A 55,145-nucleotide genomic window follows, 5' to 3' on the forward strand; every position below is an offset into this window, starting at 1 on the left:
TTGTCGTCCTCGGCCACGAAGATCAGGTCGGGATATCCGTCGGCGTTGAAATCGGCACTGAGCACGTGTTCGGTGTCGTATTCGGCGGTTCCGAGCGCACCGCGCTTCCACGCCAGCCGTCCCTCCCCATCGTTGAGGTAGAGGCGGTTCTCGCCGCTCTCGACCGCCAGCACCACATCCAGGTCACCGTCGCCGTCCACATCCACGAAAATGGCGTCCAGCGCGTGCAGGTCCGGGGCAGCGGGTACATGGGTATCGGTGACATCGCGATATACCGTCGTGCCCTGCCCCACTCGAGGCTCGACAGCGGAGATTGGAAACGTTGCCCCCACGATGAGCACCGCCATGAGGACGGGCAAATGCAGCAGCTTCTGGCTTCGCGTCATGACGTGCTCCAACATTCCTTCGACACATTCCACCGATCATCCACAGCGTACTCCACGCCACCGTGGCAACCCTGTCGCCGCACTCCAGTCACCATCCGGCTACCGACGCCTGCTGCCTGTCGTCCACGATGCCGGTGGGAAGGTGTTCACGCTGTTGAACGAACCCATTGCCCAGATTGCCCGGACGTCCCGGGCATACGTCCAGAGGGGGCTGGGCATGCGCCGGTGACGCGTCAGCGGCCCGGAGCGGGTCAGGATCTGCGCGGATACGACCTGCACTACGCGCGGAGCGGCGGTCGTGGCCCCGGTCCTCCACGGCGCGGCGGCAGCCGCGCGCTCCCACGCCCTGCATTGCAGGTTGTTGACGACCCGCGCACCGGACCTCTACAATTTCGCGCTTTCCAGCCCGTGGGGCCATAGCTCAGCTGGGAGAGCGCCTGCATGGCATGCAGGAGGTCGGCGGTTCGATCCCGCCTGGCTCCACCAAAGTTTCCGTCGCCGAGGCCGCGCGGGAACGTGAACCAAAGCGACACTGCGTCCCCATCGTCTAGAGGCCTAGGACATTACCCTTTCACGGTAGCGACCGGGGTTCGAATCCCCGTGGGGACGCCACTCTTCAGCCGACGCCCGCGCAAGCGGGCGTCGTCATTTTTCCCACCAGTGTTTGCTTGCCCTCAGACGGGGCGCCGGCATCCGCCGCCGTGCGCCATACCCGACGACCCGAGCCCCGACGCAGGTCCCGTCCCCCGTTGTCCTGGCGCACGCCAGCCGCGACATCGCCCCGAACCCACGCAGCGTGGTGCGGCCGCGTGGTCGATACCCCGCACCCTTCCCTGCAAGGTCAGTCTTTTCCTACCCGCTCCGGCCGGATTCCCCGACTGCATGGACGTCCCGCCAGGGAGGATGCTCTGCGCGCGGCCCCACGGCCGCCACATGAAGATCCAGGAGCACGACCATGGAACGCACGTTGATCGCGGTGGAACCCGACGGACCGGACTGGCAGGTCCGGATCGACCACTACGCAGTGGCCCGCCACGTCGAGCGCGCGGTCGCGATCGCGCGGGCCACGGAGATGGCGCGCGACTGCCACGCCTCGATCGGCGTGCCGACGGGGGTACGCCTGCGCTTCCGCTGCGGCGACAACGTGCTGGTGGGCGCCTGCGGCTGAACGGCCGCCCCGCCGGGCGGCTCAGCCGGCGATCGGCACCGTGGACAGGGGCTCGGGGGGCGATTCACTGCGCCGGAGCGTGGCGACGCCGTGGCCGCTCTCGGCCAGGTACTGCAGCCACTTGCCGAGGAAGGTGTTCATGCGCATGCGGTGGTCCAGCAGTTCGGCCGGCGGTGGATACATGCCGATCACGTCCTGCCAGCGGCGGCCCACATAGCAGTGGGTCGCCTCGGCCTGCTTCGCATCGCGGTACAGGCGCAGGAACGCGGACGGGTCCGGCTCGCCGGTGACCGGGTCGCGCAGGGTGTAGGTGAGCCGCAGCTCGGTGGTGTAGACGTGCTGGTGCAGCACATCCAGCTGCACGTCGAGTCCGTTGCCGATCGTCGAGACGTACCGCCCGGGTGCGAGGTCGGCGGGCTCGAACAGGCGGGTCATGCGCCGGAAGTTCTCCGCGTACAGTCCCATGAGCCAGCCGAAGCGGCCGATCCGGGGAATGGTTGCGTGGCGGGCGGCGACGTCGTGCATGGATCGATCCTACACGCTGCGCTCGCACGCGTGCAGCATTGACGATCGCGGTTTTCGCCCCTACGTTAAGACTCCTGTACGACGCCTCCTGGCGCGCTGTTGCGCACCCGGCGCCAGCGCCCATGCAGCCGCGCCGCTGCGCGAACGCGCGCCTCAGTACATCACGCGCTGTATTCCCAGCGTCGACATCACCTTGCTGGAAATCTCCTCGATCGACACGTGGGTGGTGCTCAGCATCGGAATGCGTTCGGCACGGAACAGCTTCTCCGCCGCGGCCACCTCCCGCTGGCAGGTGTCCAGTCTGGCGTAGCGCGAATCCGGCCGGCGTTCTTGGCGGATCTGGTGCAGGCGCTGCGGATCGATGGTCAGCCCGAACAGCCGCGAACGGTACGGGCGCAGGCGCGGCGGCAGGCGGTCGTGCTCCAGGTCCTCTTCGGTGAGCGGATAGTTGGCCGCGCTCACGCCGTGGTGGAGCGCGAGGTAGATGCAGGTCGGGGTCTTGCCCGCGCGCGACACGGCCACCAGGATCACGTCGGCCGCGTCGTAGTTGATCGACATCCCGTCGTCGTGCGTGAGCGCGAAGTTCATCGCGTTGATGCGGCGGTGGTAGGTCTCGAAGTCGACCATGCCGTGCGCCTGACCGACCTTGGGCTGGCGCTGCTCGCCGAGCTCGGCCTCCAGCGGCGCGATGAACGGCGCGAATACGTCCAGCATCAGCGCCCCGCTCTGGGCGATGGCCGCGGAGATGTCCGGATCGACCGAGGAATTGACCACGATCGGCCGCAGCCCCTGCGCCTGCCCGCTGCTGCGGATGCGCTCGGCCACTTCCTGCGCGCGCTCGACGCTGTCGACGAACGGGATGCGGTGGGTGCTGAACTGGGTCCCGCTGAACTGGGTGAGCAGGCTGTGGCCGATGGTCTCGGCGGTGATACCGGTTCCATCGGACACGTAGAACACGGGACGGATCGTTGACAACGCTGTCTCCTCGCCACGGACGGAAGTCGTGGCCGATGTCGAGGCTAAAATAGCGTTTTCGGTCGGGCCACGCCCGGCCTTTTCGCCACTTCGGAGAGTCCCCTTGAACCAGCCTGCCCCGCAGCCGTCGCAATCGAAGGCGAACATCCTGTGGCTCCACGACCTGCGACTGACCGACCTGGCCCAGGTGGGCGGCAAGAACTCCTCGCTGGGCGAGATGATCGGCGAGCTGTCGGACCTCGGGGTGTCGGTGCCGGGCGGCTTCGCGACCACGGCCGACGCGTTCCGGGCCTTCATCGCCCACAACACCCTGCACCAGCGCATCTTCGATCGCCTCGCCACGCTCGACGTCGAGGACGTGCCCGCGCTGACGAAGGCCGGCGCCGAGATCCGCGGCTGGGTGATCGAGGCGCCGCTGCAGCCCGATCTCGATGCCGACATCCGCGCCGCCTATGCCAGGCTGGCGGCCGACAACGGCGGCGGCGACATCGCGGTGGCGGTGCGCTCGTCCGCGACCGCCGAGGACCTGCCCGACGCCTCCTTCGCCGGCCAGCAGGAGACCTTCCTCAACGTCACCGGCGCCGACGACGTGGTGCACAAGGTCAAGGAAGTCTTCGCCAGCCTGTACAACGACCGCGCCATCGCCTACCGCGTGCACCACGGCTTCAAGCACGAGGACGTGTTCCTGTCCGCGGGCGTGCAGCTGATGGTGCGCTCGGACGTGGGCGCCTCGGGCGTGCTGTTCACCCTCGATACCGAGTCGGGCTTCCGCGACGTGGTGTTCATCACCTCGAGCTACGGCCTGGGCGAGATGGTTGTGCAGGGCGCGGTGAACCCCGACGAGTTCTACGTCTACAAGCCCACGCTCGCGGCGGGCAAGCCGGCGATCCTGCGCCGCTCCATCGGCGCCAAGCAGCTGCGCATGGTGTATTCCGACCGGGACGGCGAGCGCGTGCGCACCGAGGACACGCCGGCCGAACTGCGCAACACGTTCTCGATCTCCGACGACGACGTGCAGGAGCTCGCGAAGCAGGCGCTGGTGATCGAGCGGCATTACCAGCGGCCGATGGACATCGAGTGGGCGAAGGACGGCGTCAGCGGCAAGCTGTTCATCGTCCAGGCGCGGCCGGAAACGGTGAAGTCGCGCACCCGCGCCACCCAGATCGAGCGCTACTCGCTCGAGCGTCGCGGCGACGTGGTCGCCGAAGGCCGCGCCATCGGCCAGAAGATCGGCAGCGGCGTGGCGCGCGTCGTGCGCAGGCTCGAGGACATGGAGCACGTGCAGCCCGGCGACGTGCTGGTGGCCGACATGACCGACCCGGACTGGGAGCCGGTGATGAAGCGCGCGTCGGCGATCGTCACCAACCGCGGCGGCCGCACCTGCCACGCCGCGATCATCGCGCGCGAGCTCGGCGTGCCGGCCGTGGTCGGCACCGGCAATGCGCTGGACGCGATCGAGGACGGCGTGGAGGTCACCGTGAGCTGCTCCGAGGGCGACACCGGCTACATCTACGCCGGCACCCTGCCCTTTGAGCGCATCACCACCGACCTGACCTCGATGCCCGAGGCGCCGCTCAAGATCATGATGAACGTCGCCAACCCCGAGCGCGCGTTCGACTTCGGCCAGCTGCCCAACGCCGGCATCGGTCTGGCGCGGCTGGAGATGATCATCGCCGCCCACATCGGCGTGCATCCAAACGCACTGCTCGAGTACGACCGCCAGGACGCGGAGACCCGGAAGAAGATCGACGCCAAGACCGCCGGCTACGCCTCGCCGGTGGACTTCTACGTGGGCCGGCTGGCCGAGGGCATCGCCACCCTCACCGCGTCGGTCGCGCCGCATCCGGTGATCGTGCGCCTGTCCGACTTCAAGTCCAACGAATACGCCAACCTGATCGGCGGCCCGGCCTACGAGCCGCACGAGGAGAACCCGATGATCGGCTTCCGCGGCGCCAGCCGCTATGTCGATCCCTCCTTCGCGAAGGCGTTCGCGCTGGAGTGCCAGGCGGTGCTGCGCGTGCGCAACGAGATGGGCCTGGAGAACCTGTGGGTCATGATCCCGTTCGTGCGCACGCTCGAGGAGGGCCGCAAGGTGATCGAGGTGCTGGCGGAGAACGGCCTGCGCCAGGGCGAGAACGGGCTGAAGATCATCATGATGTGCGAGGTGCCCTCCAACGCCCTGCTGGCCGAGGAGTTTCTGGAGATCTTCGACGGCTTCTCGATCGGCTCCAACGACCTCACCCAGCTCACGCTCGGGCTCGACCGCGATTCGTCGATCGTGGCCCACCTGTTCGACGAGCGGAACCCCGCGGTGAAGAAGCTGCTGTCGATGGCGATCCAGGCCGCGCGGGCCAAGGGCAAGTACGTGGGCATCTGCGGCCAGGGTCCGAGCGACCATCCCGATCTGGCGCAGTGGCTGATGGAGGAAGGCATCGAGTCGGTCTCGCTCAATCCCGACACCGTGGTCGACACCTGGCTCAGGCTGGCGCGCTCCAAGGCCAAGACGCGCTGATCACGCCGCGACCGCTAGCATCGGCCCGTCGGGCAACAGGCGCCCCGCTCCCGCGGGGCGTCGCCGTTTTCGAGGAGGCTGTGGATGGAAGCGATGCTGGGGATGGTGCGGGAGGGCGCGTGGACGACGATCGCCGCCTACTGGGGCGGCAGGATCCTGATCGCGTTGCTGGTGCTGTTCGTGGGCATCCGCCTGGCGAAGTGGCTGACGGGCCTGGCGGAGAAGGGCATGACCCGCAGCCACATCGAGCCCACGGCGGTGAGCTTCCTGCGCAAGGTGGTGTACGTCGCGCTGCTGGTGGTGCTGGCGCTGACCGTGCTGCAGGCGATCTTCGGCGTGGCGCCGACCTCGATGATCGCCGTGCTCGGCGCCGCCGGCCTGGCCATCGGCCTGGCGCTCAAGGATTCTCTGTCCAACGTCGCCTCGGGCGTGATGCTGGTCTCGCTCAAGCCGTTCCGGGTCGGCCACATCGTCACCATCAACGGCGTCACCGGCAAGGTGGAGGACGTGAGCATCTTCCAGACCCGCCTGCGCGGCGCGGACAACCAGGTGATCGTGATGCCCAACAGCCTGATCACCACCGATTCGATCATCAACCTCACGCCCGACACGATGCGCCGGGTGGAGATCGTGGTGGGAATCGGCTACGGCGACGACATCGACCACGCGCGCCGGGTCATCGAGGAGATCTTCGCCGCCGACGGCCGCCTGCTCGCCGATCCGCCGCCGGACGTGATGGTCTACGGGCTCGGCGACAACAGCGTGAATCTGGGCGTGCGCTGCCACGTGGCCAACGCCGACTGGTTCGCGGTGAAGTGCGCGCTGACCGAACAGATCAAGAAGCGTTTCGACGCCGAGGGCATCTCGATCCCGTACCCGCAGCGCGACGTGCACATGTACCACCATGCGGGCGCGGGAATGCCGGAACTGTCCGGCTCGAGCGGCGGACGTCCCGCCCTGCCCGGAATGCCCGGAACGTCGGAGCCGCAGACCGGCTGATCCGGAGAAAAACGCCCCGGAGGCCTGCGCTCCCAGCGGATGCGCGGCTCAGGCCGCCATCGCGCCCAGGTGGCGGCGATAGTGGCGCAGTTCCGCGATCGAATCGTGCACATCGCTCAGCGCGGTATGCGCGGAGTCCTTCTTCACGCCGGCCAGAACCTGCGGCGCCCACCGGCGCGCGAGTTCCTTGAGCGTGCTCACGTCGAGGTTGCGGTAGTGGAAGTGCCGCTCGAGCGCCGGCATCAGTCGGTGCAGGAAACGGCGGTCCTGGCAGATCGAGTTGCCGCACATCGGCGACTGCCGCGGCTCGACCCACTGCGCCAGGAAGTCGAGGGTCAGCGTCTCGGCCTCCACCATCGGCACGCCCTCCTCCAGCACCCGCCTCCACAGGCCGGACTTGCCGTGCTGGGCGCGGTTCCAGTCGTCCATCGCCTCCAGCGCGGACAGCGGGTGCGCGATCGCGAACGCCGGGCCCTCGGCAAGCACGTTGAGCTCGGCGTCGGTGATGACGGTGGCGATCTCCAGGATCGAGTCGCGGTCTGTATCCAGGCCGGTCATCTCCAGGTCGATCCAGGCCAGGCGGCCTTCGCCGTGCGCGGTGTCGTGCGGTGCCATGCGCTCGCGGTCGTAGTCGGGACGCGTCATGATAACCCTCACCGACCCTGCGCACCGACCGCACATGCCCCCCAACGCGACCCTCGCCCACTACGCGATCCTGACCGCGATGCTCGCGCCGGCGTTCTTCCTGACCGCCACCGCGGCCCTGCTCGGGTCGGCGAACGCGCGCCTGGCCCGGATCATCGACCGCGCCCGCAGCCTGCTCAAGGACCTGGCCGAAAGCGAGGATCCGGAGGAACGTTCCCTGCTGGAGCGCCGGATCGCGGTCCAGCGCCGCCGCAGCCTGATCATCCTGCGCGCCAGCCAGCTGCTGTACGTGGCGATCAGCTGCTTCGTGGCCACCAGCCTGCTGGTCGCCGGCGACTCGTTCTTCGACCATGTCTTCGGCCCGTGGCCGACCATCATGGCAGTCCTGGGCGTGCTGGCGATGTTCGGTTCGAGCCTGCTGCTGGCCAGCGAGGCGTCGATGGCGGTACGCGCGGTGAACGACGAGATGGACGACGCCCACCGCTTCGCCAACCGGCGCAGCCCGCTCCTGTGAGCCCCCGCGTGCCGGCAGGGCGACCGGTTCGCGGCGGGCGGACCCGGTGGCCGGGATGCGCGCGACGGCCGTGATTCCCGCCCGGTTGCCAGAGGCGGCAGGCGCTGCGGCTCAGCGCAGCCCAGACCGGCTCGCTAGGCCGATTCCGGGAATCCGTCCGGCCCGTCGAGCGGTGGCTTGCCCCGCTTGGCGCGGAAGTAGTTGCTGAGGCGGCGCCCCGCCTCCTCGCCCAGGACGCCGGCGGTCACGACGACACGATGGTTGTGGCGCGGATCGGCGATCAGGTCGAACACGCTTCCGCAGGCGCCGGTCTTGGGATCGGTCGCGCCGTACACCAGCCGCGCCACGCGCGCGTGGACGATGGCCATCGCGCACATCGCGCAGGGTTCGAGCGTCACGTACAGCGTGCTGCCGACCAGCCGGTGGTTGCCCAGCGCCTGCCCCCCCGCGCGCAGGGCCACGATCTCGGCGTGCGCGGTGGGATCGTGCGCGGCGATGTTGCGGTTGAAGCCCTCGCCGATCACGCGGCCGTCCGCGGCCACGAGGACCGCGCCCACGGGGATCTCGTCGAACTCGCGCTCCGCGCGGTCGGCCAGGGCGAATGCGTGCCGCATCCAGCGCTCGTCGTCCTCGCGCGCGGCAAGCGGCGGTGGCGGCACGGCGTCCATCGGGGGCCTCGCGCGCCCGGTCACCAGCGCTGGTGCACGTGCGGCCGGATGTCCTCGTCGTAGACCTTCGCGACCGCCGCCAGTGTCGCCTCGGGCAGCGCCGGCAGCTCGGCCGCGGCGATGTTGGCCAGCGCCTGGACGGGCGTGCGTGCGCCGGGGATCACCACGCTCACCGCGTCGTCCATCAAGATCCAGCGCAACGCCAACTGGGCCAGGGTGGCGCCGTCGGGCACCAGCGGACGCAGCTTCTCGACCGCGGCCAGGCCCACGTCGTACGGCACGCCGGCGAACGTCTCGCCCACATCGAACGCCTCGCCCTTGCGGTTGAACTGGCGATGGTCGTCGGACGCGAAGCGGGTGTCGGGGCCGAACTTGCCGCTGAGCAGGCCGCTGGCCAGCGGCACGCGCACGATCACCGCCACCTGCCGCTTCTGCGCCTCCCGGAAGAACAGCTGCGCCGGTCGCAGGCGGAACATGTTGTAGATGATCTGCACGCTGGCGACATTCGGGTACTCGATCGCCTTGAGCGCTTCTTCCACCCGCTCGACGCTCACGCCGTAGTGGCGCAGCTTGCCGCGCTCGACCAGGCGGTCCATGTGGTCGAAGATCTCGGGGTGGTAGTAGGCGTCGGTCGGCGGGCAATGCAGCTGCATTAAGTCGAGGCAGTCGGTCTCCAGGTTCTGCAGGCTGCGGTCGATCCAGCCCTCCAGGTTGGCGGCCGTATAGCCGTCCACCGTCTGCGCCGGCAGGCGCCGCCCGGCCTTGGTGGCGACGAACGGGCGCTCGCCACCGCGCTCCTTGAGCACGCGCGCGATCAGGCGCTCGGAATGGCCGTCGCCGTAGACGTCGGCGGTATCGATGAAGTCCAGCCCGGCGTCGAGGGCCGCGTGCAGCGCGGCGACGGATTCGACATCGTCCACCTTGCCCCAGGCTGCGCCGATCGCCCAGGCGCCGAAGCCGATCTCGCCCACGTTGCGGCCGGTCCGGCCGAAAGGTCTGGAATGCATCGTGTTCTCCGTGATACGGGGGCGGCGTGGCAACCCGGCGGCATCGCAAGGCGACGACCGGGCCGCCGAAGTCGCCGATTCTACCGCCAGGGGTCACGTCGCCGTGACGCGCCGGGTCGGCCCACGCCTGCACGCGCAGGCGTGCGGAGCCCGGACAGCCGCGATGCGTCCCGCGTCCGATGCCTGGACACGCGCGACGCGAGTCGCGCGGTCAGCCGCCGTAGCTCCAGACCTGGGCCGTCCCGCCATGGCTGCGCGTGCGCCAGAACGAACGCGACAGCTCCTCGCGGCCGCGGGACCGGCTGATCAGACGGTCGCCCAGCTTGGCCGTGCTGGTCGACTCCACCGTCGCCTTGCGGCGGTCGGGAGCAATCGTCACCGTGCCGATGGTGTAGCTCACGTCGATCGTGACCAGACCTCCCGTCTGCTCCGACATCTGGCGCATGAAGCCCAGCATCTTCCGGCTGACGTCACAGGATTCGGGCCCATCGAGCGTTTCGCTCGCATCCCCGCCCGGGGTGCGCTCGGTCAGTTCCAGCGCATAGTCGTCCGCGATCCCCGCGCAGATGGCCTCTTCGTCGAAGGCCCGAAGCGCTTCGAGCTGGGTGCGGTAATGGGCTCGAACGTCGGCCTCGTCGATCGAACGCCCGTGGTCATACGCGATCAGGGCGGCGATCCCCACGCCACCCAGCAACAGCAGCTTCACCAGCATCGTTTTCCCCTTTCCACGACGGATCCAGCCCCTCCCCGGAGCCTGGCCCGATATTACTCCCACTCGATCGTCGCCGGCGGCTTGCCGGAGATATCGTAGACCACGCGCGAGATGCCGCGCAGTTCGTTGATGATGCGGTTGGACACGGTGCCGAGGAACTCGTATGGCAGGTGCGCCCAGTGCGCGGTCATGAAGTCGATCGTCTCCACTGCGCGCAGCGCGATCACCCATTCGTACGCACGCGCGTCGCCGACCACGCCGACGGATTTCACCGGCAGGAACACCGCGAACGCCTGCGAGGTGCGGTCGTACAGGTCGGCCTTGCGCAGTTCCTCGATGAAGATCGCATCGGCCTTCGCCAGCAGTTCCGCGTATTCGCGCTTCACTTCGCCCAGGATGCGCACGCCCAGGCCCGGGCCGGGGAACGGGTGGCGATAGACCATGGTGCGCGGCAGTCCTAGCTCCACGCCCAGGCGCCGCACCTCGTCCTTGAACAGCTCGCGCAGCGGCTCGACCAGGCCGAGCTTCATGTGTTCGGGCAGGCCGCCGACATTGTGGTGGCTCTTGATGACGTGGGCCTTGCCGGTCTTGCTGCCGGCCGACTCGATCACGTCCGGATAGATCGTGCCCTGCGCCAGCCACCTCGCGTTCGCGAGCTTCCCCGACTCCTCTTCGAAGATCTCGACGAACAGGTTGCCGATGATCTTGCGCTTGGCTTCCGGGTCGGCCACGCCCTCGAGCGCGGCGAAATAGCGGTCGGCGGCATCGACGCGGATGACCTTGACGCCCATGTGCTCGGCGAACATCGCCATCACCTGGTCGCCTTCCTGCCAGCGCAGCAGGCCGGTGTCGACGAACACGCAGGTGAGCTGGTCGCCGATCGCCTTGTGCAGCAGTGCCGCGACCACGGACGAATCGACTCCGCCCGACAGGCCCAGAATCACCTCGTCGTCGCCGACCTGCTCGCGCACGCGCGCGACCTGGTCCTCGATGATGTGCGCCGCCGTCCACAGCGTGGCGCAGCCGCAGACCTCGACCAGGAACCGGCGCAGCAGGGTCTGCCCCTGCAGCGTGTGCGTGACCTCGGGGTGGAACTGCACGCCGTACCAGCGCTTGTCTTCGTTCGCCATCGCCGCGACCGGGATGCGGTCGGTGGTGGCGGTCACGGTGAAGCCCGGCGGCACCTGCGAGACATGGTCGCCGTGGCTCATCCACACGTTCAGCCGCGACTTGCCCGGGTGGTCGGTGAGCCCGGAGAACAGCGCATCGGCGTGCACCACGTCGACTTCGGCATGGCCGAACTCGCGCTGGTCCGCCGCCTCGGTGGCGCCGCCCAGCTGCGCCGCCATGGTCTGCATGCCGTAGCAGATGCCGAGCAGCGGCAGGCCGCAGTCGAAGACTTCCCGCGGCGCGGACGGCGCGCCGGGCAGCGTGGTCGACTCCGGCCCGCCCGACAGGATGATGCCCTTCGCGCCAAACGCGGCGATCTCGGCCGGGTCGTGGTCCCAGGCCCAGATCTCGCAGTAGACGCCGATCTCGCGGATGCGGCGCGCGATCAGCTGCGTGTACTGCGCGCCGAAGTCGAAGATCAGGATCTTGTCGCTGTGGATGTCCGTCATGCGGCGGGTGTCTGCATCTTGGTGGAAAGGATGGAAGCGCTCACCGGCGCGCGTCGGTGGCCATGCGCACGGCGAGGCCACCGAGCACGGTCGCCATCAGCCAGCGCTGGAATGTCGACCAGGCCGGACGGGCGGCAAGCAAGGTGGCGACGGAGCCGGCGGCAAGGACGATGCAGGCGTTCACCAGCACGCTGATGGCGATCTGGCTCGTGCCCAGCACCAGCGTCTGCGCGAGCACGCCACCTTGCGCCGGATCGATGAACTGGGGCAGCAGCGACAGGTACATCACCGCGATCTTCGGGTTGAGCACGTTGGTCAGCAGGCCCATCGCGAACAGTTTGCGCGGGCCGTCCGGGCGCAATGTCCGCACCTCGAAGGGAGAGCGGCCGCCGGGCCGGATCGCCTGCCATGCCAGCCACAGCAGGTAGAGCGCGCCGGCGATCCGCAGCGTGTCGTAGGCGTAGGGCACCGCCATCACCAGTGCGGTGATCCCGAACGCGGCGCAGAGCATATAGAACACGAAGCCCGCCGCCACGCCGCCGAGCGAAATCAGCCCGGCCACGCGCCCTTGGCAGATCGAACGCGACACCAGGTAGACCACGTTCGGGCCGGGCGTCAGCACCATGCCCAGCGCGACCAGGGAGAAACCGAGCAGGCTCGACAATTCCGGCATTTCCGTCCGTCCTCAGCGACCCGACGCCCGGGCCCGTGCGCAACCTCACCCCATCCGGTAGTTCGGCGGTTCCTTGGTGATCTGCACGTCGTGCACGTGGCTCTCGCGCTGGCCGGCGCCGGTGATCTTCACGAACTGCGGCTTGTTGCGCATCTCCTCGACGGTCGCGCAGCCGACGTAGCCCATCGTCGCGCGCAGGCCACCGGCCAGCTGGTGCACCACGCCGGCAAGCGGGCCGCGGTACGGCACCCGGCCCTCGATGCCTTCGGGGACGAGTTTGTCGGCGTCGCTGGCGTCCTGGAAGTAGCGATCCTTGCTGCCCTTCTCCATCGCGCCGAGCGAACCCATGCCGCGATAGCTCTTGTAGCTGCGGCCCTGGAACAGCTCGGTCTCGCCGGGCGATTCCTCGGTGCCGGCGAACAGGCCGCCGATCATGATCGAGGACGCGCCCGCCGCGAGCGCCTTGCCCAGGTCGCCGGAATAGCGGATGCCGCCGTCGGCGATCAGCGGGATGCGGTCCTGCAGCGCTTCGGCCACCATCGACACCGCGGTCACCTGCGGCACGCCGACGCCGGCAACCATGCGCGTGGTGCAGATCGAGCCCGGGCCCACGCCCACCTTCACCGCATCGGCGCCGGCATCCATCAGCGCCAGCGCGGCGTCGCCGCTGACGATGTTGCCGGCCACCACCTGCAGGTTCGGGAAGGTCTTCTTGACCCAGGCCACGCGGTCGAGCACGCCCTGGGAGTGCCCGTGCGCGGTGTCCACGACCACCACGTCCACGCCCGCGGCGACCACCAGTTCGATGCGATGCTCGGTGTCGCCGCCCACACCCACCGCGGCGCCGACCAGCAGCTGCTCGTCGGCGTCGTAGGCGGCGTTCGGGTTGTCGGACTTCTTCTGGATGTCCTTGACCGTGATCAGGCCGCGCAGCTCGAACGCATCGTTGACCACCAGCACCTTCTCGATGCGGTGCCTGTGCAGCAGGCCGATGACCTCGTCGTCGCTGGCGCCCTCCTTCACCGTGACCAGGCGATCCTTCTTGGTCATGATGTTGCGCACCGGGTCGTCGAGCTTCTTCTCGAAGCGCATGTCGCGCCCGGTGACGATGCCCACCAGCTGGCCCTGATCGACCACCGGCACGCCGGAGATGCGGCGCGCGCGGGTGAGCTTGAGCACCTCGCCGATGGTGGTGTCGGGGCTGACCGTGAACGGCTCGCGGATCACTCCGGCCTCGAAATTCTTGACCTGCTGCACCTCGGCCGCCTGGCGCTCGGCGCTCAGGTTCTTGTGCACGATGCCGATGCCGCCGAGCTGGGCCATGGCGATGGCCAGGCGCGCCTCGGTCACCGTGTCCATCGCCGCCGAGACGATCGGCAGGTTCAGGCGCAGGGACTTGGTGAGCCGGGTGGCGAGCGAGACGTCCTTGGGCAGGACGGTGGAATGCGCGGGGACGAGGGAAACGTCGTCGTACGTCAGTGCTTCAGCCTGGATGCGGAGCATCGGCAGTCCCGGGATCGGTGGGGAAGCGCGGCATTATACCGCGCTGCGGCAATTCCCGGCACGGCGGCGTGGGCGGTCCGCTGCGTCGCAGTCGGGAGGGCAATCGGCTGGTGCCGATGCGGCGGCCCGACGCCCGCCCTCACCGCCTTTCGACCGGTCCCGCGGATAATCGCGCCGTGCCCCGCATTCCCACCAGCCGCCGGCCCGGGCGCGACCGTTCCGGTGTGCGCATCGCACCCGGCGCTGGTATCGGTCGGCAGCCAGGGGGCGTCATCTCGCCCCCCCGCTCGGCCATGCCTCCCCGGGATCGCGTGCGGACGCAGCGCGGTCGCCGGCTCAGCGGGGCCGGCGCCCACTCCGCCGCAGTTCACGCGCCAGCAGCCACAGCGCGCCCGCCAGGTACGGCAGGCAGGCCGGCACCCACATCACCAGCCCCGCCAGTTGCTGGTCGGCGAGTGGATCCAGCCCGAGCTGCGGTGCCCGCCCGGCGTAGACCGGATACAGCACCCGGCCGGAGAAGGTCAGCAGCGCCCCCAGGAACCCCATCTGCATCATGACCACCACCACCGCCACGGCGCCGGCGAGCGCGCCGCCGGAATCGTCGCGCAGCCGCTGCCACAGAAGCGCCCACAGCCACAGCCCGGCGACCAGGAAGCTGCCGTGCATCAGCCAGTGCACTGGTTCGCTACGCAGCGCCCACGCCAGCGCGGCCGGCAGGTGCCAGCCCCACATCACCGCCACGTTCGCGGCGGTCGCGGCCGCCAGCGACCGGCTCACCGGTCCCTGGACCGCGCGCAGCCCGCGATGGAGCGCCGTCGACCACGACCGCGGCAGGCCCGCGGCCAGTCCCGCCACCGGCCGCGCCGCGAGCAGCAGCGGTGGCGCCACCGCCAGCAGCAGCATGTGCTGGGCCATGTGCGCCGCCAGCGACCATTCCCCCAGCGCATCGAACGGCCACACCGTCGCCAGCAGCATCGCCGCCAGACCGGCCATGCAGGCGCCGGCCTCGGCACGCGAGACGCCGCGTCCCGCGTGGCCGCCGCGCCACAGCCGGACGATGCCGACCGCGTACGCCGCGGCGAACGCCAGCAGAGGCAGCAGCAGCCACGGCGACAGCGTCCATGCATCATGCAGGGCGGGCGGTCCGTCGCCGCGGGAATGCGCCGACCCCGTCGCCGGGATCGCCAGTCCCGCCGCCAGCGCGGCCATCCGACACGTCCATGCTCCGGCACCCTTCGGAGGCCGCCGATGCTGTTCTGGCTGAAGGTCGCCCACATCGCCAGCATGGCGGTGTGGTTCACCGGACTGTTCCTGATGGCGCGACTGTTCGCGGCCCGTCGCCTGGGCCAGCGCGACGGTCGCGACGCCTTCTTCAATCCCGTGGCGAACCGCCTGTTTTTCCGCATCGCCACCCCGGCGGGGGTGCTGACGATCGGATTCGGGATGATGTTGATTCCATGGGCCACTCCGGGCGGCTGGCTGGTGGCCAAGCTGTGCCTGGTGACCCTCGTGGTGCTGCTGCACCTGTGGCTCGGCGCCCACCTGCATGCGCTCGGGCACGGCCGGCGGGTGCGTGGCGTCGCACTGCTCACCGGCGTGCTGGCCTGGGCGCCCCTGGTGCTGCTGCTGGGCATCGCCGCGCTCACGGGCGCCAAGCCGCGCAGCGCGGGCGACCTGCCGGCGCCCGGCGCAGCCCGTGCCGCCGATGGCGACCTCACGCACGCGCCGCCTCATTCGTCCAGCGCCTCGTCGGCCGCATCGGCCGAGTCCGCATCCGGCCGGTGACCGTACACGCCGATTCCGTGGCCGAAGGTGAGCGTTCCGCCCAGCCAGCCGACCACCAGCACCATCAGGAACGTGAACCCCGATTGCAGCAGGCCCCACGGCCAGATCGCACCGTGGTCCGGCGCGCGCAGCCAGACGCCCATCGCCGCCAGCGCCAGCAGCATCACCCCGGCCACGAAGTGGCTCCACACCGACACGTGCCGGCGCGCGAGCCGGATCAGGAACATGTCGCTGATCCCCAGCACCGCTGCCAGCAGCCCGCTGCCCAGGCCCAGCACGTTGAGCCACCAGGCCGCCGTCGCCCAGAACCCGTCGCCGGTCCACAGGAACAGCGCGTCGGCCGGCAGCAGCAGGCTCAGCGCGGCGACCGGGTACACCACGATGATCGGATGCAGCGGATGCTGGCGGAACGCGACCCGGCTGGCGACCGTGGGGCTGCGCTCTTCGGCGACGGGCTGTTCGAGGGTCTTGCGCATGCGGGCCTTCATTCACACGGAAGCAGGAGGAACATCGGCAGCGAGGTGAAGCCGATCGCGACCGCGGCCAGCAGCGACAGGATCGCGACCAGGCGCGCTGCGAACGCGCCGTCCGCCCTGCCCGGCTCGCGCAGTCGACGCCAGGCGCGCAGCCCGATCCAGCCCACCGCCGCCAGGGCCAGCACCGTGGCTACGCCCATCGCGACGCGGGTGGCGACATCGCTCCAGCCGCGCGCGCATCCCAGCCCCTGCAGCGAGTAGACGGCGGCGAAGTGCAGGCCCCACGCCGCCATCGGTGCGGCGATCCACGTAAACCGGCGCGGGCGTCGCGGCGCGCTCACTGCAGCACCGGGAACAGGTGCACGACTGCCCAGCCGATGGCCGCCTGCACGACGGCATAGCGCAGGAAGGCCCCCGCGACGCGCCATTCCAGCTCGCGCCCCGCGCGCACATGGCCGCGCACGACACGCGCGGCCGCGAACCCGCACAGCAGCGCCGCCACGGCCAGGTGCAGTGCGCAAAACCCCGCCAGCGTCCACACCACGGCGGCATAGGCGTGCGCCTGCGGGGCGCCGACCGATGCGGATAGCGACAGCGGATGGGCCAGCGCGAAACCCGCGGCCGCAAGCGCAGCCAGCGCCATGGCCACGCTCGCGGCGCGGCCCTGGGCCGCGCGCAGCGACACGCTTGCACGCCAGCCCGCGATGCCCGCGCCGGCCAGCAGCAGCAGGGGCCATGCATGCGACAGCTCTGGCGCCATGGGCGGTTGTCCGGCCGGTGGCCAGGCCTCCGCGCCGAGCCACAGGTAGAAATAGGCGAACACCAGCGACGCGAACAGCGAGCCCACGATCAGCAGCGTCCCCACCACCGCCCACCAGCCCGGCGCGTTGCGCGCGGCATATTGCGGCGGCAGGCGCGTGCCCTCCTCCGCCTGGATCGTGTCTGGCGCGCGGCGGTGGCCCGTGGTCCACGCCCAGGCGAGGAACAGCGCCACCAGCGGCAGCAGGCAGGCGGCGGCCAGCGCATACAGGCCGGCGATGAAGCACGCCAGCAGCGCCGCGATCACCAGCGCGCAGGCCAGCGGCAGCCACGAGGATCCGGACAGGAACACCACCTGCTCCGGACGCGCCGACACCGGACCGGTGCCCAGCAGCTCGCGCCGGCCGCTGGCCGGGTCGCCGAGCAGGCCGTCGGTGCGCGCGCTGCGCGCGGCCAGGCCGCGGTCGTGCCACAGCGGATACAGGTCGCCCACCACCGGCATCGAGGCGAAGTTGTAGTTCGGAACCGGCGCCCGCAGCGCCCATTCCAGCGTGCCGGCACGCCAGGGGTTCGCGCGTCCGCGCCGCCCGTGGACGAAGCACAGGCCGGCATCGACCAGGATCGCGACGATTCCCACCGCCAGCACGAAGCCCGCGGCGGTCGAAAGAAGATTGAGCCATTCCACGCCCAGCTCCGGCGAATACGTGTACACCCGCCGCGGCATGCCCAGCAGGCCGGTGAGATGCATCGGCAGGAAGGTCAGGTTGAAGCCGACGAACACCAGCCAGAACGCCGTGCGGCTGGTGCTCTCCGACGGCATGCGTCCCGTGGCCAGCGGCAACCAGTAGTACAGACCCGCGAACAGCGGGAACATCATCCCGCCGATCAGCACGTAGTGCAGGTGCGCGACCACGAAATGGGTGTCGTGCGCCTGCCAGTCGAACGGCACGAAAGCCAGCATCACCCCGGTCAGCCCGCCGAGCACGAACACGAAGAAGAAGCCGAAGATGTGCAGCATCGGCAGCCGCAGCCAGGGCCGGCCCGACCACAGCGTCGCGATCCACGCGAAGACCTGGATCGCGGTCGGGATCGCCACCGCCATGCTCGCCGCGCTGAAGAACGCCAGCGCCAGCAGCGGGATGCCGACCGCGAACATGTGGTGCACCCACAGCCCGAAGCTGAGGAAGCCCGTCGCCACCAGCGCCAGCACGATCCAGCTGTAGCCCACCACCGGGCGCCGGGCAAAGGTGGGCACCACCATCGACACCACGCCGGCGGCGGGCAGGAAGATGATGTAGACCTCCGGGTGCCCGAACAGCCAGAACAGGTGCTGCCACAGCAGCGGGTCGCCGCCCAGCGCGGGGTCGAAGAACACGAAGCCGAACGCGCGCTGCAGTTCCAGCAGGATGCTGGCCAGGATCAGCGGCGGGAAGCCGAGCGCGATCATGAAGGCCATCACCAGGATCGCCCAGGCGAACAGCGGCATGCGGCGGATGTCCATGCCCGGCGCGCGCGTGACCAGGATGGCCACGATCAGCTCCACCGCCGCGGTCACCGCCGCGATCTCGGCGAAGGTCACCCCGAGCAGCCAGAAGTCCGCGCCCTTGCCCGGTGAATAGGTCGCATCGGTCAGCGGCACGTACATGAACCAGCCGCCGTCGGGCGCGGCGTCGAACAGCAGGCTCGAGTACAGGAACAGGCCGCCGAACAGGTAGCACCACCAGCCGAACGCGCTCAGCCGCGGGAACGGCAGGTCGCGCGCGCCGATCATCTTCGGCAGCAGGTACATCGCGAAGCCTTCCATGATCGGCACCGCGAACAGGAACATCATCGTGGTCCCGTGCAGGGTCACGAACTGGTTGTAGCGGCGCGGGTCGAGCACCTCGGCGTCGAACCAGGCCAGCTGCAGCCGGATGAACATCGACAGCAGGCCGCCCACCAGCAGGAAGCCGAAGCCGGCGACGATGAAGCGCAGCGCGATGGTGCCGTGGTTGACCGCGGTGAGCTGGCCGGCCAGGCCGGGGCCGTTGGCCCAGATGCGGTCGAGCGCGGACAGGCGCTGCGCGTGGATGCGGTCGTCGCCGGGCGCCGCGCTCACCGCAGGCCACCTTCGATATCGCCACGCGCCTGACCGGCCAGCCAGGCACGGTAGCCGCGCGCATCGCGCACCTCGACCGCGAACGCCATGCGCGCATGCTCCAGGCCGCAGAACTCCGCGCACTGCCCGCGCATCGGCACCGCGCGGTCGGCGCGCAGGCGCAGCACGTTGGTGCGGCCCGGAATCGCGTCCACCTTCCCGCCCAGGCGCGGGATCCAGAAGCTGTGGATCACGTCCTCGGCGCGCACTTCGAACTCCACCATCTCGCCCAGCGGCAGGACCAGCCGGTCGATCGACGTGGCGCGCACTGCGCCGTCGCGGTCCAGGTAGTCGAACTGCCACTGCCACTGGCGCGCGGTGACGCGCACCACGTGCGCAGCGTCTTCCCCGCGCCCGGTCACGCGGTCACTGGCCAGCGTGCCGTAGGTGAGCAGCGCCGCCAGCAGCACGGTGGGCAGCGCGACCCCGCCGACCAGGATCAGCCGCTGCCCGGCGGCCGCGGCCAGCGCACGGCCACGGCGCATCGCCAGCAGCGCGAGCGCGATGACGATCGTCCATGCCACGCACGCCCCGCCGACCATCAGCCACCAGCCGGTCGCGATCTCCGCGGCCGCCGGGCCGGCCGGATCCAGGGCCGACTGCGGCCCGCGGCACGCCGCCAGCATCAGCGCGCCGAATCCGGCGATGGCGCCGCAGCGGTATGCGCACCGGTGGTTGGCGATGATCTGGCTCCTTCGCGCGTCCCCGCCCGCGTCGCGGGCATGCAGGAGCAGGAGTGTGGCGCGGCGCCCGTGAAGCCGTCGCGAGCCCGCTCGCCCCTGCGGCGCCCTAGCCAGCCGCGTCGGCCGCTTCCAGCGTGTTCTGCATCAGCGTCGCCACCGTCATCGGCCCGACCCCGCCGGGCACCGGCGTGATCCAGCTCGCGCGTGCGGCGGCCGGCGCGAACTCGACGTCGCCCGTCAACCGGCCGTCGTCGAGGCGGTTGATGCCCACGTCGATCACCACCGCGCCCGGCTTCACCCATTCGCCGGGAATCAGGCCCGGGCGGCCCACCGCCACCACCAGGATGTCGGCCTCGCCCACGTGCCGGCGCAATTCGGCGATCGGCGTGAACTTGTGGCAACTGGTCACGGTGCATCCGGCGATCAGCAGCTCCAGCGCCATCGGCCGGCCGACGTGGTTGCTCACGCCGACGATGGTGGCGCTGCGCCCGCGCACCGGGCGGTCGGTGTAGGCCAGCAGCGTGGTGATCCCGCGCGGCGTGCACGGGCGCAGCCCGAACTGGCGCAGCGCTAGGTGGCCCACGTTCTCGGGATGGAAGCCGTCGACGTCCTTGCGCGGATCGATGCGGTGGATCAGGCGGTTGGCGTCCGCGATGCCCGGCAGCGGCAGCTGCACGAGGATGCCGTGCACGGCCGGATCGGCGTTGAGCCGGTCGACCAGCGCCAGCAGCTCGGCCTCGGACGTGCCCGCCGGCAGGTCGAAGTCGAAGGCCTGGATGCCGACCTTCTCGGCGGCGCGGCGCTTGTTGCGCACGTACGACTGCGAGGCCGGGTCGCTGCCCACCAGCACCACCGCCAGCCCCGGCCGCGACAGGCCGGCGGCCACCCGCGCATCGACCCGCAGGCGCAGTTCGTCGAGCAGGGAATCGGCGATGCGCTTGCCGTCGAGGATGCGTGCGGTCATGCCGTCGTGGAGGCGTGGAACGGGAGCGCGTATTGTCTCACGTCCCCCCGAGGCCCCGCCAAGGAACGCGCCATGACCGATGCCGCCGCACACCCCGACGCCGACACCACGCAGATCGAGGCCGCCGTGTTCCGGCGCCTGCGCACGCACCTGATGCAGCAGCGCCCGGACGTGCAGAACATCGACCTGATGATCCTCGCCGGCTTCTGCCGCAACTGCCTGGCCGACTGGTACCGCGACGCCGCGGAGGAACGCGGGCTGGAGCTGACGCGCGAACAGGCGCGCGACACGGTGTATGGCGGAAATTTCCAGGACTGGAAGACGCGCCACCAGCGCGAGGCGACGCCGGCGCAACTGGCGGCGTTCGACGCCGCGCGGCGCCAACACGACTGACCGGCGCAGCGACGCGCTCGCTTGCGGCGCCGCCTGCGCTCAGGGCGTCGCGGGACGCGCCGGCGCCACCGGACAGCGCGGCAGGCCCACTTCCGGATCGCAATGGTTGCAGCAACGCGGCGCGTCGGGCACGGGCGTCGCCGGCACGCCCGCGGCAACGGCGTTGGCCGCCGCAGGTGCGACAGACCCGTAGGCACCGGAGGCGTACGTCCCCGGCGCCACCGGCATCGTCGAGGCTGGTGCCAGCCCGGCCAGTTCCGCGGCCGGCCGCAGCTGCAGCAGCACCGACCAGTCCTGGCGGTTGAGGTCGCAGGCGTAGAGGCTTTCCGGGCTGCAGTCGGGATCGCTGGCCGAGCGCATCGGCAGGTCCGCGAAGCGATCGCCCTGGGTCAGGCGCAGCCGGCGCATGGTGACGCTGTCGTACACGTTGCCGCCCACCAGGTGCGCGGTCCGCGCGTGGTCGGGCGCGACCGTGATGCCGACCACCACGTCGCAGTGCATCGCCAGCCCCGGCTCGTTGCCGCTCAACAGCGTGGCGAGCGCGCCGAAGCCGTAGGTACGCGCCGTCCCGCGCACATAGCACAGCAGGTCGCCGGTACGGACCTGCGCCGCCTGCGGATCGGCCACGCGGTACGGGCTCAGGAACGGTTCGCGGTAGGCGCGGCGCACGTAGGACAGGTGGCTGGCCGAGCCGTCGAAGCCCGGGAGCCGCGCCTTGCGCAGCACCCACGAGACGAAGGCCGCCGACCACGGCGTGTCGATCACGAAGGCGCGGCACGACGGCGCCGGCACGTCGCCATAGGCGCAGTCTCCGGCGCCTGCTTGCCACAGCAGGCCGCTGCCGCGCCAGTACTCGATCACCCGCTGCCAGGCCGGCTGGTCGTCGGCCAGGCGCGTGCGCTCGGCCTCGCGCACCTTCATCGCGCCGATCCGGCCGTCGACGTCGATCAGCGGCCGGAACCAGGCGCGATGCTCGGTGCAGGCGGCCGCGGCGATGCGCTGCGGCGCGTCCTGGGCCTGCGCGGCCTCGGCCGGGAGGACCTGGCAGGGATCGGCGGCGATCGCCGGCGGCGCGGACAGCCACAGGCTGGCGAGGAGGAACAGCGCGAAGCGCGGCGACATGGCATTCCTTGCGGCGGCGTGCGCGGCCGCGGCCATCCGGACCTTCCCGCACCGGTCCCGCCGGACCAGCCCGAACGCTACCACAGCGCGTTCGGCGATCCCGCGACGCGGCGTCGACGTGTGCCCGGTCGCGTGCATCCGCCAGACCCGACGCGCGCCGGGCCGCGCGACGCCGTCGCGCGCGGTCCGGATCGGCCTAGCCCCCCGCGCAGAACGCGGCGTAGTCGATGTAACCGGGGAACGGCGCGTCCGGCGCGCACAGCGGGCAGTCCGGGTCCGGCGCCAGCCGCGTCTCGCGGAAGCGCATGCCCAGCGCGTCGAAGTGCAGCAGCCGGCCGGCCAGCGGTTCGCCGATGTGCAGCAGCAGCTTGAGCGCCTCGGTGGCCTGCAGCATGCCGACCACGCCCGGCAGCACGCCCAGCACGCCCACCTCGCTGCAGTTGGGCGCGGCCTCGGGCGGCGGCGGCTCCGGGAACAGGCAGCGGTAGCACGGCGCGCGCCCGCGCTGGCGGCCGGCGTCGAACACGCTCACCTGCCCCTCGAAGCGGTGCACGGCGCCGTACACCAGCGGCTTGCGCAGGTGGATGCAGGCGTCGTTGAGCAGGTAGCGCACCGGGAAGTTGTCGCCGCCGTCGATCACCACGTCCGCGTCGGCGATCAGCCGTTCGACGTTGGCGGAACCGAGCCGCTCGGCCACCGGCTCGACCGCGACCCGCGGATTGAGCGCCGACAGCCGGGTCTGCGCCGATTCCACCTTGGACACGCCGATATCGGCGTCCACATGCAGGATCTGGCGCTGCAGGTTGCTGCGGTCGACCGCATCGTCGTCCACCAGGCGCAGCTGGCCCACGCCGGCAGCGGCGAGGTAGAACGCCGCCGGCGACCCCAGCCCGCCCGCGCCCACCACCACCACGCTCGCCGCTTCCAGCCGGCGCTGGCCGCGCGCTCCGATCTCGGGCAGCCGCAGGTGGCGCGCGTAGCGTTCGTGGAAATCCGCGTCGACCTCCACCTCCGGGCGGCTCATCGGGAAGCCTTCCGCCTGCCACATCACGGTGCCGCCGCGGACCGAACTCACGCGCGCGAAGCCGAGCCGCTGCAGCTGCTCGGCAGCGAGCATCGAGCGCCCACCGCTCTGGCAGATCAGCATCACTTCGACATCCGGGCCGGGAATGTAGCGGTGCGGCGCGGCCTCGAGTTCGGCCCGGGACACCCCGATCGCGCCCTGGGCCATGCCCAGTTCGCGCTCGTGGTCTTCGCGCACGTCCACCAGGCGTGCGCCCTGGGCCAGGCGATGGCTGGCTTCGCGGGGAGTGATGTCCTTGGGCATGCCGCGATTATCGCGCCGGTGGCGCGGCGCGCATGAACGCGGCGGCCCGGCGGTCGCGCCGGCACGACCGCCGGCTCAGTACGGCAACACGTCCACCACACAGCCCGCCGGATAGTCGCGCTCGCCTTCGCCCAGCACGATCAGCGCATCGGCGCCGGCGGCCGCGCGCATGCGGTGCGAGCCGTCGGCGGGATCGGGCTCGACCCACAGCACGCCGTCCTCGCCGCTGGCCAGGCGTCCGCGCAGGAACTCGAGCCGTTCGTGCCGCTTGCGCCATGGCGATGCCAGGCGCGCCCGCCAATGCCGCCGCGGCGCGCGGCCCTGCAGGCCGTCGAGCAGCGGCCGCGCCAGCGCCAGGGTGGTAGCCAGCACCGAGACCGGGTTGCCCGGCAGGCACAGGAACAGCGCCGGCCCCAGGCTGCCGCCGTCCGCGCACAGGACGGGCATGCCCGGTCGCATCCACACCTTCCAGAAATGCACCTGTCCGCGGCGCTGCAGCAGCGCCGGCAGGTGGTCCTTCTCCCCCGCGGACACGCCGCCGCAGGTGAGCACCAGGTCGAAGGCCTCGCCGGCATGGCGCAGGGCCGATTCGATCCTGGCGGGATCGTCGGGCAGCGTGGGCCAGGCCACCGGCTCCAGGCCTTCGGCGCGCAGCAGGCCCAGCAGCAGGTCGCGGTTGGAGTTGTAGATCTGGCCGGGCCCGAGCGGCAAGCCCGGCTCCACCAGCTCGTCGCCGGTGCAGAACACCGCGACCGTGGGTCGCCGCGCTGTCTCGACGCGCTCGATTCCCTGCGCGGCGAGCAGCGCGACGCGTGCCGGCGTCAGCACCTCGCCCGTGGACGCCAGCAACGCGCCGGTCTCCACGTCCTCCCCGCGGCGACGTACGTGGCGTCCCCGTCCGGGCACCTGCAGGACGTGGACGCGCCCGCCTTCGACCCGGGCGTCCTCGCGGATCAGCACCGTGTCGCTCCCGGCCGGCAGCGGCGCGCCGGTGGTGATGCGCATGCATTCGCCGGCCACGAGCGCCGGCGCGGCCGGGCCACCGGCGAACTGCTCGCCGGCCAGCGTCAGCACGGCATCGGGGCCGAGGTCGGCGTGGCGCACGGCAAACCCGTCCATCGCCGAGTTGTCGAAGCTTGGCACGTCGATGCGGGCGGCGACGTCCGCCGCCAGCACCCGGCCCTGCACGCGCGCCAGCGGCAGGGCTTCGGCCGGCAGCCGTCGCACATGCGCCACCCGCGCCAGGATCTCGCGCGCCTGGCCGTAGGGAATGCGGGTCGGGAACCGGGGCTGGCTCATGCGTCAGCCAACGCGATCCCGGCCGCGTGCAGGTCGCCGGGCGTGTTGAGGTTGCCGAAGCGGACACCGTCGAACGCGACCTCGGCCAGCGCCAGTCGCGACTGCAGCGCGTGGACAGCCAGTTCCCCCGCCCCGAGCGCGTCCGCCACGGCAACGCGCAGGGACGCTACCCGCCACAGGGCGACCAGCGGCTGCGATCCTTCGTCGTCCCGCGCGCGGGCGCCGTCGTCCGCGCGCGCGTCGATCAGGGTGCGCAGAACGCAGTCGTTCGCGTCCAGCACGTCGACCGGCAGGGTGAACAGCCACGGCGTGGCGCAGGACGCGGCGAGCGCCTCCAGCGCCGCGATCGGACCGGCATCGGCGAGGCGATCGGCCACCGGGACCAGGCCGGCCGCCGCGAAACGTGCCGGATCGCGGTTCGCGCTGACCAGCACCTGCGACACCTGCCCGCCGAACCGCGTCGACAGCCGCACAACCTGCGGCACGCCATCCCGCACCAGCCACGCCTTGTCGCGCCCGCCCAGCCGGCATGCGCGGCCGCCGGCCAGCAGGCCCAGCGTGATCTGCCCGGGTGCGATCGGATCCATCGTCGCGTCGTCAGCGGTTGCGCTTGACGTGGCGGATGAGCCGCTTCTTCTTGGCGACCTGGCGCTCGCTGAGCACGTTCTTCTTGTCCTTGTAGGGATTGTCGCCTTCCCTGAAGACGAATTTCACCGGCGTGCCGACCAGCTTGAAGCGCTTGCGGAAGAAATTCTCCAGATACCGGGTATAGGTCGCCGAGAGCGTGCGCAGGCGCGTGCCGTGGACGACGAAGGTCGGCGGGTTCTCGCCACCCGGATGGGCGAAGCGCAGCTTGGCCACGTGTCCGCGCACCACCGGCGGCGGGCTGGCCTCGTAGGCGATCTCGAGCGCGCGCGTGACCTCGGCGGTGCTGAACTGGCGCGTGGCCGAGCCGTGCGCGCGATGGATCGCACGGAACAGTTCGCGCAGGCCCGAGCCGTGCTTGGCGCTGATGCGCACCGCTTCGGCCCACTGCACGAACGCGAGCTTGCGCGACAGCAGCGCCTCGGTCTGTTCGCGCTGGTAGGTGCTCAGGCCGTCCCACTTGTTGACGGCGACCACGAGCGCGCGGCCGGCGTCGAGCACCGCGCCGAGCACGCTCGCGTCCTGCTCGGTCACGCCCTCGCTGGCGTCGAGCATGATCACCGCGACCTGGCATTGCTCGATCGCCTGCAGGGTCTTGATGATCGAGAACTTCTCCACCACCTCGTCGACCTTCGACTTGCGCCGCAGGCCGGCTGTGTCGATCAGGCGGTAGCGGCGGCCGTCGCGTTCCAGGTCCACCGCGATCGAATCGCGGGTGGTGCCGGGCACGTCGGAGGCGATCATCCGCTCCTCGCCGAGGATGCGGTTGACCAGGGTCGACTTGCCGACGTTGGGGCGGCCGACGAAGGCGATCCGGATCCGGTCGGGATCGTTGTCGAGCACTTCGCCGGCGCCTTCCTCGGGCAGGCGCTCGAGGATCGTTTCCAGCAGTTCATCGATGCCCTGGCGGTGCGACGACGAGACCGCGAAGCTGTCCGCGAAGCCGTAGCGCGAGAACTCCGCCAGCGCCGCGCGCGCATCGAGGCCGTCGGTCTTGTTGACCACCAGCAGCACCGGGCGCGCGGCCTTGCGCAGCCAGCGCAGGATCTCGTCGTCGATCGCCGACGCCCCCTCGCGGCCATCGACCACGAACAGGACCAGGTCGGCCTCTTCCGCCGCCGCGCGCGCCTGGGCGGCGGTCGCGCCGGCCAGGCCTTCCTCGCTGCCGGCGATGCCGCCGGTGTCGACCACCACGAACGGCCGCTCGCCTTCCAGCCGGCAGACGCCGTAGTGGCGGTCGCGGGTCACGCCCGGCTGGTCGTGCACGAGCGCGTCACGGGTGCGCGTGAGCGCGTTGAACAGCGTCGACTTGCCGACGTTCGGGCGTCCCACGAGGGCAACGGAAGGAAGCATGGCGGGCCGGATCCGGTCGGGAATGGTCACAAGCGTAGCGCGGGCGGGCGCGGGGGGCGCCAGGCGCCGACGGCGCGGGACGCGGGAATGCGGCAGCGGACGGCGCCGCGAGCGCCGGCGCCGGGTACCGCGTGCGCATTCGCGGCAGCCCGACCGAGACACCCGCTGGAACGACGGCCATGACGCGCGCCGCAGGGCGCGCGGAGCCTTCCGGCGCGGGTGTCGACCGTCAGCCGCCGGCCGGAGTCAGTCCGACCGGGACACGCTGGTCGGGCCGGACTACTGCACGCGCCAGGCGGTCAGGTCGCCGTCGACGTTCTGCACCACGAGCACGCCGTCCGCCACGACCGGGGCGCCCTTGATCGCGGCGCGGCCGGCGCGTTCGCGCACTGCGAACTCGCCGTTGTCCAGCCGCAGCCAGTGCAGGTAACCCTCGAGATCGCCGACCACCGCATAGTCGCCGTGGATGGCCACGCCGCTGACGTTGCGGCGCGCGAGCGCGGGCTGCTGCCAGCTGGCGGTGCCGGAACTGCGGTCCAGGCCCCAGACCGTGCCGTTGCGGTCGGACACGACCAGCTTGTCCGTGGCCAGGCCAGGCCGACCGGAGCCGCCGTGTTCGCTGCCCCAGATCGGACGGCCGCTGGGCGCGTCGATGGCCATCGTCGACTGCTTGTAGCTGGTGGCGTACAGCACCGTGCCGTCGAGCACCGGGGTGCCGTCGATGTCGGCCATGCGGTCGAGTTCGGTGCGACCGTCGGGCTGGGCCACCGGCAGGTCCCAGACCGGGCGCCCGTCGGCGATCGCCAGCGCGGCCAGGGTGCCGTCGTCGTTGCCGACGAACACGAAGCCGGGGCCGAGCACGGGGCCATCGTTGCCGCGCACGGTGAGCGTGGGCAGCTCCTTGGTCCAGAACCAGCGGCGCTCGCCGCTGGCGGCGTCGAACGCGGTCAGGCGGCCATCGTTGGAGCGCACGAACACCATCCCCTGCCCGATCACCGGCGGCGCGATCACCTCGTTCGGCACCTTCGCCTGCCAGCGCTCCGCGCCGGTGGCCGCATCGAGCGCGATCACCTCGCCCTTCAGGCTGCCGACCACCACCAGCCCCTCGCCGGCGCCGGGGCCACCCGACAGGCGCAGGTCCGAATCGTGGCGCCACACCTGCGCGCCGCTCTGCAGGTCGAAGGCACGCACCCCGCCCTCCACCGCCGCCGCGTACACGCGACCATCGGCGATCACCGGCGCCTGGCGCACGCCCAGATGGTCCTCGCCCTTGCCGGCGCTGGCCGACCACAGCCGCGAGACGCCCGCCGACGGGGAGAATTCAACCAGTTCCGCCGGCTCGGAGGCGCGCTTCTCGGCGGCCTTCTCGCCATCGCCGCCGAACCATCCGCGGATCGTGCTGCAGCCGGCAAGCGCCGAGACGCAGGCGAGGATCACGAGCAGACGGCCGGCGTCACGCCGCCAGGGGGCGCGCGCGGGCGCGGAGGACAGATGCTTCATCAGGATTGGGTTCCCGTCGTCTCCGGCGTGCCGCCGGTCTGGGTCAGCTTGAGTTCCAGCAGCTGGCGCTGCGGGGCGGCGGCGTCGAGCTTGCGCAGCGCTTCCTGGTAATCCTTGCGCGCCTCGTCCATGCGGCCGAGCGCATAGCGGGCATCGCCGCGGGTTTCGATCGAGGACGGATCGTCCACGCCATCCAGCAGCTTCAGCGCGTCCTCGCCCTGCCCGGCATCCACCAGCAGGCGCGCCAGGCGCTGCCGGATCACCGCGGCCAGGCCCGGATCCTCGCTGGTGGCGCCACGCAGGGTGGCGATCGCGGCATCGCGGTCGTCGGCTTCCAGCTGGGCCTTGGCCAGGTCGAGTGCCGCCAGCGCGGCGTACTTCGTGCCCGCCAGCGCGGCCGCTTCGGTCTTCGCCTTGTCCAGGTCGCCGGCGTCGACGGCCTCGACCATCCGGTCGTAGGTCTCGCCGGTGGCCACGCGCTCCTGATGCGCGCGCTGCGTCCACCACTTGCCGCCGCCGATCAGGGCCAGCCCGAGCACCAGCCCGCCGATCAGCCCGAGGGCGTTGTCCTTCAGCCAGCCGCGGACCTTTTCGCCTTGTTCGTGCTCGTCGAGCAGTTCATCCAACGCCATCGTCTATCGCCAGTGGGTCCTGCCCGCGGCGGTGGCGGGACAAGCGGATCGGTCGGGAACGCCCGGCATCGAAGGCCGGGCGCGCGTTCCATCGGCGGCGGCGGCGCTACTGGCCGAGCGGCGCGATGGAGCCGTCAGAGGATACCGTAAAGCGCGCGACGTTCGCGCGCTGGAACTCGGACAGATCCTGAATGCGCCCGTTTCCGCGCACTTCCACGGCGTCGGCATTGCCGATCACCACGCGTCCCACTTCACCGCCCTCGAACTCGCGGTTCTCGCCGGCCTTGAGCAGGCCGCGCTCGACCACGCCGCCCTGGCCGTCGAAGATTTCCACCCAGCTGTCCTCGGAAAAGCGCAGCGACAGCGCCGGTGGCGGTTCGACCGGGCGCGCTGCCGTTCGCTGCGGCATCGACGCCATCGAAGCCACCAGTGGACGCGGACCCTCGTCGGCCTGCGGAGCGGGCGCCTGGCGGCCGGCGGCGACGGTGTCGGTCCCGCTCCCGGTAGGCAGGTCGAGCGAGGCGTCGACCCGGATCTGCGAATCGAGGTGCGAGCGCGTGGCCATCCACACCGGCACCGCGATCAGGGCCGTGATCACGATGTAGACCATCCGCCCCATCATCCGGTCCGCGGCGCGGCGCAGCGGCGGGGTGTAGCTGCGCGGCTCCAGCCGCGCCGGCTCGATCGGCACCGACGCCGAGGCGGCCGGCAGTTCCTCGTCGATGCGCACGCCCAGCAGCCGCGCGTAGCTGCGCAGCTGGCCGCGGACGAACACCGGCGCGTCGAGGCGGTCCCACGCGTCGGTCTCGAGCGATTCGATCACTTTCGCCGGCATTTTCAGGCGCTGCGCGACCTCGGCGATCTCGAGGCCCGCGGCCTCCCGCGCCTGCCGCAGACGTTCCCCATTGCCGCAGCCGGTCCGGCCGGCCTGCTGGTCGGAAGACTTCATGGTGTGCTGCTTTCCCCTGGAAACGCGTTCCCTGCCTGCGGAAATTCGGTCTTCAGCCGCTGAACATAGCGGGCTGCGGCGACGCTGTCGCCGAGTTTATCCTCGATTCGTGACGCCAATTCGAGTGCGGTGGGGGTCGCGGGCGCCGCGGCCAGCCGTCGCTCCGAGAATGCGCGGGCATCGAGGTAGTTGCCCTGGCGCATGGCCTCCTCGGCCATGGCCGCCAGCGCCACCACGTTGACCGGGTCGAGCTCCAGTGCGGCGCGCAGGTCGCGCTCGACACGGTCGAACTGGCCGGCACGGGCAGCGCAGGTGCCTGCATTGGCCAGCGCCCCGGCGCGGTCCCCGTAGCGGGGGTCGGTGACGGCCTGGTCGAACCAGTGCAGCGATTCCTGCGCACGGCCGTTGCCGCACAGCCACGCGCCGTAGTTGTTGAACGTCGCGCCCGACGGCCCCACGCGCGCCGCCTCGGCATGGTGGGTCCCGGCCAGTCCGGCATCGCCCTGGCGCGTGGCGACCAGCGCCATCGCGGTGTGGGATTCGGGCAGCTCCGGATCGGCCTTGATCGCCGCACGCGCCTGTCGGGCCGCCTGGTCCAGCTCGCCGGCACGCAGGTGACGGTCGGCGGACGCGGCGAGCCGCCGCGCCTCGAGCCGACGCTTGCCGGCCGCCGTCTCCTTGAAGTGGTACTCCGGCGCCACGTGCTCGACCCCCTTGCGGCTGGCGTCGGCCTTGACGAAGGTCAGCCGCGAGCAGCCGGTGCCCGCGAGCATCGCGCCCGCCATGGCCGCCAGCACCAGCACCTCAGGCCGCCGCATCGACGCCTCCGTCCTCGAGCCGCTTGCGGAACTCCGCCTGGCGCCGGGTGCGGTCCATCACCTGGCCCTTGAGCTGGCCGCAGGCGGCATCGATGTCGTCGCCGCGGGTGCGCCGCACCGGCGCGATCCGCCCCGACTCGTTGAGGAGCTTCTGGAAGCGGCGGATGGCCGCGTCGTCGGGCCGCTGGTAGCGCGTGCCCGGGAACGGGTTGAACGGGATCAGGTTGACCTTGGCCGCGTCCTTCATCTGCAGCCGGTTGTCGAATTCGCGCATCAGCCGCACCAGTTCGCGCGCGTGCGCCGGCTGGTCGTTGACGTCCTTCATCAGGGTGTATTCGAAAGTGATCGACTCGCCGCGCTTGCGCTGCGCGTAACGCACGCAGGCGTCCATCAGTTCGGCGATCGGATACTTCCTGTTGAGCGGCACCAGCTCGGTGCGCAGTTCGTCGTTCGGGGCATGCAGCGACACCGCGAGCGAGACGTCGCTCACCTCGCCCAGCCGGTCGATCATCGGCACCAGGCCGGCGGTCGACAGCGTCACGCGCTTGTTGGCCAGGCCGTAGCCGAGGTCGTCGCGCATCACGCTCATCGCGCGCACCACGTTGTCGAAGTTCATGAGCGGCTCGCCCATGCCCATCATCACCACGTTGGTCAGCCGGCGCTGCTTGTGCGGCACGTTGCCCAGGTGCTTCGCCGCCACCCACACCTGGCCGATGATCTCGGCGGTGGAGAGGTTGCGGTTGAAGCCCTGGGTGGCGGTGGAGCAGAACTGGCAGTTCAGCGCGCAGCCCACCTGCGAGGACACGCACAGCGTGCCGCGGCCCTTGTCGGGGATGTAGACCGTTTCGATGGCGTTGCTGCCGTCCATCGCCAGCAGCCACTTGTGGGTGCCGTCGGCCGACGGCTTCTCGAACTGGACCTGCGGCACGCGCACCTCGGCGTGCTGCTCGAGCTTGGCGCGCAGCGCCTTGCCCAGGTCGGTCATCTGTTCGAAATCGGTGACGTGGCGATGGTGGATCCACTTCATCACCTGGTGCGCGCGGAAGCGCTTCTCGCCGAGGGTGTCGGCGAAGAAGCGCTCCAGTCCCTCGCGATCGAGGTCGAGCAGGTTCTGCTTCGTGCTGGCTGCGACGTCGGTCACTGGGGCATCAGGCAGGTGTCAGCGAGAGAAGATCTCGGTGCTGGCGAAGAAGTACGCGATCTCCACCGCCGCGGTCTCCGGCGCATCGGAGCCATGCACCGCGTTGGCGTCGATGCTGTCGGCGAAGTCGGCGCGGATGGTGCCGGCGGCGGCGTCCTTGGGATTGGTCGCGCCCATCAGTTCGCGGTTCTTCGCGATGGCGCCCTCGCCTTCGAGCACCTGGATCATCACCGGGCCGCTGATCATGAACTCGACCAGGGCGTTGAAGAACGGGCGCTCGCGGTGCACGGCGTAGAAGCCCTCGGCCTCCTTGCGCGAGAGGTGCTTCATCTTCGAGGCGACGACCTTCAGGCCGCCCTTCTCGAAGCGGCTGTAGATCTCACCGATGACGTTCTTGGCGACGGCATCGGGCTTGATGATCGAAAGGGTGCGCTCCAGCGCCATGGGGTTCTCCGGGCAGGGGCCGTCGCTCCGGGGCGGCGGCCAGATTAACATGGAAAAACCCGCGTGCGGACGCGGGTTTAGCCGATATGGCTGCGGTAATTCTACCGGATTGCATCGCAACGCATCACCCCCGGGATTGCACATCGCGCGCTCCGGGTCTAGCATCAAACAAGCGTTTGATTCAGTGATCGGGAGCGGGCATGGCCGTCGCGGTACAGCAGTTCTCCACCAAGGAGCGGATCCTCGGCGCGGCCGAGGAGCTGTTCGCCCTGCACGGGTTTTCCGGCACCTCGCTGCGGCAGGTGACCGCGCGGGCCGACGTCAACATCGCCGCGGTGAACTACCACTTCGGCAGCAAGGACAACCTGGTCAACGAGGTGTTCCGCCGGCGGATGGACGCCATGAGCCGCCAGCGCCTAGAGCGCCTGCAGGCGGCGACCGCCGACGGCCGCTGCGAGCTGGAACCGATCCTGGCCGCGTTCGTCGAGCCCGCGCTGGACCTGGCGCAGGACCGCCAGGGCCACGCCTTCATCCGCGTGATCGCCCGCGCCTATGCCGAGCAGAACGACGGCCTGCGCAAGTTCCTGTCCGACCAGTATGGGCACGTGCAGCGCGACTTCGCGCGCGCCCTCGCCGCCTGCCTCCCCGACCTCGGCAAGGAAACGCTGTACTGGCGGCTGGACTTTCTCGGCGGTGCCCTGACCTACGCGATGGCGGACTTCGGGCTGATCAAGCGACCGGCCGGGGTCGACGAGGCGACCCACCGCCGCCAGGCCGCCCGGGAACTGATCCGTTTCGCCGCGGCCGGGTTCAAGGCCTGACGCATTAATTCCTTTCCAAACCAGATGGATACCGAACATGGCTGAGAAACTGCTTGTACGACGTGCCGCGGTACTTGGCGCCGGCGTCATGGGCGCGCAGATCGCCGCCCACCTGACCAACGCCGGCGTCGAGACCGTGCTGTTCGACCTTCCGGCCAAGGAGGGCGACCCCAACGGCGTGGTCAACAAGGCGGTTGCCAACCTCGCCAGGCTCAGCCCGGCGCCGCTCGCGAGCCGGTCCCTGGCCGAGGCGATCGTCCCGGCCAACTACGACACCGGGCTGGGGCAACTGGAGAGCTGCGACCTGATCATCGAGGCCATCGCCGAGAAGATGGACTGGAAGCAGGACCTCTACCGCCGGATCGCGCCGCACGTGCCCGCCCACGCCATCCTCGCGAGCAACACGTCGGGCCTTGGAATCAATGCCTTGGCGGACGTTCTTCCGGAGGAACTTCGCGCGCGGTTCTGCGGCGTGCATTTCTTCAACCCGCCGCGCTACATGCACCTGGCCGAGCTGATCCCGGCGAAGTCCACCGACCGGGCCGTGCTCGAGGGCCTGGAGACGTTCCTCACCACCACCCTGGGCAAGGGCGTGGTGTACGCGCGCGATACCCCGAACTTCATCGGCAACCGGATCGGCGTGTTCTCGATCCTGGCCACCGCCCACCACACCGAGGCCTTCGGACTCGGCTTCGACGAGGTCGACGCCCTCACCGGACCGCTGATCGGCCGGCCCAAGTCGGCGACCTACCGCACCTCCGACGTCGTCGGGCTGGACACCATGGCCCACGTCATCAAGACCATGGCCGACACCCTGCCCGACGACCCGTGGCACGACTACTTCGAGTCGCCGCGCTGGCTGGCAGGGCTGATCGACAAGGGCGCGCTGGGCCAGAAGACCGGTGCCGGCGTGTTCCGCAAGGCCGGCAAGGACATCCTGGTGCTCGACCTGGAGCAGCAGGACTACCGCCCGGCCGACCGCAAGGCCGCCGACGAGGTGGTCGCGATCCTGAAGACGAAGGACCCGGCGGAGAAGTTCCGCCAGCTGCGCGGGAGCCAGCACCCGCAGGCGAAGTTCCTGTGGGCGGTGTTCCGCGACCTGTTCCACTACAGCGCCTACCACCTGGCCGACATCGCCGAAACCGCGCGCGACGTGGACCTCGCCATCCGCTGGGGCTACGGCTGGTCGCTGGGGCCGTTCGAGACCTGGCAGGCCGCCGGCTGGAAACAGGTGGCGCAGTGGATCGCGGACGACATCGTCGCCGGCGAAGCGATGAGCAGCGCCCCCCTGCCCGACTGGGTCTTCGACGGCCGCGAAGGCGTGCACGCCGGCGAAGGCAGCTACAGCCCGAAGCAGGATGCCAAGCTGCCCCGGTCGTCGCTGCCGGTCTACAAGCGCCAGCGCTTTCCCGATCCGCTGCTGGGCGAGTCCTTCCCGCAGGGCGACACGGTGTTCGAGAACGACGGCGTGCGCCTGTGGACGGACGGCGACGACATCGGCGTGGTCTCGTTCAAGACCAAGATGCACACCGTCTCCGACCAGGTGCTCGACGGCCTGCAGGAAGCGATCGGCATCGCCGAGAAGCGGTTCGCGGGCCTGGTGATCTGGCAGCCGAAGGAGCCCTTCTCGGCCGGCGCCGACCTCGCCGGCGCGCTGGGGCTGCTGCAGGCCGGCAAGGTCGACGCGTTCGAGGCGATGGTGGCCAACTTCCAGGCCACCAGCCAGCGCATCAAGTATTCGCTGGTGCCGGTGGTCGCGGCCGTGCGCGGACTGGCGCTCGGCGGTGGCTGCGAGTTCCAGATGCACAGCGCGCGCACCGTCGCCCATTTGGAGAGTTATCTGGGCTTGGTGGAAGCCGGCGTCGGCCTGCTGCCCGCGGGCGGCGGCCTGAAGGAAATCGCGCTGCGCGCCTCCGAGGCCGCGGGTCCCGGCGGCGACGTGTTCGCCGAACTGAAGAAGACCTTCGAGACGGTCGCGATGGCCAAGGTGTCCACCTCCGCGATGGAAGCGAAGGAACTGGGGCTGCTGCGCGCGGGCGACAGGATCGCGTTCAACGCCTACGAGCTGCTGCACATCGCCCGGGCCGAGGCGCGCGGGCTGGCCGAGGCCGGCCATCGCCCGCCGCTGCCGGCGCGGCGCATCCGGGTCGCCGGCGACGTCGGCATCGCCACCTTCCGCATGCTGCTGGTGAACATGCTCGAAGGCCGGTTCATCAGCGAGTACGACGACGAGATCGCGACCCGTATCGCCACCGTGCTGTGCGGCGGCGAGGTCGACCGCGGCGCGCTGGTGGACGAAGCGTGGCTGCTGAAACTCGAACGCAGGCATTTCGTCGAACTGGCGCAGCAGGAGAAGACCCAGGCGCGCATCGCGCACATGCTCAAGACCGGCAAGCCGCTGCGCAACTGACCGACGACGACACAGGAACCCAGACATGACCAAGCAAGTACAGGACGCCTACATCGTCGCCGCCACCCGCACCCCGGTGGGCAAGGCGCCCAAGGGCGTGTTCCGCAACACCCGTCCCGACGACATGCTCGCGCACGTGCTGCGCAGCGTGGTCGCGCAGGCGCCCGGCATCGACACCTCGCGCATCGACGACGCCATCATCGGCTGTGCCATGCCCGAGGGCGAGCAGGGGATGAACGTGGCCCGCATCGGCGTGCTGCTGGCCGGCCTGCCCGATACGGTCGCGGCCCAGACCATCAACCGGTTCTGCTCGTCCGGCCTGCAGGCCGTGGCGCTGGCGGCCGACCAGATCCGCCTCGGCAACGCCGAGCTGATGCTGGCCGGCGGCACCGAGTCGATGTCGATGGTGCCGATGATGGGCAACAAGGTCGCACTGTCGCCGTCCGTGTTCAAGGACGACCACGTGGCCATCGCCTACGGCATGGGCATTACCGCAGAGAAGGTGGCCGAGGAGTGGAAGGTCTCGCGCGAGGACCAGGACGCGTTCGCCCTCGCCTCCCACCAGAAGGCGCTGGCGGCGCAGGCGGCCGGCGAGTTCGCGGACGAGATCACGCCCTACGAGGTGGTCTCGCACCAGCCCGACCTGGCCGCCAACACGATCCGGCTACGGAAGCTGCTGGTCGAACACGACGAAGGGCCGCGCGCCGACACCTCCGCCGAGGGCCTGGCGAAGCTGCGCACGGTGTTCCGCAACGGCCAGTTCGGCGGCTCGGTCACCGCCGGCAACTCCTCGCAGATGAGCGACGGCGCCGGCGCGGTGCTGCTGGCCTCGGAGCAGGCGATCAAGGACTACGGGCTGACGCCGCTCGCCCGCTTCGTCAGTTTTTCCGTGGCCGGCGTCCGCCCGGAGGTGATGGGCATCGGCCCGATCGCGGCGATCCCCAAGGCGCTGAAGCAGGCGGGTCTGTCGAAGGACCAGTTGGACTGGATCGAGCTCAACGAGGCATTCGCCGCGCAGGCGCTGGCGGTCATCCGCGATTCGGAACTGGATCCGTCGAAGGTCAACCCGCTGGGCGGCGCCATTGCGCTCGGCCATCCCCTCGGCGCGACTGGCGCGGTCCGGACCGCGACCATCGTGCACGGCCTGCGTCGCCGGAAGCAGAAGTACGGCATGGTGACGATGTGCATCGGCACCGGCATGGGCGCGGCGGGGATCTTCGAGGCGCTCTGACCTCTGCCCTCCAGCGTTACCGGGGAACGGCGCCTTCGGGCGCCGTTTCCGTCATCGCCAAACGCACTGCCCCGCCGACGCATCCCTTGGGATCGCGATCGGCCATTGCTCGCCACGAACAGGAACGGCGCCTGCAGGCGCCGTTCCTGGATCCACGGTGCGACCCCGCCCTCAACTGAGCTCGGTGACGCCCAGCTCAAGCAGCGCCTTCGCCATCGCGTCGCGCGCCGCGTCGCTGATCTTCTCGTGGTCGAGCGCGAAGCGGATCGTCGCCTCGACCAGGCCGATGTGGGTGCCGCAGTCGAAGCGGGTGCCGCGGAACCGGTAGGCATCGATCTGCTGCTCGCCCAGCAGGCTGGCGATCGCATCGGTCAGCTGGATCTCGCCGCCCGCGCCGCGGCCGGTCTTCTCCAGATGCTCGAAGATCGCCCCGGGCAGGATGTAGCGCCCGACGACGGCCAGGGTGCTCGGCGCATCCTCCGGCTTGGGCTTCTCGACCATGCGGCGGATCGCACCGCTGCGGTCATTGAAGTCCCCGGTCTCGACGATGCCGTAACTCGCGGTCTGCTCGCGCGGCACGTCCTGCACCGCGATCGCGCCCACGCCATGCGCCTGGGCGTGGTCGGCCATCTGCTTGAGCGCGCCGTCGCCGTTGCGGTTCCAGATCAGGTCGTCGGGCAGCAGCACCGCGAACGGCTCGTCGCCCACCACCGCCTTCGCGCACAGCACCGCGTGCCCCAGGCCCAGCGCCTCGGCCTGGGTGACGAACACCGCCTGCACGCCCTGCGGCAGGACGTGGCGCACGACCTCCAGCTGTTCGTGCTTGCCGGCCTTCTCCAGCTTCTGCTCGAGCTCGTAGGCCTTGTCGAAGTAATCGGCGACGGCGTGCTTGTAGCGGTTGGTGATGAACACCAGGGTGTCGCAACCGGCCTCGACCGCCTCGTCCACCGCGTACTGGATCAGCGGGCGATCGACGATCGGCAGCATCTCCTTGGGAACGGTCTTGGTGGCAGGCAGGAACCTGGTTCCCAGTCCTGCGACCGGGAACACGGCCTTGCGAATGCGTTGGGTCATGTCTTGCGTGCCTGTCTAGCGGGGAATGCGACCACCGTGCCCGCGGTCTCGCGCTCCGGGGCCACGACTGCCGGGCGGAATTCGGGCAGCGTCTCGCGCAGGAGGCGGGCGAGCTCGTCGGTGTCGAACACGGTCACCGCATCGCGCAGCCGCACCAGCGCGGGCTGCAGCTTGTCGCGCGACACCGACCGGGCCTCGGCCTGGAGGATCTTCGGGTGCACGGTCGGGCGGTAGCGCTCGTCGGCATGGAACAGGGTTTCGTGCAGCTTCTCGCCAGGCCTGAGGCCGGTGTAGACGATCGCCACGTCGCGTTCGGGCTGCTTGCCGGCCAGGCGGATCATCTGTTCGGCCAGCAGGCGGATCGGAACCGGTTCGCCCATGTCGAGCGTGTAGATGGCCTCGCGCGAACCGATCGCCACCGACTGCATGATCAGCAGGCAGGCCTCGGGGATGGTCATGAAGTAGCGCGTCACCTCGGGGTCGGTCACGGTGACCGGACCGCCGGAGCGGATCTGCTCGCGGAACAGCGGCACCACGCTGCCGGCCGAGTCGAGCACGTTGCCGAAGCGCACCGTGACGAAGTGCGTGCCTTCCGGTTCGGCCATCGCCTGGCAGACCATCTCGGCCAGGCGCTTGGTCGCCCCGAGCACGTTGACCGGGTCGACCGCCTTGTCCGTGGAGATCAGGACGAACGTGCCCACCTTCGCCGCGGCCGACTCCCGCGCCACGACCTCGGTGGCGAGGACGTTGTTGCGGACCGCCTCACGCAGCTGCCCCTCGAGCACCGGCACCTGCTTGTACGCGGCGGCATGGAAGACCGCGTCCGGGCTCGACAGGCCCAGTGCGTGGCGCATGACCGCGGCATCGCCGCAGTCGCCCAGCACGGGGATGCAGCGGATCTGGGGAAAGTCGCGACGCAGTTCGGATTCGGTCTTGATCAGCGCGAGTTCGTCGATTTCAACCAGCGCGATGCACGCGGCCCCATGGCGGGCGCACTGGCGGCACAGCTCGCCCCCGATCGACCCCCCCGCGCCCGTCACCAACACGCTGCGCCCGCCCAGCCAGCCGCGGATCGCCTTCCAGTCGGGCGTCACCGGCTTGCGGCCGAGCAGGTCCTCGATCGCCACTTCCTTGAGTTCGCCCGGCAGCGAGCGACCCTCGAGCATGTCGTCGAGCCGCGGTACCGTCCGGAACGGCAACCCGGTGCGCTCGCACTGGGCCACGACCCTGCGCATCGTGGCCGCGTCCACGGAGGGCATGGCGATCACCAGCAGCTGCGCGGCGGTTTCCGGGGCGATCCGGGCGACGTCCTCGACCCGGCCAAGGACCGGGATGCCCTGCAGGCGGCTGCCGCGCAGCTTGGCGGCGTCATCCAGGAAGCCCACCGGAATATAGGCGCCGGCCCGGCGCAGGTCGCGTACCAGCGTCTCGCCTGCCTGTCCGGCGCCGAGGATGAGCACACGCAGCGCGGCCTGGTCGGTCCGCGCGATCTGGTGATCCTTGAAGGCGCGGTACAGCAGCCGCGGCATGCCCAGCAGCGCGGTCAGCAGGAGTGGATACAGCAGCAACATCGACCGCGGCACCTGGTCGAGCCGCCGGTCGAACGCGAACAGGACCAGCATGATCGCGACCAGCCCGATCAGCGCGGCCTTGAGGATGTTGACCAGGTCGGGCAGGCTGGCGAACCGCCACACGCCGCGGTACAGGCCCACCTGCCAGAAGACCGCGCCCTGGGCGCCGAGCACCAGCAGGGTCTCGGCCGACGCCAGCGGTGGCGCCGGGAACATCGGCAGCATCGCGTAGCGGAAATGGTGCAGCGCCGACCAGCACAGCCACACCATGGCCAGGTCGTGCGCGACCACCGCCAGCCGCGGCATCGCCATGCTGGCCCGATCCTTCCACTTGAGCATGTTCAGCGCTTCCCGTCAGTGAGGCTGTCCGTGTCGATGCCCGCGCGTCTTCCGCGAAGTCGCTTCCATGCCAGCCCCCCCGCCAACAGGAACGTCAAGCAAGTCGACATGATAAGCGTGGAACTCCCTGAACGCACTACAAACATTGCAACGGACGCCACGACGGCGGCCCCCGCATACGCCAGCGTGACCGGTGCGTGCGCGCCGAGCGCACGCGACCACGCCTGGTAGGCATGCTGCACGTGCGGCCGCCACCATGCCTCGCCCGCCACCATGCGCGAGATCAGCGTCAAGGAGGCGTCAAGAAGGAACGGCAGCAGCGGCAGTATCCAGGGAAGTCGCGCGCATGTCGGTTCGCCCATGACGCCCAGGGCCAGCAGCGCCGCCAGCGCATAGCCGATCGCGCCGCTGCCGACGTCGCCGAGGAAGATGCGCGCGCGCGGGAAGTTGAACGGCAGGAAGCCCACCAGCGCGGCCGTGAGCGCCAGCCCGATCCACAGCACCGGGCCCGCCCCGGCGTACAGCGACCATGCCAATGCCACCACCAGCGCCTGTCCGGCCGCGATGCCGTCGATCCCGTCCATGAAGTTCCAGACATTCACCAGGACGACCGTCGCGACGCAGGCGACCACCAGGTCCGGCGGTCCCCCGCCCTGCATCCACAGCGCCGCCGCCAGCAGCCCTCCCGCGACCGCGTGTACCGCCAGCCTGGGCCAGGCCGGGAGCGGCCGGTGATCGTCGATCCATCCGATGCCGGCGACCAGGGCCAGTCCCGCGCCGGCCAGCAGGCATGCGGGCAGGGTCCCGGGCCGGGCGATGGCGAGGGCCGCCAGCGCGAGCAGCAACACGAGCACGGTCGAGATCCCGCCGCCCCGGGGGGTGGCGATGCGGTGGCTCCTGCGCTCGCCGGGCAGGTCGATCAGCCGCCTGTGCAGGGCATACGCCCGCGCCATCGCCGTTCCGGCCGCCCCGAGCGCGATTCCCGCCAGCAGCCAGATGGCTAGCAGCGCCGACGGCGCCATCAGACGACGGCGTAGTTGAGCAGCGGCTTGATGGTCCCCCACTCCTTGCAACTGGGGCACTGCCAGTGATGACTGCGCGCGCCGAAGCCGCAGCGGTTGCAGCGGTAGCTCGGATTGCGCACCAGCAACTGCTCGGTGATCAGGCGCAGGTCCTGCAGGGTCGCGGCCAGTTCGGTGTTCTCGGCCAGGGTCAGGTCGATCAGGGCGGCCTCGCCCCGCACCGAGGGCCGGTCCTTGAGCTGCTGGGCCAGGTAACCGCGCGCCGCATGCACGCCATCCTGCGCCTCGACCAGGCGCGTCAGCGCGAGCACCGGTGCGATGCCACGGTAGTGCTCGCTCATCTCGGCCAGGAACTTGCGCGCGCCGGAGGCGTCCCCCACCCGCTCGTACGCGGCCAGCAGCGCCGGCAGCACTTCGGGCAGGAAGTCGGTGTCGTGGCGCGCGGCGCGCTCGTAGGCGCGGATGGCGGCGGCATCGTTGCCGGCGTCGATCTCCAGCCGGCCCTCCAGGATGCCCGCGCGCACCGACGTCGAGTCGGCGGCGTAGGCCCGGGCGACCGCGGCGCGCGCGCCTGCGGCGTCGCCGGCCAGCCGCAGCCGGTCGGCGAGTTCGCATTCGAACTGCGCGATCAGCCGGCCCATCGGCTCGCCGGTCGCGGCCTCGAAGCGGGTCGCGTTCTCGATCGCCTTGGCCCAGTCGCGCTCGGCCTCGTAGATGCCGATCAGGTGCTTGAGCGCCTGCGGCGCGCGCTGGTCGATCCGGGCCAGGTCGGTGAACACCACCTCGGCACGGTCGAGCAGGCCCGACTTCATGTAGTCCTCGCCCAGGGCCAGCAGCGCCAGCACCTTCTGCTGGTCGCTCAGGTCCGAGCGCTGGGCCAGCCCCTGGTGCAGGCGGATGGCGCGGTCGACCTCGCCGCGGCGCCGGAACAGATGCCCGAGTGCGAGCTGGGTCTCGAAGGTTTCCTTGTCCAGCTCGGCGATGTGCAGGAACAGCTCGATCGCCTTGTCCGGCTGCTCGTTGAGCAGGTAGTTGAGGCCGCGGAAATACGTGGTGGACAGGCGGCTGACCTGGGTATCGCTGTGGCGTTCTCCACCGCGCCGGCCGATCACCCAGCCGCTCAGGGCGGCCAGCGGCAGCAGCAGGAAGAACCAGAACCACTCGGTGACGAACGCCATGGATCAGGCTCCGGAATCGGGGGGAAGGTGCGGCGCAGCCGCGGACCCGGCCGTGCGCGCGCGCTGCAGCTGCCGGCGCAGCGGGAGCACCACGCCCAGCGCCATCGCCAGGCCCGCGCCCAGCGCGCCGAGCAGCAGCGCGGCCAGCAGCATCACGCCCAGGCTCGCGTCCAGCCCGGCGACGCCGAGGTCCAGGGTGACACGCTGCGGGTTGAGGGCGCCGAGCACCAGGCCCGCCGCGGCGAACACGAGGGCGACGAGGATCCGCAACGGCCGCATCGCGCTGAGGGCGCGGAGGCGCCCTACTCCTCTGCCGGCAACGGAATGACGGCGGTCACCCGCTCGCGCAGCTCCTTGCCGGGCTTGAAATGGGGGACATGCTTGCCCGGCAGCGCGACCGCGTCGCCGGTCTTGGGATTGCGGCCGGTGCGCGGCGGCCGGAAATGCAGGGAGAAACTGCCGAAGCCGCGGATCTCGATCCGGTCCCCCTGGGACAGCGAGCCGGCCATCATCTCCAGCAGCGACTTCACCGCCAGGTCGACGTCATCGGCCTTCAGGTGGGCCTGCCGCTGGGTGAGGATCTCGATCAGTTCCGATTTGGTCATCGTCGACGCGCCCGTGAAAGCCCTGGCGGCGGCCCGGCGTGGTGCCGGGCCGTCCACCGTCGCAGGCGCCGGGCCGTGCGGGCCGGGCGCCTGCGGCTGGAGCCGCAAGTCCACTTACTCGGACTTGTTTTCCAGCTGTTCGCGCAGCAGCGCGCCCAGCTTGGTGGTGCCGCTGGAGGCTTCGGCCGCGACCTTGTTGTACTCGGCCAGGGTCTCGGCGGCCTCGGCTTCGTCCTTGGCGCGGATCGACAGCTGCAGCGTGCGGCTCTTGCGGTCCTGGCCGACGTACTTGGCCTCGACCGAGTCGCCCACCTTCAGGTGCTGGCTCGCGTCGTCCACGCGCACGTCGGCGACGTCGCGCGCGGCCACGTAGCCTTCCACGCCGTCACCCAGGTCGATGACCGCACCCTTGGCGTCGACTTCCTTCACCGTACCGCTGACCTTCGAGCCGCGCGGGTGGTTGGCGAGGAACTGCCCGTAAGGATCCTGCTCGAGCTGCTTGACACCCAGCGAGATGCGCTCGCGCTCCGGATCGACCGCCAGCACCACCGCTTCCATGGTGTCGCCCTTCTTGAAGTTGCGAGCCACTTCCTCGCCGGTCGAGTTCCAGCTGATGTCCGACAGGTGGATCAGGCCGTCGATGCCGCCGTCCAGGCCGATGAAGATGCCGAAGTCGGTGATCGACTTGATCTGGCCCTCGACCTTGTCGCCCTTCTTGTGGATCGCGGCGAAGGTCTCCCACGGGTTGCTGGTGACCTGCTTGATGCCCAGCGAGATGCGGCGACGCTCCTCGTCCACGTCGAGCACCATGACCTCGAGCTCGTCACCGACCTGCACCACCTTGGACGGGTTGACGTTCTTGTTGGTCCAGTCCATCTCGGACACGTGCACCAGGCCTTCGACGCCCGGCTCGATCTCGACGAACGCGCCGTAGTCGGTGACGTTGGAGACCTTGCCGAACACGCGGGTGTTGGACGGGTAGCGGCGGGCGATGTTGTCCCACGGATCCTCGCCCAGCTGCTTCAGGCCCAAGCTGACGCGGTTGCGCTCGCGGTCGTACTTGAGCACGCGAACTTCGAGTTCCTGGCCCACTTCCACGACTTCGGACGGATGGCGCACGCGCTTCCAGGCCATGTCGGTGATGTGCAGCAGGCCGTCGATGCCGCCCAGGTCCACGAACGCGCCGTAATCGGTCAGGTTCTTGACCACGCCCTTGAGCACGGCGCCCTCGACCAGCTTCTCCATCAGCTGCTCGCGCTCTTCCGAGTGCTCGCTCTCGACCACCGCGCGGCGCGAGACGACGACGTTGTTGCGCTTGCGGTCGAGCTTGATCAGCTTGAACTCGAGTTCCTTGCCTTCCAGGTACACCGGGTCGCGGACCGGGCGCACGTCGACCAGGGAACCGGGCAGGAACGCGCGGACGTCCTTGATGTCGACGGTGAAGCCGCCCTTGACCTTGCCGCTGATGCGGCCGGTGATGGTCTCGTTCTTCTCGAGCGCTTCCTCGAGTTCGTCCCACACCATGGCGCGCTTGGCCTTCTCGCGCGACAGCACGGTCTCGCCGAAGCCGTTCTCGAGCGAGTCCAGCGCCACCTTGACGGTGTCGCCTTCCGCGACGTCGATCTCGCCGGCGTCGTTACGGAACTGCTCGATCGGCACGATGCCTTCCGACTTCAGGCCGGCGTTGATCACCACGACGTCGGTGCGCACCTGCACCACGACGCCGGTGACGATGGCACCGGGCTTGAGCTTGGCCAGGTTGTTCTGGCTGGCTTCGAACAGTTCTGCGAATGATTCGGTCATTTGGAATATCTCGGTTGATGACACAGACCGCGCACCCGGGCTGCGGGCGCCGCGGTCCACCCGTTGTCGGCCTGCGCGGGAGTGCGTATGGCCGTGAGTGTTGTGGTGGATCGATCCGCACGGGAACTTCCCGCGCGGGGCTGGTGTCTGCTTCGTTCGATGCCCGGGGCAGCGGCGCCCGAGGGTGACCGGCCACGTCGGACGTGGAGGACACGCGTCCGCAGGCACGGAGCCTGCGGTCAGGGCGCCACGACGGCCAGCACGCGCTCGACCACCGCGTCGATGCCGAGGCCGGTGGTATCGATGTGGACGGCCCCCTCGGCCGGCCGCAGCGGCGCCACCGTGCGACTGGCGTCACGGGCGTCGCGCGCGAGGATCTCGCGCAGCAGACCGTCCATTGTGACCGAAACCCCCTTGTCCTTCAACTGTTTATAGCGCCTCTCGGCACGCTCGGCCGCGCTCGCGGTCAGGAACACCTTGTAGGGGGCGTCGGGGAAGATCACCGTGCCCATGTCGCGACCGTCCGCCACCAGCCCCGGCGCCCTGCGGAACGCCCGCTGGCGGTCCTTGAGCGCGGCCCGTACCTCGGGGATGGCGGCGATCGCCGAAGCGGCGGCGCCGGCGGTCTCCGTGCGCAGCTCGTCGGTCGCGTCGTGGCCGTTGACCAGCACCCGCAGCTCCCCGCCATCGCCCTCGCGGAAGCCGATCTCGGTATCGAAGGTGCAGCGCACCAGCGCGCCGGCATCGTCCAGGTCGAGATCCGCCCACCCGGCCGCCACCCCCACCGCCCGGTAGAGCGCGCCCGAATCCAGGTAGTGCCAGCCCAGGCGTCGGGCGACCAGTCGGCTGATCGTGCCCTTGCCCGAGCCGGATGGACCGTCGATGGTGAGCACGGGGACGGGATCGGACATGCGCGGGACCTGCTGCGGGGGGAACCGCTGATTATCCTGCACGGACGCTGCCGGCGCCGGCGCCGGGGGCAGGTACGGACAAGCGCTTGAATCGCCGGGGAAAACACCGCTATAATGCGCGGCTTCGTTTTCCGCCTGTCCGTTTCCAACCCGTTTCCGAGGTCTGTCATGAAGGTCCTGTCCTCCCTGAAGTCGGCGAAGGCCCGTCACCGCGACTGCAAGGTCGTCCGTCGCCGTGGCAAGGTCTTCGTGATCTGCAAGTCGAACCCGCGTTTCAAGGCGCGCCAGCGCTGAGCGCGGAGCCCGCGTTCCGGCATGCCGGAACCGGGCGGTCGCACGAGATCGGGGGCCGCAGCGATGCGGCCCCTTTGGCATGCCCAGGCCAAGGCCGGCTGCCGCGTGGCCCTGGCGTTTCCGCCGCGGCCGACACGGCGGCGCGTTGCCGAATCTGCTACAACCCCTTCGCCGATCCCGCCCTGACCGAACGCCCTGACGGAGCCACGACCATGCGCCTGATCCCGAGCCTCGCCCTGTCCGCCATGCTGTTGTGCGCCGCGGGCGCCGCATCCGCCGACACCCTGCTGGTCGAGCGCGCCCAGCACAAGGCGCACGTCGCCCTGCCCGAGCGCGGGATGACCACCGCCCAGGTCCAGGCGCGGTTCGGCGCGCCGACCGAGCGCCTGGATCCGCGCGGCGGCCAGAAGCGCCAGTGGCCGACGATCAACCGCTGGGTCTACCCGGCCTTCACGGTCTACTTCGAACGCGACCGCGTCATCGATGCCGTGCTCAACCAGGCCACCGCCTCGGAAGTCGGCCCCAGGCCGGCGATCCGGTAACCCCGCCGCACGATGAGCGAAGCGACAGCGCGATTCCCCGCGGAGTGGGAGCCCCAGTCCGCGGTGCTGATCGCGTGGCCGACCGCCGACACCGACTGGGCCGCGCGCCTGGCCGAGGTCGAGGACACCTACATCGCGCTCGTGGCCGCGATCACGCGCTTCGAGCCGGTGCTCGTGTGCGTGTCCGATGCCGACGTCGAGGCCTACGCCCGGGCGCGCCTGTCCTCGGCGCGGGTGGAGATGGGCCGGGTCCGCTTCGTCGAACTGCCCTACGACGACACCTGGCTGCGCGACACCGGCCCGATCACGCTGCGCAACGCCGACGGATTCGACCTGCTCGATTTCCGCTTCACCGGCTGGGGCGGCAAGTACGGCGCGAGCCGCGACGACCGCCTGGTCGAGGGCCTGCATGCGACGGGCCTGTTTCCCGACGGAACGCGCCAACCGATCGACTTCGCCCTGGAGGGCGGTGCGATCGAGACCGACGGCGCCGGCACCCTGCTCACCACCTGGCGCTGCCTGTCCGAGCGGCATCCCGGGGTAAGCCGCGCGCAGTTGACCGAGCGGCTGTCGGGCTGGCTCGCCCAGGACCGCGTGCTGTGGCTCGACCACGGCTACCTCGAAGGCGACGACACCGACGCGCACATCGACACGCTGGCGCGGTTCGCCGCGCCGGATGCGATCGTGTTCCAGGCCTGCGACGATGCCGGCGACAGCCATCACGCCGAACTGCAGGAGATGGCCGCGGAACTCGCCGCATTGCGCACGCCCGACGGCGCGCCCTACCGGCTGTTTCCGCTGCCGTGGGCCCGGCCGATCGTCGACGACGGCCGCCGGCTGGCCGCGAGCTACGCCAATTTCCTGATCGTCAACGGCGCGGTGCTGATGCCCGCGTACGGGGACCCGGCCGACGACCGGGCCGCTGCCGTGATGCAGGCCGCGTTCCCCGACCGCGAGATCGTGCAGGTGCCCTGTCGCCCGCTGATTTGGCAGAACGGCAGCCTGCACTGCATCACCATGCAGCTGCCCGCCGGCTCGATCCGCGCCGACCTCTTCGACGCCTGAGCGCTGCGACACGCGTCCCGCGGGATGCGCAGGCGGGCGATCGCGTCGCATGACCGGCGACACATGGTCTCGACCGCGTCCGCTGGCATCGTACGCGTTCCGAAGACGCGCCCCCGGTGGCCGATGAAACGCTTTTTCCTGTTCGCCTCTGTCCTCGCCCTGTCGGCGGCCGCCTCCGCAAGCGCCGCGCCGGCGACAGAGGCTCAGCTGCAGACGATCGAACGCGCCGCGCGCGCGAGCCACAGCGACGCGGTGCTGGTCATACACGGCGACAAGGTGTTGCTGGAACACTATGCGGACGACGACCGCTCGCCGATCGAACTGATGTCGGCGACCAAATCGGTGGTCGCGATCGCGATCGGCCTGCTGCTCGCCGACGGGCACCTTGAGTCGCTCGACACGCCGGTGCACCGCTTCTATCCGGAGTGGGCGCAGGGCCGCAAGCGCGACATCACCGTGCGCATGCTGATGGACCACACGTCCGGACTGCAGAACCACCCAAATGCCGGCGCCGAGATCGAGCCGGCGCCGGATGTGCTGCAGCTCGCGCTCGCCGCCGAACTGGACACCGCCCCGGGCGAAGCGTTCGCCTACAACAACAAGGCCACCAACCTGCTCGCGGGCGTCATCGAGCGCGCGAGCGGGGAACCCATGGATACCTACCTCCAGCGCAGGCTGTTCGCCCCGCTCTCCATCACGCCGGGCGAGTGGCACAAGGACGCCGCCGGGCACCCCTGGGCGATGGCGGGACTGCCGCTCACCGCGCGCGATGCCGCCAGGCTCGGGCGGCTGCTGCTCGACGACGGCGTCGCGCCCGACGGCACCCGGCTGCTGCCGCAGGGCTTCGCCGACACGCTGTTCGCGCCCGGCGCGCGCAGCGAGCAGGTCGGCCTGCTGTGGTGGCGCACGCCGACCTGGGAAACCTTCGCATGGCGCGCGGAGGCCCCGGCGCGTCTGCGCGAGGCAGGCGTGCCCGCCGCCGTGGTCGATGCCCTGTCCACGCTGGATGGACGGCGTTTCGACAGCCGCGATGCGGTGCTCGAGGCGATCGCCGCCGCGCTGGGGCCGGACTGGAACGAGGTCTACGGGCGCGAGATCCGCCAGCGCGGGCTGGGCTTCGACGCCCTGTTCGACAACCGGCGTGGACCGGTGGCCGCATACCGCGCCGACGGCTACCTGGGGCAGTACATCGTGCTGGTGCCCGACAAGGACGTGGTGGCCGTGCGCCAGATCCGCCGCCGGGACGACCACCGCGCGCCGCAGGACAACTACGGCGCGTTCGCGGCCGACATCATCGCCCTGGCCGACCGGCTCTAGCGGTGCGCCTTCGCGCGCTGCCGGCGCCGCAGGCCCTACAATCCGCACGCTCCCGCAGCGCGAAGGCATGATGAAGAAGACCACCCTCCCCGTCGCCCTGGTCCAGGAACGCAACCACGGCGATGCCGACGCAAATCTCGCCGTCATCGAGGCGCGCGTCGCCGAGGCCGCGCGCGCCGGCGCGCGCCTGGTGCTGCTGCAGGAACTGCACAACGGCTGCTACTTCTGCCAGCACGAGTCGGTGGCCGAATTCGATCTGGCCGAACCCGTGCCCGGCCCCAGCACCGAACGGCTGGGCCGGCTGGCGAAGCGGCATGGCGTGGTGCTGGTGGCCTCGCTGTTCGAGCGCCGCGCCGCGGGGCTGTACCACAACACCGCGGTGGTGCTGGAGGCCGACGGCCGCGTTGTGGGCAAGTACCGCAAGATGCACATTCCCGACGACCCGGGCTTCTACGAGAAGTTCTACTTCACCCCGGGCGATCTCGGCTTCCAGCCGATCGATACCTCGGTCGGGCGCCTCGGCGTGCTGGTGTGCTGGGACCAGTGGTATCCGGAGGGCGCGCGGCTGATGTCTCTGGCCGGCGCGGAGCTGCTGCTCTACCCGACCGCGATCGGCTGGGATCCGGGCGACGAGGACGCCGAGAAGCAGCGCCAGCGCGATGCCTGGATCCTCAGCCACCGCGGCCATGCGGTGGCCAACGGCGTGCCGGTGCTCTCGTGCAACCGGGTTGGCCACGAGCCCTCGCCGATCGGCGCGGCCGGGATCGACTTCTGGGGCAACAGCCACGTGCTCGGTCCGCAGGGCGAATTCCTGGCCGAGGCCGGCGGCGAGCCGCAGGTGCTGCTGGCCGAGGTCGATCTGGCCCGCAGCGAGCAGGTGCGTCGGATCTGGCCGTTCCTGCGCGACCGCCGCATCGACGCCTACGACGGCCTGCTCAAGCGCTACCTCGACTGACGCCCACCCGACCGCCCCCATGCTCCCGATAATCCGCGAGGTCCGCGACGCCGACATGCCGGCGATCGCGGAGATCTATGCCGACGAAGTGCGTCAGCGCGTCAACACCTACGAATACGACGTGCCCGACGTGGACGAGATGCGGCGGCGGATGCGCGCGCTGCTCGCCGACGGGTTTCCCTACCTGGTGGCCGAGTACGACGGCCGCGTGGCCGGCTATGCCTATGCCGGAAGCTTCCGCGCGCGGCTGGGGTACCGGTTCACGGTCGAGAACTCGGTCTACGTGGCCGCCGATCAGCAGGGGCATGGCATCGGTGCCGCCTTGCTCGCGGCGCTGATCGAGGCCTGCACCGCGCGGGGATACCGGCAGATGATCGCGGTGATCGGGGAACCCACCAACAACGCCTCCATCGGCCTGCACGCGCGGTTCGGCTTCGAGCACACGGGCACCATGCCCGGCATCGCCTGGAAGCACGGGCGCTGGCTGGATACGGTGTTCATGCAGCGGGCGCTCGGAGACGGGACGAGCACTCCACCGCCGGACCTGGTCGGGTCGACGCCTTGACCAGAACGAACGGTCGTGCTTTTATGGGGGCGTGCTGATGACGCCCTCCCCCACGAAGGGTGCCACCACGCGCGAGGCGATCCTCGCGCGTTCCTATGCGCTGGCCTGCGTGAACGGGCTCGAGGGCCTCACCATCGGGGCCGTCGCCGAGCAGGTCGGCATGTCCAAGAGCGGCGTGTTCGCGCACTTCGGATCGCGCGAGGACCTGCAGCTGGCCACGCTGGACCTGGGCGGCGAGCTGTTCATCCGCGACGTGCTGGTGCCGGCGCTGCGCGAGAAGCGAGGGCTGCCGCGGCTGCGCGCGATCTTCGCCAACTGGGCCGAATGGGTCCGCCATGAGGATGATGGCGGCTGCCTGTTTCTCGCAGCCGCCAGCGAATACGACGACCGGCCCGGACCGATCCGCGACCGGGTGCTGCAGCAGGAATCCGACTGGCGCGACCAGCTCGCGCGCGCGGTGCAACTGGCGATCGACAGCGGCGAACTGACCGCCGACACCGAGCCCGACCAGGTCGCGTTCGAACTCTACGCGATCGCGCTGGCGATCCACCACGATGCCGGCCTGACCGGCTACGACGGCGCGGTCGCGCGCGGCTTCCGCGCCTTCGACCGGCTGCTGCGCAGCTACGCCCCCACCCCCTGAGCCACGCCCGAGGTCCCGCCATGGACGCGTTACACGCTGAAAATAGCACGACCGTTCGTTCTTCTACACCGCAGGATACCGGGACCGAGCTTCCTGTACCGGAACACCGAGACGCTGCCGGGGAGACGGCCGACGCGGCCACCGACGCCTCCTGGATCGGCTCCGGCGGGCGCGTGGCGATGTTGCGGGCGGCCATGGCGCTGCTGTCGCGCGTCGCGCCCGGGACCGCGGCCGACCTGTTCGACCGGATCTGGTTCACGGCGCCCCGGACCCAACCGCGTCCGGAGGCAGCCGCATGGCTGGCGCGGGGCGAGGAGCAGGACTACCGCGTCCATGGGCAGCACGTGCGCGCCTGGGCATGGGGGCGCGGACCCACCGTCATGCTGCTGCATGGCTGGGGCGGCCACGCCGGTCAGATGCATGCGCTGATCGCGCCGCTGCTGGCGCGCGGCATGCGCGTGGTGGCGCTGGACGCGCCCGCGCACGGCGCCTCCGGCGAAAGTCGCCTGGGCGGGCGGCGCGTGAGCATGCTGGAGATCGCCGACGCCTTGCGCATCGTCGCCGCGGCGCAGGATGAAGTGGCTGGACTGGTCGCGCATTCGGGCGGCTGCACGGCGGCCGCGCTGGCACTGCGCGACGGCTGGACCGGGCCGCGACGGATCGCATTCATCGCACCGTTCGCGCTGCCCTCGCAGGCGATCACGCCATTCGGGCGCGCGATCGGCGCCAGCGCCGAGGTCATCGCGCGGTTCCGCGACCAGGTGGCCTCCCGCTTCGAACGCCCGTGGACCGACTTCGACATTCCCGGCCTCGTCCAGCGACGCGCACTGCCGCCGCTGCTGGTGGTGCACGACCGGGATGACCGCGACGTGCCGTGGCAGCACGGCGCCGCGGTGGCGACGGCATGGCCGCGCAGCGAACGCGTCGACACCTCCGAGCTCGGCCACCGGCGCGTGCTGCGCGATCCGGACGTGGTCGCACGCGTCGCGGGCTTCGTCTCGGCCGGACGCGGAGCGGCGCCGCGCACCACGCCCGCCGATGCCCGCGGCGAGCTCGACCTTGCCTATGCCGGCTGCGGGCTGGCGCGGCCCGCCGCGCGCTGAACCGTCCCCGCCGTCTGGCAAGGCTCGCCTTTCCCTGCGGCAGGCGACGCTCTAACCTGTCGGCGCCGGATGCCGGCGCCGCCGGCGCCTGCCCGCGCCCGTTCCCCGTACGCGGATCTTCCCTTGGACCAACCTGCCCCTCCGGCCGCCGACTGGCGCGCGCAGCCTCATGTCGTCGTCGAGCGCGACGGCGTGCGCTACACCCTGCTCGGCACCGCGCACGTTTCGCGCGCCAGCGTCGATGCCGTGCGCGAGGCGATCGCCAGCGGCGACTTCGATGCGGTCGCGGTCGAGCTCGACGAACAGCGCCTGCGCGCGATCAGCGACCCGGGATCGCTCGCCGACCTCGACCTGGTCAAGGTGCTGCGCGAAGGCAAGACGCCGCTGTTCGCCGCCAACCTTGCGCTGGCCAGCTACCAGCGCCGGCTCGCCGAACAGCTGGGCATCGAACCCGGCGCGGAACTCAAGGCCGCGGTGGACGACGCGCGCGCCCGCGCGCTGCCGGTGCGCCTGATCGACCGCGACGTGGGCCTGACCCTCCGCCGCGCCATGCAGGGCCTGGGCTGGTGGCAGCGCGCCAAGCTCGGCGGCGGCATCCTCGCCGGCCTGGTCGTGGACGAGGAGGTCGCCGAGCACGACATCGAAAAGCTCAAGCAGGGCGACATGCTGCAGGCCAGCTTCAGCGAGTTCGCCGAACAGACGCCGGCGCTCTACGAAGCGCTGATCGCCGAACGCGACCGCTACATGGCCGCGCGCCTGCGCGAGACGCCCGCCGGCGCGCGCGAAGTGCTCGCCGTGGTCGGCGCCGGCCATCTCGACGGGCTGGCGCGACACCTGCGCGAGGAGCAGGCCGCGCCCGGCGGGATCGCCGCGGCGCTGGAGACGGTGAAGCCGAAGTCGCGGCTGCCGGTGATGGAGCTGTCGATCGCGGCGTTCCTGCTCGGCGGCTTCGCCTGGGGCTTCGCGAGCGGCGGGTTCGACGTCGGCGCCGACCTGCTCGCCTACTGGGTGCTGTGGACCGGGGGCCTGGGCGCGCTGGGCTGTCTGCTGGCGGGAGGACATCCGCTCAGCATCCTCGGCGCGTTCGTCGCCTCGCCCTTCACGCCGCTGCACCCGGCGCTGGCGTCCGGGACGGTCAGCGCCGTGATCGAAGCCTGGGTCCGCAAGCCCACGCACGCCGATTTCATGGCCCTGCGCGAGGACGTCAACACCTGGCGCGGCTGGTGGCGCAACCGGGTGGCGCGGGTGCTGGTGAACTTCTTCCTGACCTCGCTGGGCACCGCGATCGGCGTGTGGACCGGCGGCGCGCGCATGCTGGCACGGCTGTTCGGCTGAGCCGTCCGCCTCAGTAGGCGGCGGGCTGGCGCAGGAAGCGCCATACGATCTTGGCACCGATGCGCCAGCTGCGCGCATTGCGCGCCACGTGCGCGTCGATCCGGTCGAGCATCGCGCGGTCGTACAGCGCGCCACCGAACACCACCGTGCGGATCCGCCGCGTGTTGCGGATGTCCTGCAACGGGTCCGCCTCCAGCAGGACGAGATCGGCGACCTTCCCATTCGCCACCGTTCCGTACGCCTCGCTGCGGCCGACGTACCGCGCCGGCACCACGGTCGCCGCGCGCAAGGCCTGGGCCGGGGTCAGCCCCGCCTCCACGAACATCGCCAGTTCGCGGTGCACGTCGACGCCCGGCACCAGGTAGTCGGTGCCGACCATGACCTCGACGCCGGCCTCGTGCGCGCGCCTGGTCAGCGACAGCCCCAGCGCATGGAAATCGCGGTATGCGCGGCGCGCCTCAGCGCCCGGGTCTTCGGCCAGGGTGGCGTCGAGGTCCTCGCGCCACTGCCATTGCAGCAGCGGGTGCACGTAGCGCAGGTGGGGGTCATTGCGCACCTCCGGACGGTCGGCCCATGCATCGGCCCAGCGGGTCAGATGCGTCGGCACGTAGTAGGTGCCCGCGTCGCGCATCGCGTTCAGGATCGCGTCTGCGCGCGAAGGATCGTGCCGGTCCACCATCGCGCGCCGGTCCTCCCGCCAGGCCCGCGTGCCGGCCTGCGCGCGCAGTGTGGGCGCGCCGTCGAACGATTCGTGGATCAGGAACCGCGCATGCTCCAGGCTGCGCTGGTGTCGGGCGGCTTCGACCGCGGCGACCGCGTGCGGCCGATGGCCGACCAGAGGCAGGCCCCGGCGCCGGGCTTCGGCGGACAGCGCCAGGTAGGCCTCGCGCGGGATCCGGTCGTAGACCTTGATGGCATCGACCGATCCTGCGAAGTGCCGCGCGAACTCACGCGCCTGTGCGGGCGTCGCGACATCGAAATAGCCGGGCGCGCCGCCGATGCGCGCCGCCATCCCTGGACCATTGGCCATGAAGCTGCTGGTCTCGACCAGTCGCGGCGCGACCCGCAGGCCGGCGACCGCCTCCGCGCTCCAGCGCCGCTTGTCGCGTGCGCAGGCGATGAACGGGTCGCCCTCGACGGGGCAGCCCATCATGTCGCGCACGTTCAGTACCCCGTGCGCGACATGCAACGGCAGGTCCAGCAGCGGCGCGACGGCATACAGGTGCGCATGCATGTCCCACAGGCCGGGCATGGCGAACAGGCCGCGACCGTCGATGACCGCAAGCCCCGGGGGCAGCGTGACCACGCCGTCCGCAGCGACCGACACGATGCGGCCATCGCGCACCACCACCGTCCGGCCGGACCGCAGCGCGCCGGCCTCCACATCGACGATCGCCACCCCGCGGATTGCGAAATCCGAAGCCTGCGGTACCGCCAGCTGCGGCTCGGGCCAGGCGACGGCCAGTGCGAACGCCGCGATGGCCACCGCCACGGCGGCAGCCGGAAGCGCCAGCAGGCGTCGACGCGTCTGCGCACGCATCAGAACAGCGTCGACACGCCGTTGGCGGTGTTATGGGCCAGCACCGGCAGCACCAGACTGCGGGTGCGGGCGCGGAACCAGGCGATCAGGAGCGCCGGCCCGCCGGTCAGGGCGAAGGCCGTCGCGTCGAAGGACGCCGCACCGTCGCGCCAGGGCAGCGCGTGGCCAAGACCGAAGGCGACGCTGGCAAGCACTCCACCCCAGCCGATGCCGGCGAATCGCGTCGGCGTGTCGCCGCCATCGAGCGCCCGCTGCAGCGCCAGCAGCAGCACGCCGCGGTAGAACAGTTCCTCCTCGATCCCGGGCATCGTCCACTGGAACGCAATCGTGTCGAGATCGTCGGCGCCGTCGCGCCCGGATATGGCGAGCGCCAGGATCAGCAGCGCGACCGCAGCGAATACGCCCCAGGCCACCGTGGAACCGCGCGCCTGCTGCAGGGCGACGCCGCAGCGGCGCAGGCCGAACGCCGGCAGCGCCGCCACCGCCAG

55 protein-coding genes and 2 tRNA genes (2 of these 57 running past the window's edge) are annotated in these 55,145 nt (G+C 70.7%); 20 read left to right on the top strand and 37 right to left on the bottom strand.

The window, feature by feature from the left end; genetic code table 11:
- On the bottom strand, positions 1–386 hold the beginning of the coding sequence (locus tag QFW80_RS04180; protein ID WP_280600047.1) for an FG-GAP repeat domain-containing protein. It extends 859 nt beyond the left edge of the window; the window shows 386 of its 1,245 coding nt (coding positions 1–386); the start codon lies at positions 384–386; the stop codon falls past the left edge of the window.
- A gap of 410 nt (positions 387–796) precedes the next feature.
- Between QFW80_RS04180 and QFW80_RS04185 the strand changes: the two genes are divergently transcribed.
- The 3 genes from QFW80_RS04185 to QFW80_RS04195 all read left to right on the top strand — a co-directional run bounded on the left by QFW80_RS04185 (position 797) and on the right by QFW80_RS04195 (position 1,554).
- A tRNA-Ala gene (locus tag QFW80_RS04185) sits at positions 797–872 on the top strand.
- 50 nt (positions 873–922) lie between these two features.
- Positions 923–998 (top strand) — tRNA-Glu (locus QFW80_RS04190).
- Positions 999–1,341: 343 nt separating this feature from the next.
- Entirely contained in the window at positions 1,342–1,554 is a 213-nt protein-coding gene (locus QFW80_RS04195) for a hypothetical protein (protein ID WP_280600049.1), read from the top strand.
- 21 nt (positions 1,555–1,575) lie between these two features.
- Here the strand turns inward: QFW80_RS04195 and QFW80_RS04200 are convergent, their stop codons facing one another.
- Positions 1,576–2,079, bottom strand: a complete 504-nt coding sequence (locus QFW80_RS04200; RefSeq protein WP_280600050.1) for a DUF1249 domain-containing protein — start codon at positions 2,077–2,079, stop codon at positions 1,576–1,578.
- A gap of 153 nt (positions 2,080–2,232) precedes the next feature.
- Positions 2,233–3,054: a posphoenolpyruvate synthetase regulatory kinase/phosphorylase PpsR gene (ppsR, locus tag QFW80_RS04205; protein WP_280600053.1), complete on the bottom strand. Its 822-nt coding sequence runs from the start codon at positions 3,052–3,054 to the stop codon at positions 2,233–2,235.
- 103 nt (positions 3,055–3,157) lie between these two features.
- Between ppsR and ppsA the strand changes: the two genes are divergently transcribed.
- Positions 3,158–5,566: a phosphoenolpyruvate synthase gene (gene ppsA / locus QFW80_RS04210; protein WP_280600054.1), complete on the top strand. Its 2,409-nt coding sequence runs from the start codon at positions 3,158–3,160 to the stop codon at positions 5,564–5,566.
- Positions 5,567–5,650: 84 nt separating this feature from the next.
- Entirely contained in the window at positions 5,651–6,565 is a 915-nt protein-coding gene (locus tag QFW80_RS04215; RefSeq protein ID WP_280600055.1) for a mechanosensitive ion channel family protein, read from the top strand.
- Positions 6,566–6,613: 48 nt separating this feature from the next.
- On the opposite strand, the gene orn is transcribed toward QFW80_RS04215, so the two are convergent.
- A complete protein-coding gene (orn, locus tag QFW80_RS04220; protein ID WP_280600611.1) occupies positions 6,614–7,180 on the bottom strand; it encodes an oligoribonuclease in 567 nt (188 codons plus the stop codon).
- A gap of 64 nt (positions 7,181–7,244) precedes the next feature.
- Between orn and QFW80_RS04225 the strand changes: the two genes are divergently transcribed.
- A complete protein-coding gene (locus QFW80_RS04225; protein ID WP_280600057.1) occupies positions 7,245–7,724 on the top strand; it encodes a DUF2721 domain-containing protein in 480 nt (159 codons plus the stop codon).
- Between the two features lie 134 nt (positions 7,725–7,858).
- Here the strand turns inward: QFW80_RS04225 and tadA are convergent, their stop codons facing one another.
- The 7 genes from tadA to QFW80_RS04260 form a co-directional block, all read right to left on the bottom strand.
- Positions 7,859–8,392, bottom strand: coding sequence for a tRNA adenosine(34) deaminase TadA (gene tadA, locus QFW80_RS04230; RefSeq protein WP_425603497.1), 534 nt, complete (start codon positions 8,390–8,392; stop codon positions 7,859–7,861).
- 20 nt (positions 8,393–8,412) lie between these two features.
- Entirely contained in the window at positions 8,413–9,399 is a 987-nt protein-coding gene (locus QFW80_RS04235) for an aldo/keto reductase (RefSeq protein WP_280600059.1), read from the bottom strand.
- Positions 9,400–9,610: 211 nt separating this feature from the next.
- A complete protein-coding gene (locus QFW80_RS04240) occupies positions 9,611–10,111 on the bottom strand; it encodes a hypothetical protein (RefSeq protein ID WP_280600060.1) in 501 nt (166 codons plus the stop codon).
- A gap of 53 nt (positions 10,112–10,164) precedes the next feature.
- A complete protein-coding gene (gene guaA / locus QFW80_RS04245) occupies positions 10,165–11,730 on the bottom strand; it encodes a glutamine-hydrolyzing GMP synthase (protein ID WP_280600061.1) in 1,566 nt (521 codons plus the stop codon).
- Between the two features lie 40 nt (positions 11,731–11,770).
- Positions 11,771–12,403, bottom strand: a complete 633-nt coding sequence (locus QFW80_RS04250; RefSeq protein ID WP_280600063.1) for a LysE family translocator — start codon at positions 12,401–12,403, stop codon at positions 11,771–11,773.
- A 45-nt stretch (positions 12,404–12,448) separates the two neighbouring features.
- The gene (gene guaB / locus QFW80_RS04255; RefSeq protein ID WP_280600064.1) at positions 12,449–13,906 is read right to left on the bottom strand and encodes an IMP dehydrogenase; all 1,458 of its coding nucleotides are present in this window, start codon (positions 13,904–13,906) and stop codon (positions 12,449–12,451) included.
- Positions 13,907–14,242: 336 nt separating this feature from the next.
- On the bottom strand, positions 14,243–15,115 hold the full coding sequence (locus QFW80_RS04260; protein WP_280600065.1) for a cytochrome c oxidase assembly protein: 873 nt from the start codon (positions 15,113–15,115) through the stop codon (positions 14,243–14,245).
- Positions 15,116–15,154: 39 nt separating this feature from the next.
- Here QFW80_RS04260 and QFW80_RS04265 point away from each other — a divergent pair, with 39 nt between their 5' ends.
- Positions 15,155–15,691, top strand: a complete 537-nt coding sequence (locus QFW80_RS04265; protein WP_280600066.1) for a CopD family protein — start codon at positions 15,155–15,157, stop codon at positions 15,689–15,691.
- Here the strand turns inward: QFW80_RS04265 and QFW80_RS04270 are convergent.
- The 5 genes from QFW80_RS04270 to folD form a co-directional block, all read right to left on the bottom strand.
- Positions 15,637–16,167 carry a DUF2231 domain-containing protein gene (locus tag QFW80_RS04270; protein ID WP_280600067.1) on the bottom strand — a complete coding sequence of 177 codons (531 nt, stop codon included), beginning with the start codon at positions 16,165–16,167 and terminating at the stop codon, positions 15,637–15,639. The genes QFW80_RS04265 and QFW80_RS04270 overlap by 55 nt on opposite strands.
- 8 nt (positions 16,168–16,175) lie before the next feature.
- Positions 16,176–16,508, bottom strand: coding sequence for a hypothetical protein (locus QFW80_RS04275; RefSeq protein WP_280600068.1), 333 nt, complete (start codon positions 16,506–16,508; stop codon positions 16,176–16,178).
- Positions 16,505–19,024, bottom strand: coding sequence for a cytochrome c oxidase subunit I (gene ctaD / locus QFW80_RS04280; RefSeq protein WP_280600069.1), 2,520 nt, complete (start codon positions 19,022–19,024; stop codon positions 16,505–16,507). Before ctaD ends, QFW80_RS04275 begins: the two co-directional genes overlap by 4 nt.
- Positions 19,021–19,689 carry a cytochrome c oxidase subunit II gene (locus tag QFW80_RS04285; protein ID WP_280600070.1) on the bottom strand — a complete coding sequence of 223 codons (669 nt, stop codon included), beginning with the start codon at positions 19,687–19,689 and terminating at the stop codon, positions 19,021–19,023. The genes ctaD and QFW80_RS04285 overlap by 4 nt, the downstream gene beginning before the upstream one ends.
- A 163-nt stretch (positions 19,690–19,852) precedes the next feature.
- The gene (gene folD, locus QFW80_RS04290; RefSeq protein ID WP_280600072.1) at positions 19,853–20,710 is read right to left on the bottom strand and encodes a bifunctional methylenetetrahydrofolate dehydrogenase/methenyltetrahydrofolate cyclohydrolase FolD; all 858 of its coding nucleotides are present in this window, start codon (positions 20,708–20,710) and stop codon (positions 19,853–19,855) included.
- Positions 20,711–20,782: 72 nt separating this feature from the next.
- Between folD and QFW80_RS04295 the strand changes: the two genes are divergently transcribed.
- Complete coding sequence (locus QFW80_RS04295; RefSeq protein ID WP_280600074.1) at positions 20,783–21,103, top strand: DUF1244 domain-containing protein; 321 nt, start codon at positions 20,783–20,785, stop codon at positions 21,101–21,103.
- 39 nt (positions 21,104–21,142) lie between these two features.
- Here QFW80_RS04295 and QFW80_RS04300 read toward each other — a convergent pair whose 3' ends face one another.
- The 11 genes from QFW80_RS04300 to ndk all read right to left on the bottom strand — a co-directional run bounded on the left by QFW80_RS04300 (position 21,143) and on the right by ndk (position 32,333).
- Positions 21,143–22,225 (bottom strand): DUF2272 domain-containing protein, encoded by a 1,083-nt coding sequence (locus QFW80_RS04300; protein WP_280600076.1) that lies wholly within the window; start codon positions 22,223–22,225, stop codon positions 21,143–21,145.
- A gap of 196 nt (positions 22,226–22,421) precedes the next feature.
- Positions 22,422–23,552, bottom strand: coding sequence for a molybdopterin-synthase adenylyltransferase MoeB (gene moeB, locus QFW80_RS04305; RefSeq protein ID WP_280600077.1), 1,131 nt, complete (start codon positions 23,550–23,552; stop codon positions 22,422–22,424).
- Positions 23,553–23,627: 75 nt separating this feature from the next.
- Positions 23,628–24,851, bottom strand: coding sequence for a molybdopterin molybdotransferase MoeA (locus QFW80_RS04310; RefSeq protein WP_280600078.1), 1,224 nt, complete (start codon positions 24,849–24,851; stop codon positions 23,628–23,630).
- Positions 24,848–25,438, bottom strand: coding sequence for a molybdenum cofactor guanylyltransferase (gene mobA, locus QFW80_RS04315; protein ID WP_280600080.1), 591 nt, complete (start codon positions 25,436–25,438; stop codon positions 24,848–24,850). Before mobA ends, QFW80_RS04310 begins: the two co-directional genes overlap by 4 nt.
- A gap of 10 nt (positions 25,439–25,448) precedes the next feature.
- Positions 25,449–26,849, bottom strand: coding sequence for a ribosome biogenesis GTPase Der (gene der, locus QFW80_RS04320; protein ID WP_280600081.1), 1,401 nt, complete (start codon positions 26,847–26,849; stop codon positions 25,449–25,451).
- Positions 26,850–27,128: 279 nt separating this feature from the next.
- Positions 27,129–28,349 (bottom strand): outer membrane protein assembly factor BamB, encoded by a 1,221-nt coding sequence (bamB, locus tag QFW80_RS04325; protein ID WP_280600083.1) that lies wholly within the window; start codon positions 28,347–28,349, stop codon positions 27,129–27,131.
- Positions 28,349–28,981 (bottom strand): YfgM family protein, encoded by a 633-nt coding sequence (locus QFW80_RS04330; RefSeq protein WP_280600084.1) that lies wholly within the window; start codon positions 28,979–28,981, stop codon positions 28,349–28,351. Before QFW80_RS04330 ends, bamB begins: the two co-directional genes overlap by 1 nt.
- 106 nt (positions 28,982–29,087) lie before the next feature.
- Positions 29,088–29,930, bottom strand: coding sequence for a RodZ domain-containing protein (locus QFW80_RS04335; protein WP_280600086.1), 843 nt, complete (start codon positions 29,928–29,930; stop codon positions 29,088–29,090).
- Positions 29,927–30,748, bottom strand: a complete 822-nt coding sequence (locus QFW80_RS04340) for a tetratricopeptide repeat protein (RefSeq protein ID WP_280600088.1) — start codon at positions 30,746–30,748, stop codon at positions 29,927–29,929. Before QFW80_RS04340 ends, QFW80_RS04335 begins: the two co-directional genes overlap by 4 nt.
- Complete coding sequence (gene rlmN / locus QFW80_RS04345) at positions 30,735–31,904, bottom strand: dual-specificity RNA methyltransferase RlmN (RefSeq protein ID WP_425603508.1); 1,170 nt, start codon at positions 31,902–31,904, stop codon at positions 30,735–30,737. The genes QFW80_RS04340 and rlmN overlap by 14 nt, the downstream gene beginning before the upstream one ends.
- Positions 31,905–31,907: 3 nt before the next feature.
- Positions 31,908–32,333: a nucleoside-diphosphate kinase gene (gene ndk, locus QFW80_RS04350; protein WP_280600090.1), complete on the bottom strand. Its 426-nt coding sequence runs from the start codon at positions 32,331–32,333 to the stop codon at positions 31,908–31,910.
- A 200-nt stretch (positions 32,334–32,533) separates the two neighbouring features.
- Here ndk and QFW80_RS04355 point away from each other — a divergent pair, with 200 nt between their 5' ends.
- The 3 genes from QFW80_RS04355 to QFW80_RS04365 are packed head-to-tail and all read left to right on the top strand — an operon-like array spanning position 32,534 to position 36,795.
- Positions 32,534–33,154: a TetR/AcrR family transcriptional regulator gene (locus tag QFW80_RS04355; protein WP_280600091.1), complete on the top strand. Its 621-nt coding sequence runs from the start codon at positions 32,534–32,536 to the stop codon at positions 33,152–33,154.
- A 37-nt stretch (positions 33,155–33,191) separates the two neighbouring features.
- Entirely contained in the window at positions 33,192–35,564 is a 2,373-nt protein-coding gene (locus QFW80_RS04360; RefSeq protein ID WP_280600093.1) for a 3-hydroxyacyl-CoA dehydrogenase/enoyl-CoA hydratase family protein, read from the top strand.
- A gap of 25 nt (positions 35,565–35,589) precedes the next feature.
- Positions 35,590–36,795 (top strand): acetyl-CoA C-acyltransferase, encoded by a 1,206-nt coding sequence (locus QFW80_RS04365; protein ID WP_280600094.1) that lies wholly within the window; start codon positions 35,590–35,592, stop codon positions 36,793–36,795.
- A gap of 171 nt (positions 36,796–36,966) precedes the next feature.
- On the opposite strand, the gene galU is transcribed toward QFW80_RS04365, so the two are convergent.
- The 8 genes from galU to cmk form a co-directional block, all read right to left on the bottom strand.
- Positions 36,967–37,869 (bottom strand): UTP--glucose-1-phosphate uridylyltransferase GalU, encoded by a 903-nt coding sequence (gene galU / locus QFW80_RS04370; RefSeq protein ID WP_280600096.1) that lies wholly within the window; start codon positions 37,867–37,869, stop codon positions 36,967–36,969.
- Entirely contained in the window at positions 37,866–39,779 is a 1,914-nt protein-coding gene (locus QFW80_RS04375; protein WP_280600098.1) for a polysaccharide biosynthesis protein, read from the bottom strand. Before QFW80_RS04375 ends, galU begins: the two co-directional genes overlap by 4 nt.
- A gap of 2 nt (positions 39,780–39,781) precedes the next feature.
- Positions 39,782–40,801, bottom strand: a complete 1,020-nt coding sequence (locus tag QFW80_RS04380; RefSeq protein ID WP_280600100.1) for an MraY family glycosyltransferase — start codon at positions 40,799–40,801, stop codon at positions 39,782–39,784.
- Entirely contained in the window at positions 40,801–41,979 is a 1,179-nt protein-coding gene (lapB, locus tag QFW80_RS04385) for a lipopolysaccharide assembly protein LapB (RefSeq protein ID WP_280600101.1), read from the bottom strand. Before lapB ends, QFW80_RS04380 begins: the two co-directional genes overlap by 1 nt.
- A gap of 3 nt (positions 41,980–41,982) precedes the next feature.
- Positions 41,983–42,249, bottom strand: a complete 267-nt coding sequence (locus QFW80_RS04390; RefSeq protein ID WP_280600103.1) for a lipopolysaccharide assembly protein LapA domain-containing protein — start codon at positions 42,247–42,249, stop codon at positions 41,983–41,985.
- Between the two features lie 32 nt (positions 42,250–42,281).
- Positions 42,282–42,584 (bottom strand): integration host factor subunit beta, encoded by a 303-nt coding sequence (locus QFW80_RS04395; RefSeq protein WP_280578344.1) that lies wholly within the window; start codon positions 42,582–42,584, stop codon positions 42,282–42,284.
- Between the two features lie 114 nt (positions 42,585–42,698).
- Positions 42,699–44,387, bottom strand: a complete 1,689-nt coding sequence (rpsA, locus tag QFW80_RS04400) for a 30S ribosomal protein S1 (protein ID WP_280600104.1) — start codon at positions 44,385–44,387, stop codon at positions 42,699–42,701.
- A 239-nt stretch (positions 44,388–44,626) separates the two neighbouring features.
- Positions 44,627–45,298 carry a (d)CMP kinase gene (gene cmk / locus QFW80_RS04405; RefSeq protein WP_280600105.1) on the bottom strand — a complete coding sequence of 224 codons (672 nt, stop codon included), beginning with the start codon at positions 45,296–45,298 and terminating at the stop codon, positions 44,627–44,629.
- A gap of 168 nt (positions 45,299–45,466) precedes the next feature.
- On the opposite strand from cmk, the gene ykgO reads away from it, so the two are divergent.
- The 9 genes from ykgO to QFW80_RS04450 all read left to right on the top strand — a co-directional run bounded on the left by ykgO (position 45,467) and on the right by QFW80_RS04450 (position 53,117).
- Positions 45,467–45,592, top strand: a complete 126-nt coding sequence (gene ykgO / locus QFW80_RS04410; protein ID WP_010342887.1) for a type B 50S ribosomal protein L36 — start codon at positions 45,467–45,469, stop codon at positions 45,590–45,592.
- A 212-nt stretch (positions 45,593–45,804) separates the two neighbouring features.
- Positions 45,805–46,134, top strand: a complete 330-nt coding sequence (locus QFW80_RS04415) for a hypothetical protein (protein WP_280600106.1) — start codon at positions 45,805–45,807, stop codon at positions 46,132–46,134.
- A 12-nt stretch (positions 46,135–46,146) separates the two neighbouring features.
- A complete protein-coding gene (locus QFW80_RS04420; protein WP_280600107.1) occupies positions 46,147–47,199 on the top strand; it encodes an agmatine deiminase family protein in 1,053 nt (350 codons plus the stop codon).
- Between the two features lie 123 nt (positions 47,200–47,322).
- On the top strand, positions 47,323–48,516 hold the full coding sequence (locus QFW80_RS04425; RefSeq protein ID WP_280600109.1) for a serine hydrolase domain-containing protein: 1,194 nt from the start codon (positions 47,323–47,325) through the stop codon (positions 48,514–48,516).
- Positions 48,517–48,586: 70 nt separating this feature from the next.
- Positions 48,587–49,471 (top strand): carbon-nitrogen hydrolase, encoded by an 885-nt coding sequence (locus QFW80_RS04430; protein ID WP_280600613.1) that lies wholly within the window; start codon positions 48,587–48,589, stop codon positions 49,469–49,471.
- A 19-nt stretch (positions 49,472–49,490) separates the two neighbouring features.
- Positions 49,491–50,036, top strand: a complete 546-nt coding sequence (locus QFW80_RS04435) for a GNAT family N-acetyltransferase (protein ID WP_280600110.1) — start codon at positions 49,491–49,493, stop codon at positions 50,034–50,036.
- Positions 50,037–50,073: 37 nt separating this feature from the next.
- Positions 50,074–50,679, top strand: coding sequence for a TetR/AcrR family transcriptional regulator (locus QFW80_RS04440; RefSeq protein ID WP_280600112.1), 606 nt, complete (start codon positions 50,074–50,076; stop codon positions 50,677–50,679).
- Positions 50,680–50,858: 179 nt separating this feature from the next.
- Complete coding sequence (locus tag QFW80_RS04445) at positions 50,859–51,782, top strand: alpha/beta fold hydrolase (RefSeq protein WP_280600615.1); 924 nt, start codon at positions 50,859–50,861, stop codon at positions 51,780–51,782.
- A gap of 123 nt (positions 51,783–51,905) precedes the next feature.
- Entirely contained in the window at positions 51,906–53,117 is a 1,212-nt protein-coding gene (locus tag QFW80_RS04450) for a TraB/GumN family protein (RefSeq protein ID WP_280600114.1), read from the top strand.
- A 10-nt stretch (positions 53,118–53,127) separates the two neighbouring features.
- Here the strand turns inward: QFW80_RS04450 and QFW80_RS04455 are convergent, their stop codons facing one another.
- The gene (locus QFW80_RS04455) at positions 53,128–54,657 is read right to left on the bottom strand and encodes an amidohydrolase family protein (protein ID WP_280600116.1); all 1,530 of its coding nucleotides are present in this window, start codon (positions 54,655–54,657) and stop codon (positions 53,128–53,130) included.
- A protein-coding gene (locus QFW80_RS04460; protein WP_280600118.1) for a CPBP family intramembrane glutamic endopeptidase, BDIM_20840 family crosses the window boundary here: on the bottom strand, positions 54,657–55,145 show its 3' portion. Its footprint extends 231 nt past the window's final position; 489 of the gene's 720 nt are visible here — the last part of the coding sequence; its start codon lies off the right edge, out of view; it ends in the stop codon at positions 54,657–54,659. The genes QFW80_RS04455 and QFW80_RS04460 overlap by 1 nt, the downstream gene beginning before the upstream one ends.

The sequence above is a fragment of the Luteimonas rhizosphaericola genome, assembly GCF_029888045.1.
GTDB classification, from domain to species: Bacteria; Pseudomonadota; Gammaproteobacteria; order Xanthomonadales; family Xanthomonadaceae; genus Luteimonas; species Luteimonas rhizosphaericola.

Excerpts from the sequence above, each read along its gene's own strand:
- galU (WP_280600096.1), bottom strand. The coding sequence starts at position 37,869 with ATGACCCAACGCATTCGCAAGGCCGTGTTCCCGGTCGCAGGACTGGGA.
- QFW80_RS04435 (WP_280600110.1), top strand. The coding sequence starts at position 49,491 with ATGCTCCCGATAATCCGCGAGGTCCGCGACGCCGACATGCCGGCGATC.
- lapB (WP_280600101.1), bottom strand. The coding sequence starts at position 41,979 with ATGGCGTTCGTCACCGAGTGGTTCTGGTTCTTCCTGCTGCTGCCGCTG.
- QFW80_RS04365 (WP_280600094.1), top strand. The coding sequence starts at position 35,590 with ATGACCAAGCAAGTACAGGACGCCTACATCGTCGCCGCCACCCGCACC.
- tadA (WP_425603497.1), bottom strand. The coding sequence starts at position 8,392 with ATGGACGCCGTGCCGCCACCGCCGCTTGCCGCGCGCGAGGACGACGAG.
- QFW80_RS04375 (WP_280600098.1), bottom strand. The coding sequence starts at position 39,779 with ATGCTCAAGTGGAAGGATCGGGCCAGCATGGCGATGCCGCGGCTGGCG.
- der (WP_280600081.1), bottom strand. The coding sequence starts at position 26,849 with ATGCTTCCTTCCGTTGCCCTCGTGGGACGCCCGAACGTCGGCAAGTCG.
- QFW80_RS04300 (WP_280600076.1), bottom strand. The coding sequence starts at position 22,225 with ATGTCGCCGCGCTTCGCGCTGTTCCTCCTCGCCAGCCTGTGGCTGTCC.
- QFW80_RS04455 (WP_280600116.1), bottom strand. The coding sequence starts at position 54,657 with ATGCGTGCGCAGACGCGTCGACGCCTGCTGGCGCTTCCGGCTGCCGCC.
- rpsA (WP_280600104.1), bottom strand. The coding sequence starts at position 44,387 with ATGACCGAATCATTCGCAGAACTGTTCGAAGCCAGCCAGAACAACCTG.
- guaA (WP_280600061.1), bottom strand. The coding sequence starts at position 11,730 with ATGACGGACATCCACAGCGACAAGATCCTGATCTTCGACTTCGGCGCG.
- QFW80_RS04285 (WP_280600070.1), bottom strand. The coding sequence starts at position 19,689 with ATGCTGGCGGCGTGCCGCGGGCCGCAGTCGGCCCTGGATCCGGCCGGC.
- QFW80_RS04195 (WP_280600049.1), top strand. The coding sequence starts at position 1,342 with ATGGAACGCACGTTGATCGCGGTGGAACCCGACGGACCGGACTGGCAG.
- bamB (WP_280600083.1), bottom strand. The coding sequence starts at position 28,349 with ATGAAGCATCTGTCCTCCGCGCCCGCGCGCGCCCCCTGGCGGCGTGAC.
- orn (WP_280600611.1), bottom strand. The coding sequence starts at position 7,180 with ATGGCACCGCACGACACCGCGCACGGCGAAGGCCGCCTGGCCTGGATC.
- folD (WP_280600072.1), bottom strand. The coding sequence starts at position 20,710 with ATGACCGCACGCATCCTCGACGGCAAGCGCATCGCCGATTCCCTGCTC.
- QFW80_RS04260 (WP_280600065.1), bottom strand. The coding sequence starts at position 15,115 with ATGGCCGCGCTGGCGGCGGGACTGGCGATCCCGGCGACGGGGTCGGCG.
- QFW80_RS04310 (WP_280600078.1), bottom strand. The coding sequence starts at position 24,851 with ATGAGCCAGCCCCGGTTCCCGACCCGCATTCCCTACGGCCAGGCGCGC.
- QFW80_RS04295 (WP_280600074.1), top strand. The coding sequence starts at position 20,783 with ATGACCGATGCCGCCGCACACCCCGACGCCGACACCACGCAGATCGAG.
- QFW80_RS04225 (WP_280600057.1), top strand. The coding sequence starts at position 7,245 with ATGCCCCCCAACGCGACCCTCGCCCACTACGCGATCCTGACCGCGATG.
- QFW80_RS04395 (WP_280578344.1), bottom strand. The coding sequence starts at position 42,584 with ATGACCAAATCGGAACTGATCGAGATCCTCACCCAGCGGCAGGCCCAC.
- QFW80_RS04425 (WP_280600109.1), top strand. The coding sequence starts at position 47,323 with ATGAAACGCTTTTTCCTGTTCGCCTCTGTCCTCGCCCTGTCGGCGGCC.
- QFW80_RS04360 (WP_280600093.1), top strand. The coding sequence starts at position 33,192 with ATGGCTGAGAAACTGCTTGTACGACGTGCCGCGGTACTTGGCGCCGGC.
- QFW80_RS04265 (WP_280600066.1), top strand. The coding sequence starts at position 15,155 with ATGCTGTTCTGGCTGAAGGTCGCCCACATCGCCAGCATGGCGGTGTGG.
- QFW80_RS04235 (WP_280600059.1), bottom strand. The coding sequence starts at position 9,399 with ATGCATTCCAGACCTTTCGGCCGGACCGGCCGCAACGTGGGCGAGATC.
- QFW80_RS04420 (WP_280600107.1), top strand. The coding sequence starts at position 46,147 with ATGAGCGAAGCGACAGCGCGATTCCCCGCGGAGTGGGAGCCCCAGTCC.
- QFW80_RS04240 (WP_280600060.1), bottom strand. The coding sequence starts at position 10,111 with ATGCTGGTGAAGCTGCTGTTGCTGGGTGGCGTGGGGATCGCCGCCCTG.
- QFW80_RS04430 (WP_280600613.1), top strand. The coding sequence starts at position 48,587 with ATGAAGAAGACCACCCTCCCCGTCGCCCTGGTCCAGGAACGCAACCAC.
- QFW80_RS04415 (WP_280600106.1), top strand. The coding sequence starts at position 45,805 with ATGCGCCTGATCCCGAGCCTCGCCCTGTCCGCCATGCTGTTGTGCGCC.
- mobA (WP_280600080.1), bottom strand. The coding sequence starts at position 25,438 with ATGGATCCGATCGCACCCGGGCAGATCACGCTGGGCCTGCTGGCCGGC.
- moeB (WP_280600077.1), bottom strand. The coding sequence starts at position 23,552 with ATGCCCAAGGACATCACTCCCCGCGAAGCCAGCCATCGCCTGGCCCAG.
- QFW80_RS04330 (WP_280600084.1), bottom strand. The coding sequence starts at position 28,981 with ATGGCGTTGGATGAACTGCTCGACGAGCACGAACAAGGCGAAAAGGTC.
- QFW80_RS04355 (WP_280600091.1), top strand. The coding sequence starts at position 32,534 with ATGGCCGTCGCGGTACAGCAGTTCTCCACCAAGGAGCGGATCCTCGGC.
- QFW80_RS04250 (WP_280600063.1), bottom strand. The coding sequence starts at position 12,403 with ATGCCGGAATTGTCGAGCCTGCTCGGTTTCTCCCTGGTCGCGCTGGGC.
- QFW80_RS04335 (WP_280600086.1), bottom strand. The coding sequence starts at position 29,930 with ATGAAGTCTTCCGACCAGCAGGCCGGCCGGACCGGCTGCGGCAATGGG.
- ndk (WP_280600090.1), bottom strand. The coding sequence starts at position 32,333 with ATGGCGCTGGAGCGCACCCTTTCGATCATCAAGCCCGATGCCGTCGCC.
- ykgO (WP_010342887.1), top strand. The coding sequence starts at position 45,467 with ATGAAGGTCCTGTCCTCCCTGAAGTCGGCGAAGGCCCGTCACCGCGAC.
- QFW80_RS04340 (WP_280600088.1), bottom strand. The coding sequence starts at position 30,748 with ATGCGGCGGCCTGAGGTGCTGGTGCTGGCGGCCATGGCGGGCGCGATG.
- QFW80_RS04445 (WP_280600615.1), top strand. The coding sequence starts at position 50,859 with ATGTTGCGGGCGGCCATGGCGCTGCTGTCGCGCGTCGCGCCCGGGACC.
- QFW80_RS04215 (WP_280600055.1), top strand. The coding sequence starts at position 5,651 with ATGGAAGCGATGCTGGGGATGGTGCGGGAGGGCGCGTGGACGACGATC.
- QFW80_RS04270 (WP_280600067.1), bottom strand. The coding sequence starts at position 16,167 with ATGCGCAAGACCCTCGAACAGCCCGTCGCCGAAGAGCGCAGCCCCACG.
- guaB (WP_280600064.1), bottom strand. The coding sequence starts at position 13,906 with ATGCTCCGCATCCAGGCTGAAGCACTGACGTACGACGACGTTTCCCTC.
- cmk (WP_280600105.1), bottom strand. The coding sequence starts at position 45,298 with ATGTCCGATCCCGTCCCCGTGCTCACCATCGACGGTCCATCCGGCTCG.
- QFW80_RS04200 (WP_280600050.1), bottom strand. The coding sequence starts at position 2,079 with ATGCACGACGTCGCCGCCCGCCACGCAACCATTCCCCGGATCGGCCGC.
- QFW80_RS04440 (WP_280600112.1), top strand. The coding sequence starts at position 50,074 with ATGACGCCCTCCCCCACGAAGGGTGCCACCACGCGCGAGGCGATCCTC.
- QFW80_RS04380 (WP_280600100.1), bottom strand. The coding sequence starts at position 40,801 with ATGGCGCCGTCGGCGCTGCTAGCCATCTGGCTGCTGGCGGGAATCGCG.